Annotated in this window: 50 protein-coding genes (1 of these 50 running past the window's edge); 28 read left to right on the top strand and 22 right to left on the bottom strand. The window is 70.9% G+C overall.

Annotation, left to right across the window (positions count from 1 at the left end; all coding sequences use genetic code 11):
- Positions 1 to 349: the 5' portion of a DUF4190 domain-containing protein gene (locus AC0NH5_RS35495; protein ID WP_474411451.1), read on the bottom strand. It extends 446 nt beyond the left edge of the window; the window shows 349 of its 795 coding nt (coding positions 1–349); its start codon is at positions 347 to 349; the stop codon falls past the left edge of the window.
- Positions 350 to 555: 206 nt separating this feature from the next.
- Between AC0NH5_RS35495 and AC0NH5_RS35490 the strand changes: the two genes are divergently transcribed.
- Positions 556 to 1194, top strand: coding sequence for an NADPH-dependent FMN reductase (locus tag AC0NH5_RS35490; protein ID WP_474411450.1), 639 nt, complete (start codon positions 556 to 558; stop codon positions 1192 to 1194).
- Here AC0NH5_RS35490 and AC0NH5_RS35485 read toward each other — a convergent pair.
- Positions 1150 to 2856, bottom strand: coding sequence for a sulfatase family protein (locus AC0NH5_RS35485; RefSeq protein ID WP_474411449.1), 1707 nt, complete (start codon positions 2854 to 2856; stop codon positions 1150 to 1152). The genes AC0NH5_RS35490 and AC0NH5_RS35485 overlap by 45 nt on opposite strands.
- A 178-nt stretch (positions 2857 to 3034) precedes the next feature.
- Between AC0NH5_RS35485 and AC0NH5_RS35480 the strand changes: the two genes are divergently transcribed.
- The 4 genes from AC0NH5_RS35480 to AC0NH5_RS35465 all read left to right on the top strand — a co-directional run bounded on the left by AC0NH5_RS35480 (position 3035) and on the right by AC0NH5_RS35465 (position 6198).
- Positions 3035 to 3175, top strand: a complete 141-nt coding sequence (locus tag AC0NH5_RS35480; protein ID WP_474411448.1) for a hypothetical protein — start codon at positions 3035 to 3037, stop codon at positions 3173 to 3175.
- 129 nt (positions 3176 to 3304) lie between these two features.
- Positions 3305 to 4504, top strand: a complete 1200-nt coding sequence (locus AC0NH5_RS35475) for a cytochrome P450 family protein (RefSeq protein WP_474411447.1) — start codon at positions 3305 to 3307, stop codon at positions 4502 to 4504.
- Positions 4505 to 4613: 109 nt separating this feature from the next.
- Positions 4614 to 5432, top strand: a complete 819-nt coding sequence (locus AC0NH5_RS35470) for a helix-turn-helix transcriptional regulator (protein ID WP_474411446.1) — start codon at positions 4614 to 4616, stop codon at positions 5430 to 5432.
- Between the two features lie 40 nt (positions 5433 to 5472).
- Positions 5473 to 6198, top strand: coding sequence for an SDR family NAD(P)-dependent oxidoreductase (locus AC0NH5_RS35465; protein WP_474411445.1), 726 nt, complete (start codon positions 5473 to 5475; stop codon positions 6196 to 6198).
- A gap of 5 nt (positions 6199 to 6203) precedes the next feature.
- Here the strand turns inward: AC0NH5_RS35465 and AC0NH5_RS35460 are convergent, their stop codons facing one another.
- The gene (locus AC0NH5_RS35460; RefSeq protein ID WP_474411444.1) at positions 6204 to 8012 is read right to left on the bottom strand and encodes a diguanylate cyclase domain-containing protein; all 1809 of its coding nucleotides are present in this window, start codon (positions 8010 to 8012) and stop codon (positions 6204 to 6206) included.
- 188 nt (positions 8013 to 8200) lie between these two features.
- Here AC0NH5_RS35460 and AC0NH5_RS35455 point away from each other — a divergent pair, with 188 nt between their 5' ends.
- Complete coding sequence (locus AC0NH5_RS35455) at positions 8201 to 8530, top strand: hypothetical protein (protein WP_474411443.1); 330 nt, start codon at positions 8201 to 8203, stop codon at positions 8528 to 8530.
- Between the two features lie 102 nt (positions 8531 to 8632).
- Positions 8633 to 9403 (top strand): hypothetical protein, encoded by a 771-nt coding sequence (locus AC0NH5_RS35450; protein WP_474411442.1) that lies wholly within the window; start codon positions 8633 to 8635, stop codon positions 9401 to 9403.
- Positions 9404 to 9696: 293 nt separating this feature from the next.
- Here the strand turns inward: AC0NH5_RS35450 and AC0NH5_RS35445 are convergent, their stop codons facing one another.
- Complete coding sequence (locus AC0NH5_RS35445) at positions 9697 to 9912, bottom strand: DUF397 domain-containing protein (RefSeq protein ID WP_474411527.1); 216 nt, start codon at positions 9910 to 9912, stop codon at positions 9697 to 9699.
- 40 nt (positions 9913 to 9952) lie between these two features.
- The gene (locus AC0NH5_RS35440; protein WP_474411441.1) at positions 9953 to 10801 is read right to left on the bottom strand and encodes a helix-turn-helix domain-containing protein; all 849 of its coding nucleotides are present in this window, start codon (positions 10799 to 10801) and stop codon (positions 9953 to 9955) included.
- Between the two features lie 250 nt (positions 10802 to 11051).
- Between AC0NH5_RS35440 and AC0NH5_RS35435 the strand changes: the two genes are divergently transcribed.
- From AC0NH5_RS35435 to AC0NH5_RS35425, 3 genes are read left to right on the top strand one after another with little or no spacing between them, the layout of a single operon-like run.
- Positions 11052 to 11693, top strand: coding sequence for a GOLPH3/VPS74 family protein (locus AC0NH5_RS35435; RefSeq protein WP_474411440.1), 642 nt, complete (start codon positions 11052 to 11054; stop codon positions 11691 to 11693).
- Positions 11694 to 11728: 35 nt separating this feature from the next.
- On the top strand, positions 11729 to 13294 hold the full coding sequence (locus AC0NH5_RS35430; RefSeq protein ID WP_474411525.1) for an APC family permease: 1566 nt from the start codon (positions 11729 to 11731) through the stop codon (positions 13292 to 13294).
- Positions 13295 to 13316: 22 nt separating this feature from the next.
- Positions 13317 to 13931 (top strand): GNAT family N-acetyltransferase, encoded by a 615-nt coding sequence (locus tag AC0NH5_RS35425; protein ID WP_474411439.1) that lies wholly within the window; start codon positions 13317 to 13319, stop codon positions 13929 to 13931.
- A 3-nt stretch (positions 13932 to 13934) separates the two neighbouring features.
- On the opposite strand, the gene AC0NH5_RS35420 is transcribed toward AC0NH5_RS35425, so the two are convergent.
- Entirely contained in the window at positions 13935 to 14492 is a 558-nt protein-coding gene (locus AC0NH5_RS35420) for a hypothetical protein (protein WP_474411438.1), read from the bottom strand.
- Between the two features lie 601 nt (positions 14493 to 15093).
- On the opposite strand from AC0NH5_RS35420, the gene AC0NH5_RS35415 reads away from it, so the two are divergent.
- Positions 15094 to 16773 carry a cellulase family glycosylhydrolase gene (locus tag AC0NH5_RS35415; protein ID WP_474411437.1) on the top strand — a complete coding sequence of 560 codons (1680 nt, stop codon included), beginning with the start codon at positions 15094 to 15096 and terminating at the stop codon, positions 16771 to 16773.
- A 232-nt stretch (positions 16774 to 17005) separates the two neighbouring features.
- Here AC0NH5_RS35415 and AC0NH5_RS35410 read toward each other — a convergent pair whose 3' ends face one another.
- Together AC0NH5_RS35410 and AC0NH5_RS35405 are read right to left on the bottom strand one after the other, a co-directional pair.
- Complete coding sequence (locus AC0NH5_RS35410; RefSeq protein WP_474411436.1) at positions 17006 to 19867, bottom strand: glycoside hydrolase family 3 C-terminal domain-containing protein; 2862 nt, start codon at positions 19865 to 19867, stop codon at positions 17006 to 17008.
- Between the two features lie 198 nt (positions 19868 to 20065).
- Positions 20066 to 21217 carry an ROK family protein gene (locus AC0NH5_RS35405; RefSeq protein ID WP_474411435.1) on the bottom strand — a complete coding sequence of 384 codons (1152 nt, stop codon included), beginning with the start codon at positions 21215 to 21217 and terminating at the stop codon, positions 20066 to 20068.
- Between the two features lie 145 nt (positions 21218 to 21362).
- Here AC0NH5_RS35405 and AC0NH5_RS35400 point away from each other — a divergent pair, with 145 nt between their 5' ends.
- From AC0NH5_RS35400 to AC0NH5_RS35390, 3 genes are read left to right on the top strand one after another with little or no spacing between them, the layout of a single operon-like run.
- Complete coding sequence (locus AC0NH5_RS35400) at positions 21363 to 23036, top strand: extracellular solute-binding protein (protein ID WP_474411434.1); 1674 nt, start codon at positions 21363 to 21365, stop codon at positions 23034 to 23036.
- Positions 23033 to 24043 (top strand): ABC transporter permease, encoded by a 1011-nt coding sequence (locus AC0NH5_RS35395; protein WP_474411433.1) that lies wholly within the window; start codon positions 23033 to 23035, stop codon positions 24041 to 24043. The genes AC0NH5_RS35400 and AC0NH5_RS35395 overlap by 4 nt, the downstream gene beginning before the upstream one ends.
- Entirely contained in the window at positions 24040 to 24975 is a 936-nt protein-coding gene (locus AC0NH5_RS35390; protein WP_474411432.1) for a carbohydrate ABC transporter permease, read from the top strand. Before AC0NH5_RS35395 ends, AC0NH5_RS35390 begins: the two co-directional genes overlap by 4 nt.
- 88 nt (positions 24976 to 25063) lie before the next feature.
- Here the strand turns inward: AC0NH5_RS35390 and AC0NH5_RS35385 are convergent, their stop codons facing one another.
- Complete coding sequence (locus AC0NH5_RS35385) at positions 25064 to 27211, bottom strand: glycosyl hydrolase family 95 catalytic domain-containing protein (protein WP_474411431.1); 2148 nt, start codon at positions 27209 to 27211, stop codon at positions 25064 to 25066.
- Between the two features lie 46 nt (positions 27212 to 27257).
- Here AC0NH5_RS35385 and AC0NH5_RS35380 point away from each other — a divergent pair, with 46 nt between their 5' ends.
- Entirely contained in the window at positions 27258 to 29216 is a 1959-nt protein-coding gene (locus AC0NH5_RS35380; RefSeq protein WP_474411430.1) for a beta-galactosidase, read from the top strand.
- Positions 29217 to 29320: 104 nt separating this feature from the next.
- Here the strand turns inward: AC0NH5_RS35380 and ftrA are convergent, their stop codons facing one another.
- Positions 29321 to 30280, bottom strand: a complete 960-nt coding sequence (ftrA, locus tag AC0NH5_RS35375) for a transcriptional regulator FtrA (RefSeq protein ID WP_474411429.1) — start codon at positions 30278 to 30280, stop codon at positions 29321 to 29323.
- A gap of 70 nt (positions 30281 to 30350) precedes the next feature.
- Here ftrA and AC0NH5_RS35370 point away from each other — a divergent pair, with 70 nt between their 5' ends.
- The gene (locus AC0NH5_RS35370; protein WP_474411428.1) at positions 30351 to 30776 is read left to right on the top strand and encodes a rhodanese-like domain-containing protein; all 426 of its coding nucleotides are present in this window, start codon (positions 30351 to 30353) and stop codon (positions 30774 to 30776) included.
- A 6-nt stretch (positions 30777 to 30782) separates the two neighbouring features.
- Here the strand turns inward: AC0NH5_RS35370 and AC0NH5_RS35365 are convergent, their stop codons facing one another.
- Entirely contained in the window at positions 30783 to 32015 is a 1233-nt protein-coding gene (locus AC0NH5_RS35365) for a D-arabinono-1,4-lactone oxidase (RefSeq protein ID WP_474411427.1), read from the bottom strand.
- 153 nt (positions 32016 to 32168) lie between these two features.
- On the opposite strand from AC0NH5_RS35365, the gene AC0NH5_RS35360 reads away from it, so the two are divergent.
- The 3 genes from AC0NH5_RS35360 to AC0NH5_RS35350 all read left to right on the top strand — a co-directional run bounded on the left by AC0NH5_RS35360 (position 32169) and on the right by AC0NH5_RS35350 (position 35363).
- Positions 32169 to 33047, top strand: a complete 879-nt coding sequence (locus tag AC0NH5_RS35360; protein WP_474411426.1) for a response regulator — start codon at positions 32169 to 32171, stop codon at positions 33045 to 33047.
- A 261-nt stretch (positions 33048 to 33308) separates the two neighbouring features.
- The gene (locus tag AC0NH5_RS35355) at positions 33309 to 34226 is read left to right on the top strand and encodes an MHYT domain-containing protein (protein ID WP_474411425.1); all 918 of its coding nucleotides are present in this window, start codon (positions 33309 to 33311) and stop codon (positions 34224 to 34226) included.
- 150 nt (positions 34227 to 34376) lie between these two features.
- Positions 34377 to 35363 (top strand): 3-oxoacyl-ACP synthase III family protein, encoded by a 987-nt coding sequence (locus AC0NH5_RS35350; protein ID WP_474411424.1) that lies wholly within the window; start codon positions 34377 to 34379, stop codon positions 35361 to 35363.
- An 86-nt stretch (positions 35364 to 35449) separates the two neighbouring features.
- Here the strand turns inward: AC0NH5_RS35350 and AC0NH5_RS35345 are convergent, their stop codons facing one another.
- Positions 35450 to 35800, bottom strand: a complete 351-nt coding sequence (locus AC0NH5_RS35345) for a PRC-barrel domain-containing protein (protein ID WP_474411423.1) — start codon at positions 35798 to 35800, stop codon at positions 35450 to 35452.
- Positions 35801 to 35999: 199 nt separating this feature from the next.
- Here AC0NH5_RS35345 and AC0NH5_RS35340 point away from each other — a divergent pair, with 199 nt between their 5' ends.
- Positions 36000 to 36833: a PT domain-containing protein gene (locus AC0NH5_RS35340; protein WP_474411422.1), complete on the top strand. Its 834-nt coding sequence runs from the start codon at positions 36000 to 36002 to the stop codon at positions 36831 to 36833.
- A 94-nt stretch (positions 36834 to 36927) separates the two neighbouring features.
- Here the strand turns inward: AC0NH5_RS35340 and AC0NH5_RS35335 are convergent, their stop codons facing one another.
- The 4 genes from AC0NH5_RS35335 to AC0NH5_RS35320 all read right to left on the bottom strand — a co-directional run bounded on the left by AC0NH5_RS35335 (position 36928) and on the right by AC0NH5_RS35320 (position 42519).
- Entirely contained in the window at positions 36928 to 39507 is a 2580-nt protein-coding gene (locus AC0NH5_RS35335) for a lipopolysaccharide biosynthesis protein (RefSeq protein ID WP_474411421.1), read from the bottom strand.
- A gap of 141 nt (positions 39508 to 39648) precedes the next feature.
- Positions 39649 to 40782 (bottom strand): magnesium and cobalt transport protein CorA, encoded by a 1134-nt coding sequence (locus AC0NH5_RS35330; RefSeq protein ID WP_474411420.1) that lies wholly within the window; start codon positions 40780 to 40782, stop codon positions 39649 to 39651.
- A 52-nt stretch (positions 40783 to 40834) separates the two neighbouring features.
- The gene (locus tag AC0NH5_RS35325; protein WP_474411419.1) at positions 40835 to 41572 is read right to left on the bottom strand and encodes an ABC transporter permease; all 738 of its coding nucleotides are present in this window, start codon (positions 41570 to 41572) and stop codon (positions 40835 to 40837) included.
- Positions 41573 to 41574: 2 nt separating this feature from the next.
- The gene (locus tag AC0NH5_RS35320) at positions 41575 to 42519 is read right to left on the bottom strand and encodes an ABC transporter ATP-binding protein (RefSeq protein WP_474411418.1); all 945 of its coding nucleotides are present in this window, start codon (positions 42517 to 42519) and stop codon (positions 41575 to 41577) included.
- Between the two features lie 62 nt (positions 42520 to 42581).
- Here AC0NH5_RS35320 and AC0NH5_RS35315 point away from each other — a divergent pair, with 62 nt between their 5' ends.
- Positions 42582 to 43535: a helix-turn-helix transcriptional regulator gene (locus AC0NH5_RS35315; protein ID WP_474411417.1), complete on the top strand. Its 954-nt coding sequence runs from the start codon at positions 42582 to 42584 to the stop codon at positions 43533 to 43535.
- 124 nt (positions 43536 to 43659) lie between these two features.
- On the opposite strand, the gene AC0NH5_RS35310 is transcribed toward AC0NH5_RS35315, so the two are convergent.
- Positions 43660 to 44247 carry a GNAT family N-acetyltransferase gene (locus AC0NH5_RS35310; protein WP_474411416.1) on the bottom strand — a complete coding sequence of 196 codons (588 nt, stop codon included), beginning with the start codon at positions 44245 to 44247 and terminating at the stop codon, positions 43660 to 43662.
- On the bottom strand, positions 44244 to 44786 hold the full coding sequence (locus AC0NH5_RS35305) for an N-acetyltransferase family protein (protein ID WP_474411415.1): 543 nt from the start codon (positions 44784 to 44786) through the stop codon (positions 44244 to 44246). Before AC0NH5_RS35305 ends, AC0NH5_RS35310 begins: the two co-directional genes overlap by 4 nt.
- A 25-nt stretch (positions 44787 to 44811) precedes the next feature.
- On the opposite strand from AC0NH5_RS35305, the gene AC0NH5_RS35300 reads away from it, so the two are divergent.
- Positions 44812 to 46227, top strand: a complete 1416-nt coding sequence (locus AC0NH5_RS35300; RefSeq protein WP_474411414.1) for a beta-N-acetylhexosaminidase — start codon at positions 44812 to 44814, stop codon at positions 46225 to 46227.
- Positions 46228 to 46432: 205 nt separating this feature from the next.
- On the opposite strand, the gene AC0NH5_RS35295 is transcribed toward AC0NH5_RS35300, so the two are convergent.
- Positions 46433 to 46558, bottom strand: a complete 126-nt coding sequence (locus AC0NH5_RS35295; protein ID WP_474411413.1) for a hypothetical protein — start codon at positions 46556 to 46558, stop codon at positions 46433 to 46435.
- 89 nt (positions 46559 to 46647) lie between these two features.
- Between AC0NH5_RS35295 and AC0NH5_RS35290 the strand changes: the two genes are divergently transcribed.
- Both AC0NH5_RS35290 and AC0NH5_RS35285 read left to right on the top strand, forming a co-directional pair.
- A complete protein-coding gene (locus AC0NH5_RS35290; RefSeq protein ID WP_474411412.1) occupies positions 46648 to 48633 on the top strand; it encodes a M48 family metallopeptidase in 1986 nt (661 codons plus the stop codon).
- Positions 48634 to 48829: 196 nt separating this feature from the next.
- Positions 48830 to 49318, top strand: coding sequence for a hypothetical protein (locus AC0NH5_RS35285; protein ID WP_474411411.1), 489 nt, complete (start codon positions 48830 to 48832; stop codon positions 49316 to 49318).
- A gap of 50 nt (positions 49319 to 49368) precedes the next feature.
- On the opposite strand, the gene AC0NH5_RS35280 is transcribed toward AC0NH5_RS35285, so the two are convergent.
- Positions 49369 to 50355, bottom strand: a complete 987-nt coding sequence (locus tag AC0NH5_RS35280; protein WP_474411410.1) for a hypothetical protein — start codon at positions 50353 to 50355, stop codon at positions 49369 to 49371.
- Positions 50356 to 50366: 11 nt separating this feature from the next.
- Positions 50367 to 51059, bottom strand: a complete 693-nt coding sequence (locus tag AC0NH5_RS35275) for a hypothetical protein (protein WP_474411409.1) — start codon at positions 51057 to 51059, stop codon at positions 50367 to 50369.
- 356 nt (positions 51060 to 51415) lie between these two features.
- Between AC0NH5_RS35275 and AC0NH5_RS35270 the strand changes: the two genes are divergently transcribed.
- The 4 genes from AC0NH5_RS35270 to AC0NH5_RS35255 are packed head-to-tail and all read left to right on the top strand — an operon-like array spanning position 51416 to position 55616.
- A complete protein-coding gene (locus AC0NH5_RS35270; RefSeq protein ID WP_474411408.1) occupies positions 51416 to 54238 on the top strand; it encodes a sensor histidine kinase in 2823 nt (940 codons plus the stop codon).
- Positions 54235 to 54657 (top strand): roadblock/LC7 domain-containing protein, encoded by a 423-nt coding sequence (locus AC0NH5_RS35265; RefSeq protein ID WP_474411523.1) that lies wholly within the window; start codon positions 54235 to 54237, stop codon positions 54655 to 54657. The genes AC0NH5_RS35270 and AC0NH5_RS35265 overlap by 4 nt, the downstream gene beginning before the upstream one ends.
- Positions 54647 to 55036, top strand: a complete 390-nt coding sequence (locus tag AC0NH5_RS35260) for a DUF742 domain-containing protein (RefSeq protein WP_474411407.1) — start codon at positions 54647 to 54649, stop codon at positions 55034 to 55036. Before AC0NH5_RS35265 ends, AC0NH5_RS35260 begins: the two co-directional genes overlap by 11 nt.
- Positions 55017 to 55616, top strand: coding sequence for a GTP-binding protein (locus AC0NH5_RS35255; RefSeq protein ID WP_474411406.1), 600 nt, complete (start codon positions 55017 to 55019; stop codon positions 55614 to 55616). Before AC0NH5_RS35260 ends, AC0NH5_RS35255 begins: the two co-directional genes overlap by 20 nt.
- 9 nt (positions 55617 to 55625) lie before the next feature.
- Here the strand turns inward: AC0NH5_RS35255 and AC0NH5_RS35250 are convergent, their stop codons facing one another.
- Positions 55626 to 56684 carry a LacI family DNA-binding transcriptional regulator gene (locus AC0NH5_RS35250; protein WP_474411405.1) on the bottom strand — a complete coding sequence of 353 codons (1059 nt, stop codon included), beginning with the start codon at positions 56682 to 56684 and terminating at the stop codon, positions 55626 to 55628.
- Between the last annotated feature and the right edge of the window lie 120 nt (positions 56685 to 56804).

The following is a 56804-nucleotide window of genomic DNA, read 5'->3' as shown; positions in this document are numbered from 1 at the left end:
GCGGAGAACTGGCCGGATAGGACGTGTAGGGCGCGGCCGGGGGTGCGCTGTCGGGCGCCGGGTACGCCTGGGGCGCGTAAGGCGACGCCGGCGGGGCGTAAGGCGACGCCGGTGGCGCGCTGTCGGGCGCCGGGTACGCCTGTGGCGCGTAAGGCGACGCCGCGCTGCCCGCGGGAGGCAAAGGCGTGAACGGCGCGGTGGGCGGAGCGCTGTCCGGCGCGGGGAACGGCGTGGTCGGCGGTGCGCTGTCGGGCGCGGGGAACGGAGCCGGCGGCCGGCTGGCGTCGTACCCCGGCTGCCCGAAGGGCTGGGTCGGATCGTACGGCGGCGGGGTGGGCGGCTGTGACATCGTGCTCCGAGTTCCTCGCAGGCCGGGGGGAACTCCGGTCCCACCCCGGATGGACCGTCTGCCCATGCTGCCGTCCGGTCTGCGGCATGGCCATACAACGAGGCCCATTCGGTACGAAAGTCCTAGCTTGACCACCCGGTCGGCGGTAACCCGAACGGAACCGTGCCGGCGCCCCGGAAAGTGCCCGCGGCCCGTATGGTCGGCGCATGACGCGCGTCCTGCTGGTCTCGGGTAGCACCCGCGACGAAGCTCTGCACACCGCCGCGCTGCGGACCGCGGCCCACCATGCCCCGCCGGGCATCACCGCCGTGCTGTTCGACGGGTTGCGTGACCTGCCGGCGTTCGTTCCCGGCGAGGCTGTTCCCCCGGTGGGTGTCGCCGCGCTGCAGCGGCAGGTCATCGCGGCGGACGCGATCCTCTTCTGCACCCCGGAGTACGCGGGGTTCCTGCCGGGCAGCCTGAAGAACCTGCTGGACTGGCTGGTGGACGGTGGCGAGCTCACCGGCAAGCCGGCCGCGTGGCTCTCGGTGGCCGGTCCCGGCCGCGACGAGGGCGCCCGGGCGGCCCTGGAGTCGGTGCTGGAGCACGGCGGGGCCCGGCTGCTGCGCCCGGCGTGCATCCGGATCCCGCTGGAGATGAGCGCGGTGGACGGCACCGGCCTGGTCACCGACACCCGGCTGCACATGGCGCTCGGCGACATGGTGCAGGCGCTGATCCGTGGCCTGGCCGGGGCGGAGACCCGGTCGCAGCCCTCCTGGCAGGCGCACTCCAGCGTCTATCCGGTCATCCAGCGGCAGAGTTCACCGGCCTTCCGCAGTGGGCCGCCCCGCATCTGGCCCGGCTGAGGCCGAGCCGCTGATCGAGGCGCCGGCCGACGGCGACGGCGACGGACCGGCCGAGGGTGAAGCGCTGATCGGGGTCGGGGCGCTGAACGAGGCGGCCGGGCGGGGCGCGGCCGAGGCGCTGCTGGAGGGCTCGGGTCCGGCGCCGCCGATGGCGCGCCCGGCGGCCCCGCAGGCGTCCGCCCCGGCGCACCGGGTCAGCCCGGTCAACGTCGCGTCCAGTACCGCGATCTGGGCGGGCGGCAGTGTCCGGGCCAGGTTGCGCAGCTGCGCCGGGTCCAGTTTGCGGTCGTAGTACTCCCGCGAGCCGTCGGCGTACCTCACGTAGGTGAAACGGGCCGTCCGGAGCGCGTCGTACGCGGGCGGGATGTTCACGCTGTCGTGCTGGAAGTCCGGGTCGGCCGGGTCGGTCGCCGGGTCCCGGTGCTCGATCAGCGAGACCGTCCGCCACTGCGCGGGCGTCTCGCCGGCGAGCAGCGGCCTGATGCTCCGGCCGTCGGCCTCGGCCGGCACCTGCGCACCGGCCAGGTCGGCGAACGTCGGGCGCAGATCGATGTTCTCCACCAGCGCGTCGACCGTGCGCCCGGCGGCGACACCGGGCCCCGCGACGACCAGCGGCACGTTGACGTCGGTGTCGAAAGCGGTCTGCTTGCCGGGCGTCATCCGGTAGTCGCCCATGTGGTACCCGTTGTCCGAACTGAAGATCACCACAGTGTTGTCGGCGACCCCGGCCCGGGTCAGGGTGGCCCGCAGCGAGCCGAGCATCCGGTCGATCGACTGCACCGACTGGACCCGCTTGCGGAACTTGATGTCGATCTCGGCCTTCTTCGCCGGGGTCAGCGGCGGCACCCGCCGCAGCCACGGCGGGGCATCCACCGGCTGCCGGTCGTATGCCGGCCCGCGCGGCGCCTTGAGCCCGGGGAACGAGTTGGTGTCCTGCGGCGCCGGGGTGTACGGGCTGTGCGGCGTGTACGTCGCCACTTCCATCATGAACGGCTTGCCGGCGGCCGCGGTGCCGGCGATGAACTGTGAAGCCTTCGCCGACAGCACGTCGGTGAGATAGTCCTGCGGGCCCGTGCCGTACCGGCGAACCTGGTTGTTCTCGTTCAGCAGGTAATTGAAGTTGCCGTACGCGTTGCCCCCGGCCATCCACAGGTCCCAGCCCGGCGGGACGTAGGGCCGGCCGAGGCCACCGGGGTTCTTCGCGTGGTACTCGTTCAGGTACTTGCCGAGGAACGCGGTCCGGTAGCCGGCCGCCTGCAGATCGGTGGCGAACGTCGACTTCTCCGCGCCCTTGCTGTGGAAAAGCTTGAAGCCGCCGTCCGACCCGTGATTCTTGAAGATCCCGGTGTTGTGCGGGAACTGTCCCTTGAGGATGGACGCCCGCGACGGGCAGCACAGCGAGTCGGTCACCGTGTAGTTGGCGAACGTGGTGCCGGCACGCTGCAACGCCTGGACGTTCGGCATGTACCGCACGAGGTTCTGCGACAGGTCGTCGGTGAGCACGAACACGATGTTCGGCCGGGCACCGCCCGACTCGGTAAGCGCCGGACTCGCTGCCGCGGCCGGGACCGAGCGTTCATCCTTCGGGGTGCAGGCGGCCGCGGCCAGCAACGTCACCGAGGCGAGCACGACACTGAGGGCACGACGAGGGCGAGGGGTCATGGTGTTGCGGTGGCTCCGTCCCGGACGAGTTGACCTCAGGAGGGTAATGGGCGGCGGCGAGCGGGCGCAGACACCTGGTCCGGTCCGCAACCCGAGTTTGCTTACCAGTCGTTGAGACGATCTTTAAGAATGCCTCAACAATGATGATCTGTTCGGCGGTGAGGCGGATAGTACGGTCATGGATCTCACCCGGCTCATCGGCATCGCCGGTGCCGGGCCGAGGCCGCGCCGTCCCCGCCGCCTCGCCCCGCGCCGTCCCCGTCTGCCGCTGCGCCCACCGCGTTCCCCGCGCAACGTCGACGCCTGGCTACCGCGCTGAATCGGCCCGGTGCCGGCGTGCGCCGGGAGGGCGGCAAACCGGACTAAAGAGAAACCGGTGACGAACGCCGCATCGACCGGTATCGTCGTAACCCGGCTCGGTGGCACGATGACTCGGGGACGTGGTGCGATGACGGGGGACCTGCACGTCGACCTGACGGATCCTGCCTTCCAGGCGGATCCCCACCCGGTGTACGAGCGGTGGCGCCGCACCGGCCCGGTCCGCCGGACCCGGTTGCCCAGCGGCCTGAACGCCTGGCTGGTGACTCGTTACGAGGACGCCCGGCGCGCGCTGGCCGACCCGCGGCTCTCCAAGGAGTCAGCGTTCTCGGTCGGGTCCTCCACCGTCGCCAACCGGCCCGTCGGCCCTGCGGCGGTGCTGTCCCGGCACATGCTGGCCGTCGACCCGCCCGACCACACGCGGTTGCGCCGGCTGGTGTCGGCCGCCTTCACCGCCCGCCGCATCGAGAGCCTGCGCCCGCGGATCCAGGAGATCACCGACGACCTGCTCGACGCGCTGGCGGGCCGGGAGCGGGCCGACCTGATCGACACGTTCGCCTTCCCGCTGCCCATCCAGGTCATCTGTGAGTTGCTCGGCGTTCCGGTGGCGGACCGGGACGCCTTCCGGGCCTGGTCGAACGTGATCGTCGCCGGTTCGCAGTCCGGCGACCGGCTGGAGCCGGCGATGCGGGAGATGGTCGGTTACATCCTCGCCCTGATCACGGAGCGCCGCGCCCGGCCCGGCCCGGACCTGCTCTCCGGCCTCATCCACGTGCGCGACCAGGAGGACCGGCTGACCGAGGCCGAGCTCTCCTCGATGGTGTTCCTGCTGCTCATCGCCGGTCATGAGACCACGGTCAACCTGATCGGCAACGGGACCTACCTGCTGCTGCGCGACCGGGAGCAGTGGGAGCGGCTGCGCGCCGACCACACCCTGCTGCCCACCGCGATCGAGGAGTTCCTGCGATACGAGGGACCGGTCGAGACCTCCACCTTCCGGGTCGCCACCGAGGACCTCGAGATCGGCGGCGTGACGATCGCGGCCGGCGACCCGGTCATGGTCGTGCTGCTCTCCGCCAACCGGGACGACGACCGCTTCCCGGACGCCGGTGAGCTGCGCCTGGACCGCACCCAGAACCCGCACCTCGCGTTCGGGCACGGCATCCACTACTGCCTCGGCGCACCGCTGGCCCGGCTGGAGGCGCAGGTGGCCTTCACCGCGCTGCTGACCCGCCACCCCGGTCTGCGCCTGGCCGTCCCGGCGGAAGACCTGCGCTGGCGCCCCGGCCTGCTGCTGCGCGGCCTGGAAGAACTCCCCGTCCTGTTGTAACCGGGGACTACTTGTCCCCGGTTGAATCCGGCCTTCATCCGGCCCGCCGTCCGCGCCAAGCTGGTCACAGCAAGCACGACGGACGCGAGCCGGAAGGGAGGATGGGAACGTGGACCGGGCCCAACTCGCCGATTTCCTCCGCACCCGCCGGGAGGCGCTGCAGCCGGAGGACGTCGGGCTGCCGCGCGGACCGCGACGGCGCACCGGCGGGCTCCGCCGTGAGGAGGTGGCGGCGCTCGCCGGGATGTCGGCCGACTACTACGGCCGGATCGAGCAGCAGCGTGGCCCGGCGCCGTCCGAGCAGATGCTCGCCGCCCTGGCCCGAGCCCTGCACCTGGGGCTGGAGGAGCGGGATCACCTGTTCCGGCTGGGCGGCCACCCGGCGCCGCAGCGGGTGCTGCGCGACGACCACATCAGCCCCGGTGTGATGCGGATCCTCGACCGGCTCGAGGACACCCCGGCCATGGTCGTCTCCCGGTACGGCGAGACGCTGCTCCAGACCAGGATGGCGGTGGCCCTGGTCGGTGACGAGAGCGGGCACACCGGCCTGGCGCGCAGCGCGTGGTACCGCTGGTTCACCGATCCCGCCGCCCGGCGGCTCTATCCGCCGGAGCACCACTCCCGGCACACCCGGATCGTCACCGCGCAACTGCGCAAGGCCTACGCGGCGGCGCCCGGCGGCCGGGCCGGCGAGATCGTCGGCGCCCTGCTGGCGGCCAGCCCCGAGTTCGCCGCGATCTGGGCCGTGCACGAGGTCGGCCTGGGTTACGCCGACCGCAAGACGCTGCTCCATCCGGAGCTGGGCGCCATCGACGTGTTCTGCCAGAACCTGCTCGACCCGGAGCAGCTCCAGACGCTGCTGGTCTTCACCGCGGTTCCCGGCTCGCCGAGTCACGAGAAACTGCAGCTGCTCGCTGCCGTCGCCTGACACCGCAACCATCATCCGAGTAACAGAGGAAGGCTTCGCCATGCCCAAAATCGCCCTGATCACCGGCGGCAACCGCGGACTGGGCCGGGCCACCGCCCTGGCTCTGCTGGAAGCCGGCGTGGAGGTCGTCTACACCCACCGCGGCGACCCCGGCGAGAAGATCGACGCCGTCGCGCTCCCGCTGACCGTCGGCGACCTCGACTCCTACGGCGAGTTCGTCACCACCCTGCGCCGGACACTCGCCGACCGGTTCGGCCGCACCGACTTCGACTTCCTGGTCAACAACGCCGGTGTCGGCCGGGCCGGTTCGATCGCCGAGACCCCGGTCGAGGCCTTCGACGAGATGCTGAACGTGCACTGGCGCGGCATGTTCTTCCTGACCCAGAAGCTGCTTCCGCTGATCGCCGACGGCGGCCGCATCGTCAACCTCTCCACCGGTCTGGCCCGGTTCACCGGCGAGGGGATCTACGCTGCCTACGCCTCGATGAAGGGCGCCGTCGAGGTCTTCACCCGGTACCTGGCGAAGGAGGTCGGCCCGCGCGGCATCACCGCGAACGTGATCGCCCCGGGACCGGCGGCGACCGAGTTCGGCGGCGGCATGCTGCGTGACAACGAGCAGGTCCGGGCGTACATCGGATCGCAGACGGCGCTCGGCCGGGTCGCCCGGCCGGAGGAGATCGCCGGCGTGATCCGGGCGCTGCTCGGCGACGACGCCGGCTGGATCACCGGCCAGCGCATCGAGGCCTCCGGCGGCATGCTGCTCTGACGAGGTCAGGCGCGCTGGGCCTTGCGCTCGTTCTTGCAGCGGTACATCGCGGTGTCGGCCTCGCGCAGCAGGCCGTCACCGCTGCCCGGCTCGCCGGTCGCGACGCCGATGCTGGCGCCCACTGTCAGCCACAGGTCACCGACCAGCATCGGCTCGCCCAGCACCGTGGCCATCGTCCCGGCGAGCCGGTCCGCCTCCGCGGTCCCGGTGCCGGGCAGCAGGACGGCGAACTCGTCGCCGCCCAGCCGCACGGCCAGCTCGCCCGCGCCGAGCAGACCGGTGAGCCGCTCGGCGACCGCCCGGAGGACCCCGTCGCCGACGTGGTGCCCGTGCTGATCGTTGATCTGCTTGAAGCCGTCCAGGTCGATCAGCAGCATGCTGACCCGCTGGTCCGCCTGGGCGAGCCGCCGGTGCAGCAGCACCCGGTTGGCCAGCCCGGTCAGGGAGTCGTGGGTGGCCTGCCGCTGGAGTTCGTCGTGCAGCGCCCGGGCCTCGGTGGCGTCCCGGGCGTTCAGCACCAGGCCGCGGATGCTCGGGTTGCGCCGCAGGTCGGTGATGACGATGTCGAGCCACCGGTACGACCCGTCGGCGTGCCGCCACCGCAGCTGGGTGCCGATGCCCAGGCCCGGGTTGGCGCGCAGCTGCGCGGACAGCGCCTCCACCGCCGGCCCGTCGTCCGGGTGGGTGCGGTCGGCGAGCAGGGTGCCGACCATGTCCGCCGGTTTGAGGCCCAGCACCCGCTCGGCGGCCGGGCTCGCGTAGTTGATCGCGCTGGTCCCGTCCACGACCAGCGTCAGGTCGGAGGTGTGTTGCACCAGGGCCTGGAACCGGTCCCGCTGCTCGTCCAGCTCGCTGAGCAGCCGCTCGTTGTCCCGCAACGCCGCGATCTGCCGTCCCAGGACCAGTGCGGTGATCGCCGCCGCACCGATCGCGACGCCCCAGACCCGCAGGTCGATCCGGCCGTCCTGGAGCGAGACCACGAGCAGCAGCTGGGTGGTGATCACGGCCAGGTACGGCATCCGGCTGGAGCGGGGTCCCGGCTCTCCGCTCTGCCGCTGGGCCAGGCGCGGCTGCTGGAGCGACTGCAATCGCAGGGCGAAGGCCGTCAGCACGCACGGCAGCAGCTGGACCACGAACATCACCTCGGGCCCGGGGTCACCGAACAGGCCGGTGGCCAGCGGCGCGGCCAGCGCGGTGCCGGCCACGCCGAGACTGCCGAGCACCCCGGCGCTGCGGGTGAACGGCGCGGTCCCGCTGAGGATCAGCTTCAGCACGCCGAAGGTGATCAGCAGCATGACGGTCGCGGTGGTGGCGGCGCCCCAGCGGTCGGCGGCCTGCCTGCCGCTGAGCTCACCGGCGAGCAGGAAGTACCAGAGGAAGACCGTGACACCGGTGAGCACGGTGGCCGCGTCGAACCAGAGCCGCAGCCGTTGCCGCCCGGCGCCGCCGAGCGGATGCCGCAGGGTCGCCACGACCACGGTGACCATGCCGGCGACCACGAAGGCGGTCTGCACGAGACTGGTCCTCGTGGTGCCGGGCTGCGCGATCATCAGGGCGGTCTGATAGGTGTCGCCGATCGCGCAGGAGGCGCAGCCGATGACCACCACCCGCCAGAACCGCCGGCCGGCCGGCGTCGTCCGGACATGGGTGGCCAGCTGCCAGGCCAGCCAGACGTCGACGAGGTCGACGCCGGCCTGGACGGCCCAGGAGGTGGTCGGCCCGCCCGGGCCGATCAGGAACCACGGGACGATCAGCAGACCCAGGGCCGCGAGGGCCAGCATCGCCGGATCCTTCGCCCCGGTCGGCATCCGCATGAGCGCTCCTGTCGTGACCGACCGGAGGCTCTCCGGTCGATCAGCCCATCGGCGGCGGAGCCGAGGACGTGAGGATCCCCGCCGTACCGATCAACTATGGCCGCATACCGCGAACATGATCCGATACACGTACGCGAGTCGGTGTGGCGCCGTGCGAGTTTTTGACCGTTTTGGGTAGTTTACGAGGCGTGACGACGACCGGGAAGCGCAGCACGGCGCTGCGGTCGTTGCCTCTTCTCCTGGCGCTCCTTCTGGCCTTCCTGGCCGCGCCGGCCGCGGTGTCCGATCCCGCGGCCCCTCCCGTCAGCGGCATCTCCGCCGCTGCCCCGGTGCACGTCGTCGATGCGGTGCATCACGACCTCGCCCCGGACGAGGGGGACGGCTCGTTCGCCCGTACCCCCGCTGTCGATCCCGCGGCGCAAGCCGCCACCCGGCCCGCGCCGGACCGAGCATCCGCTCTCCGCGCCCGGCTCGGCCACCGCGCCGGCCCTTCCCGGGCTCCGCCCGCTGCTGGCTGACCAGCACGGACGGCGATTGCGCCGTCGGCGGTCCACGTGTGCGGCGAACACCAGCGGAACCTACCGAGGCGGACGAACCCTTCCATGAACATGCTTGCCGAAATGCTGCTGACCGAGCCGGCCCCGGTCGCCATCTGGGCAGTGCTGATGCTGCTCACCCTGCCCGCACTGATCGTGCTCGCCAACCCGCACGGCGTGCACGACCCGCGGCGCGCGCTGATCGAGACGGTCGCCGTCCTGCGCCGGCGGGAGGAGCGCCGGGACGCCGAGCGGCTGCGGCAGCGGACCGAGGCGGCCCAGGTCGTGCGCTACGCGGAGGAGGTCCGGGTGGCCGCCGACCAGGCCACGCACGCGGCCCAGCGCTGGCAGGAGCACTGGGAGGCGGCCGCCGAGCGGGCCGACGCGAGCTGGCAGGCCTGGCAGGACGCGGATGCGCGCTGGGCCCGCTGCCGCACCACGGCGGCCTTCGGCACGCCGTTCACCTTCCGGACCCCGGCGGAGTACGCGTCACGCGAGCGCTACCTGCACCGGGCGGTCCGCGAGGCGGTCGCCCGTGGCGACCTCCCGGAGAGTGCGGTGGCGGACGCGCTGAACGGCGGGGGTCGCTGGGACGCCCGGCTGCACCCGGTCGAGCAGGAACTGGCCGTGCAGCGGGCGAGCGCGTTCTACCTGGAGCGGGTGCACCGGGCGGCGGTCACGGCGGAGCGGCTGGCGTGGCACGACGTCCAGCTGGCGCGGCGCAACCGGGAGAGCCTGGGCCGGGAGGCCGCGGCTGCCGCAGCGCGGGCCGCGGTGCTGGGGCGCCTGCTTCCCTCCGGGGCCAGGTCGAGCGCGCGCGGTGCGCGGCGGCCGGTCTTCGTCCCGGCGGCCTGAGCTTGCCGCCGTGTGCCGAGCGGCCGGGCGCAGGCCGTGCCGGTGGGTGACGTGGTGATCACAAGCGGTCATAAGGTGGCGGTAAGTGTGCACGCCGGGTACTCGCGGGCTCCGGTACGCGTACCGGTTACGCGTACCAGGGGAGAGGTCTGATTCTCATCATCCGGCGGGAGGGTGGGCCGCGCCGCGGCGCCCCCGAAAGGGTGACGCCACGGCGTTCCTCAAGTTGCACATCGCGGAAGTTGACGTTGATACGAGCACTTCCGTCGCTGTGCGCCTATCGGTAGGCTCTCTCACGAAACAATGTCGAATTCGCCGTCCTTGGCGGAGTCCACAAAGGCGGTCCACTCCGCCTGGGTGAACATGAGAGCGGGACCCGTCCGGTTCTTGCTGTCACGGACGGCGATTCCACTGGCGAGGAAAGCAACCTCGACGCAGTTGTTACCGCCGCTACCGTTACTGCGACTGCCCTTCTTCCAGACGGCACCGTCGAGTTGGTGCGCGAGCAACTCGAGCACCTCCCTTCGATATAAGAGTTCTTCGGGAGCGCTACGCGACGAGCAAGCCCTCGATCATCGTTATGCTGCTGCGATGATCAAGCGCCTTGGCGCTCATTCGCTCGAACTCCTGCCGGTACCGGGCAACCTCACTTGGTTGCTCTTCGTAATAGTCTCCCGCAACGCCTTCGAGGTAGACAACATCCAAATGGGTGGTCTCCCGGAACTCCAAAAGCGCTGCTGACCCGCCCAGGAACAGATGTTCGCCGGCGCTGAAGGGCATGATCTGGAGCGTTACATTCGGTAATTTAGCGGCTTCGATCAGATGCTCGAGTTGTTCCCGCATGACGTCCCCGCCGCCGATGACCCGGTGCACCACGGACTCGTCGATGATCGCCGAGAGTTCCAGCGGGCGTTCGCCGCCCAATCTGCTCTGCCTGGTCAGGCGCAGTGCGACCCGCCGGTCGATGTGATGGGTCGGGTCGGTGGCGCGACCGGTCTTGATCAGTGCGCGCATGTACGCCTCGGTCTGCAACAGCCCCGGCACGACGATCGGCTCCCAGGTTCGCATGGACGATGCCGCGGCCTCCAGCCCGACGAAGTTGCCCGGCCGCATGATGTCGCGGTAATCGGTCCACCAGGTGCGCTCGCGCGACAGCCGGGCCAGCTCCACCAGGGCCTCGCGATATCCCTGATCCCGCACGTTGTAGAGGGTGAGCAGGTCACGCACGTCCCGCGGCGTGACGGCGACCCGGGCGGTCTCGATCCGCGTCACCTTGGCCGCGTGCCACTCGAAGTGTCTGGAAACGTCCTGCTGGGTCAGCCCCGCAGCCTCCCGGCATCGTTTGAGTTCCGCCCCCAGCCGGCGGCGTCGCAGCGTCGGACCCTCGATATCGGACACCTGGACTCCCTATGGTCCTGATGCAGTCGATATTACGACCGGCTCCCCATGATCTCATGCACTCATTCATGATCGCCTTTCCCATGATCAGGAGAAGTTGATCTGAGCACCAGGGCTTGGATTGGAAGTCTAGTACTCCTTGTATTGACCTTGCTGCTGGGTACATGATGCTTCGGACATCGAGTTCTGTCTTGTTTCCGATAACGGAACAAATGATCATTGGAACTTGCGTCTAAGGGGCGTGGGCGGAGTGTTGGCTGACCAGTATTACCTGATCGCACACGAGGACCGCACCGGTCGGTCACGGTTGCACCCCCGTGCGACCGGCTTGGGCCTGGCCGCCGCTTTATTGGCCGAACTGGTCCTTGAAGGGCGTATCGGCGTTACCGACGGAGACGTATTCGTTCTTGATCGGCACCCGACCAGGGATGCCCTCACCCACGACATCCTCGATCTTCTGATCGCTCAGCCGCAGCACCGTGACGTGCGCACCTGGCTGGCTTTCCTGTCGCAGGACGCGGCCATCCGGGTGGGGGAGCGGCTGATGCGCCTGGGCGCCGTCGAGCCGGTCGTCCGCCGCCGGATGCTCGGCCCCAGCCAGACGACGTACATGCCGAACAGCGCGCAGCAGCGCAACGCCGCCGCCTGGGCCTCGACCCGGCTGGCCAACCTGCTGGTCCGCGGCATGGAGCTGAACATCTCCGACCGGGTGCTGGTCAGCCTGGTCTCCGCCACCGGCCTCACCCGCCACGTGCTGTACGGCTTCGAGATGTACCCGCAGGCCTTCCAGTACCTGCCGAACGCCGCTGCCTCGCTGCCGAGCGACCTGCGCGAGATCGTCGACTACACCGAAGCCTCGATCGGCTCGGTGCTGACCGCTGGTCGCCGATGACTTCCGTCGGGCGTCACCACCTCGGTCCCAACAACATGGATCAGTGGGCCGGGCGGCTGCTGGTGGACCGCAAGGCCCCGCCGGAGCCGGACATCATCACGCGGGCGCTGGCCAACAACCGGATGGGCGTCGCGTCCGTGGTCTTCTTCGGTGTGGCGGGCGCCGCCCCGCTCACCGTGATCATCGGTTCGATCTCCGCCATCTACGCCATCCAGGGCAGCACCGCCGTTCCGGTCGCCTACCTGGTCGTCGCCGGCATCCTCTCGCTGTTCACCGTCGGCTTCGTGGCGATGAGCCGGCACATCGTCAACTCCGGCGCCTTCTACTCCTACATCAGCCACGGCCTGGGCCGGGTGGTCGGCGTCGGTGCTGCGTTCGTCGCGCTCCCGGCGTACTCACTGATGCAGATCGGCCTGTTCGGTCTCTTCGGCACAGTGGCTTCCGGCATTCTCGCGCAGTTCGGCCTGCAGGCTTCGTGGTACGTGTGTGCCCTGGTCGCCTGGTTGCTGGTCACCGTGCTCGGCGTGCTCTGGGTCGACCTGAGCGGGCGGGTGCTCGCCGTCCTGCTGGTCGCCGAGATCGCCATCGTGCTGATCTATGACCTGGTGATGGTCGCCAACCCGGCCGGCGGCTCGATCAGCTTCGAGACGCTGTCACCGGGGCCGATGCTCACCCCTGTCGTCGGCACCCTGCTCGTGCTGGCCATCGCGGGCTTCGTCGGGTTCGAGGCCACCGTGGTGCTCTCCGAGGAGGCGCGCGACCCGAAACGGACCATTGCGCGCGCCACCCACCTGGCCGTCCTGCTCGCCGGTCTGCTGTGCGGGCTCTCCGCCTGGGCCATGTCGGTGACCACCGGCCCGGACCGGATCCTCGCGGTCGCCGCCGAGCACCAGACCGACCTCGTCTTCATCCTGGTCGGCCCGCATCTGCCGAGCATCCTGGTGGACATCGGCTACGTCCTGTTCATGACCAGCGTCTTCGCGGCGCTGCTCGCTTTCCACGCCGCCGTCGCGCGGTATCAGTTCGCTCTCGGCCGGGAAGGTGTGCTACCGGCGATCTGGGGTTACACCCATCCCCGGACCGGCGCCCCGGTGGCCGGCTCGATCACCCAGAGCGTTCTGGCACTCGTGGTGATCAGTGCGTACGCCCTGGCCGGCCTGGAGCCACTGCTCTACCTGTTCGCCTGGCTGACCACCATCGGCGGTCTCGGCGTGCTGGTCCTGATGTGGGCGGCCTCGGCCGCGGTGATCGCCTTCTTCCAGCGACATCGCCGGGGGGAGAACGTCTGGCGCGCGTACGTCGCTCCGCTGCTCGCGTTCCTGCTGCTGTCCATCGTGCTGGCCGCCACCATCATCGGCTTCGGCGACCTGCTGCAGGTTCCGGCGGGCTCGCCGTTCCGCTGGCTGATCCCGGTGGCGTACCTCGGCGTCGCAGCGGTCGGGTTCGGCTGGGCCCTGATCATGCGAGCCGTCCGGCCGGAGGTGTTCGCGGCGATCGGCCGCGGCGCCGACGTCCGGGTTCCCGCACCGGTCGAGAACGACTTCCCCACGCAGCCGCTACCCCCGGCAGCGCCCGTGGGCTCCCGTGGCTATCCCTACTGAGTCTTGACCGAGAGAGGAAACGATGACGTACGCCATCCAGGAACTGGTGATCCGGGATGTCACCCCGGTCGACACCGATGAGATCACCGATCTCGTCGCCGACGCGATGCGCGACGGTCCGGTCGCCCGCTGGCTGCACGCCGATCCCGAGGTGCGCCGCCGCGAGGCTCCGCACTACTTCGCGATCTTCGTCGAGCACGCCGCGCAGCATGGCGAGGTCTACGCCACCGCCGACGCGGACAGCGGCCGTCTCACCGGTGTCGCCCTCTGGTTCCCGCTGACGTCGCTGATTCCGCCGCCGGTCGATTACGAACGCCGGCTCAAGGAGGCGGCCGGTGATGCGTTCGATCGCGCCTGCCAGCTGGACGCCGCGATCGAAGCGCAACACCCGTTCGAGCCGCATCACTATCTCGCGTTCCTCGCCGTCCGTCCCGGGGACCAGAACCGTGGCATCGGCAGCGCGCTTCTCGACCGGCATCACGCCCGGCTCGACCAGGCCGGCCTTCCAGCTTATCTGGAGGCCAACGATCCGCGTAACCGTGACCTGTACCTCCGGCACGGATATCAGGTCCGCTCCCTGATCGAGCTACCCGACGGGCCTCCGCTCTGGACGATGTGGAGGTCGCCTATGGCGTGACTGTCAAGCGGCGGAGGGGAACTCGTACATCCAGAAGGATTGCTGGTCGACCCGCTCGAACTTCATGTTGTTGTTGCAGAGCCGGCCGATCAGCAGCCGGAAGACGCGGGACATGTGCCGCACCTCGTCGTTGTAACTGCAGAGGTCGAGGCCGACCATGCCGTTCTGGGTGGCCGCCACCAGGTACATCTGCTCGGACATCTGCGCGAAGGCCTCCCGGCCCTGCGCCTGGGGACTGACCGCGACGAAGACGATGTACCAGATCCGGTTGGCCGCATAGTGCTCCGGCCAGCGCCGCTCGAAATACTGCGGAGCGATCAGCGGGATGGCGCTGAGGTTGTTGGTGTAGCAGGAGATGCCGACCAGACGGCCGTCGTTCTCGTCGATGGCCAGGTACTTGTCGATCCGGGTGTCCTGCATGACCTCGTCGAACTCCGACCGGTACATCAGGTGCCGCTGGGCGGCGAGGGCGTTCAACTCCTCGAACGCCTCCAGGTAGAGGTTCCATGCGTCCTCGTGCAGTTGCCCATCGGTGATCTGGTCGACGACTTTGACAAGCATGGCTGCCCTCTCCGCGGGCTCCCGGCAAGGAGCTCAGCAACATCGTTCGTACTTACGTAGATCGATGACAGTTGACCAACAGAGTACGAAGAGCAATAGCTCCGCGACAATGCGTGAGGGCTGATTCGATGTGCCAATTCCAGTTTGGAGGGACGTATACGACCAAACCCCGGTGCAACTTGCATAGTTGCAGCTAGAAGCCGGGAGCGAGCCTGTCTGAGTCGATGTCGTTAATTCTGGGAATCGGTTTCAGAAGTGCTGGATCTCAAGGGCCAGCCTTTCTGTGGAATGCACCGAGTACTGGCCTTCATGCAAGGAACTTCGTGCGTTCGCCCAGCCGGAATCGCGACGCGGCTCACCCTTCGACGACGTGGACGGGCGCCACCCGGCCAGACACCGCGGGCCATCTCGGCGAGATCAGCATCCCCCTGCTCGCCCGGATGGCCCGTCGCTGCGTGCGCCGAGCGGGGCCGGCGGGTGGGGGTCGGCGGGTGGGCCAGACGTTGACATAGTTTGAGGTCCAAACATAATCTGCCGAGATCAGTGCGGGAGCGCTCCCATTCGCACACTCCCGCATCCGCGCGTCCTCGCTAGGAGCGTCATGTCGCGTTCACTCGGCAGGTGGTGGGGCGTCGGCCTCGTCCTCGTCCTGATCACCGGAATCGGCCCCGGTGCCGCCGGCGGCGCCCAGGCCGCCGCGCCCACCCCCGCGCAGGCCGTCGCCGCCATGCAGCCCGGCTGGAACCTGGGCAACACCTTCGACGCCACCGGGGACGACGAGACCTCGTGGGGCAACCCCCGGGTCACCCCCGAGCTGCTCGACGGCATCCGTGCCCAGGGCTTCAAGAGCATCCGCATCCCGGTCACCTGGGGGCAGCATCAGGGACCGGCGCCCGACTACGTCATCGACCCGGCGTACCTGAACCGGGTCAAGGAGGTCGTCGGCTGGGCGCTCCAGGACGGCTTCTACGTCATGATCAATGTCCACCACGACTCGTGGCAGTGGATCAACAACATGGTGGCTGACCACGACACCGTGTTGGCCCGGTACAACGCGATCTGGACGCAGGTGGCCGCCGCGTTCCGCGAGGCCTCGCCGCGGCTGGTGCTGGAGAGCGTCAACGAGCCGCAGTTCACCGGGGGCGACCCGGCGGCGCTGCTCGCCGAGCTGAACACGTCCTTCCACCGGATCGTGCGCGGCTCCGGCGGCGGGAACGCCACCCGGCTGCTCGTCCTGCCCACCCTGCACACCTCCGCCGACCAGGTGCACCTGGACCACCTGTCCGCGGAGATCGCCGCACTGGACGACCGGAACCTGATCGCGACTGTGCATTACTACGGCTACTGGCCGTTCAGCGTCAACGTGGCCGGCGGCTACCGGTTCGACGCCACCGCGCAGCAGGAGATGCTCGACTGGTTCACCCGCGTGCACACCACGTTCGTCAGCAAGGGCATCCCGGTGATCGTCGGCGAATACGGCCTGCTCGGCTTCGACCGGCACACCGGCACCGTTGAACAGGGTGAGAAACTCAAGTTCTTCGAGCTCTTCGGCGCGCAGGCGCGGGCCCGTGGCATCACCACCCAGCTCTGGGACAACGGCCAGCACTTCGACCGCACGGCGCTGGTCTGGCGCGACACCGAGCTGTTCAACCAGATCCGCTCCAGCTGGCGGACCCGCTCCGGAACCGCGGCCAGCGACCTGATCTTCGTCCGCCGCTCGGCGCCGGTCACCGCCCGGACCGTCACGCTCAACCTCAACGGCACCGGCTTCACCCAGGTGCGGCTCGGCAGCAGCACGCTGCGGCGCGGACCGGATTACACCATCTCCGGCGACAAGCTCACCCTCACTGCCGGGTTGCTCTCGCGACTGACCAACCCGCCGGGGTACGGGGTGAAAGCCTCGTTGTCGGTGCGGTTCTCCCGAGGGGTCCCGTGGCGACTCGACGTGGTCAGCTACGACACTCCGACTCTTGCCGCCGCCACCGGCAGCACCGCGGCGTTCGCGATCCCGGCCGTCTTCAGCGGCGACCGGCTGGCCACCATGACGGCGACCTACGCGGACGGCAGCAACGCGGGCCCGCACAGCTGGACGCCGTACAAGGAATTCGACCGCGCCTTCGCTCCGGATTACCCGGCCGGCGCGATCAGGCTGACCCCGGAGTTCTTCGCCGAGGTCAGCGACGGCGCCCCGGTCACGCTGAAGTTCTACTTCTGGAGCGGCGAGATCGTCACCTACCAGCTCACCCGCACCGGAACAGACGTAACCGGCACCGTCCCCTGACCTACTGGCACCTCAACGCCGGTGGCCCTCCAAGGCCACCGGCGTCGGCCTCCCAGGGCCACCCCCGCGTGCGAAGTTGCGGTCCGATCCGCACCTGAACTTCACACACACGCTGGGTGGCTGCTTGCGTGTGAAGTTGCGGTCCGATCCGCACCTGAACTTCACACACGCTGGGTGGCTGCTTGCGTGTGAAGTTGCGGTTCGATCCGCACCTGAAGTTCACACGCCGGGGTCAGGGGAGCAGGGTGAGGGTGGCGGCGGTCAGGCCGGAGGTTGAGTAGATGACGTAGAGGGAGTGGACGCCGGAGGCAGGGGGCAACGGGGCGGTGACGGGGAGAAGGTCTTCGCGGCCGGCGACCACGGGGACGGGGAGGGTCGCCAGCACGGGGCCGGTGAACGGGTCGTCGAGACGCAACGTGATCGAACCGTTCGGGGCGTGGGCCGCGACGAGCGCCCTGACCCCGGTGCCGGTGCTCGCGCCGAAGTCGACGTCGTCGAAGACGGCCCAGGCGCCGGGGGAGAGGCTGCGCAGACCTTCGCCGGTGTCGTCGGCCACCGGGACGGGCGTCGTCTCCGCGTACCCGTCGTTGTCGATCAGCCGCAGACCGGCGCGGGGAGAACGGAGCGGGGTCCGCTCACCGCGCACCCGCAGCGTCGCGACGGCCGCCCAGTCGGTGCTGGAGCTGCCGACCGCGATCGTGTGCCCGGCGTCCTCGACCGCCCAGCGCGAGCGGGTCACGTCCCAGAACGCCAGGTCGTCGACGGTCAGGTCCAGCCGGACGGTGGCGCGTTCACCGGGCGCCAGCCGGACCCGGCGGTAACCGCGCAGGCGCCGCAGCGGCTGCTTGACGCGGGAGCGCTGCTGCCGGGTGTAGAGCTGCACGACCTCGGCCCCGGGACGGTCGCCGGTGTTGACGACGTCCACGGTCACGGTCACGGTGTCGCCGGGGTCGGCCTCGCTCCGGTCCAGGCGCAGGTTCTCGTAGCGGAACGTGGTGTAGCTCAGGCCGTGGCCGAACGGGAAGAGTGGGACGCCCCGGTAGTACTGGTAGGTGGCGTCCGCCGTGATGATGTCGTAGTCGAGCAGATCGGGCAGGTCGCCGGCGTCGGAGTACCAGGTCTGGGTGAGCCGCCCGGCAGGGTCGACCGGAATGCCGGCCGGGTCGCTGCCGAACAGGACGTCGGCCAGCGCGCCGCCGTGCTCCTGGCCGCCGTGCGCCGACCAGATCATGGCCGGCAGGTGGTCGCGGGCCCGGCCGAGCGCGTACGGGTAGCTGCTGGCCAGCACCAGCACCGTCCGCGGGTTGGCCGCCGCCACCGCGCGCATCAGGTCGTCCTGCGTCCCCGGCAGCGCCAGGTCGCGGCGGTCCTCGGTCTCCCGGCCGTTCACCAGCGGGTGGTTGCCGAGCGCGAGCAGGACCATGTCAGCCCGCGCGGCCACGGCGGCGGCGGCCGCCACCCCGTCGACCAGCAGGTCCACAGTGAACACCGTCGCTTCCGCCGCGGTCGGGGCGCAGGTGCGGACCAGCCCGTCGGTGTCCACGGCGAGGTACCGCGTGCTCTGCAGGTGCCGCAGCACCACGCCGTCTCCGGCGGGCTCGAGGCGGAACGTCTCGCGGACCTCCCAGCCGTTGGGCCCGGGACGATCGGTGACCAGCCGATGCGACTCGGGGCCGTGACCTTCCGCGCCGACGCAGAGACCGGTGGCGACGGATCGCAGCGCGACCATCTCCTGACCCCAGTCCAGGACGTCGAAGAGCGCGTCCTCGGGGATCGTGTCGTCCGGTCGTACCACCAGGAAGTTCGAAGGATCCGTGGCCAGCAGGCCGGCGGCGCAGCGCAGGGCGACGCGGTCGGCCCCCTCGTGGTGCAGAAGCTCAGATTCGGCGGGAAGGCGCCGGGCGATGGCGGCGCGCAGCGTGTCGCGGTAGGGCGGTGTTCCGCTGTACCAGTCGTCGAAGGTCTCGTCGGCCAGCGGACCGATCACCGCGACGTGTCCTGCCCGGTCCGGGTCGAGCGGCAGGATGCCGTCGTTGCTCAGCAGCACGACAGACGCGCGGGCGGCCTCCCGGGCGAGGGCGCGGTGCTCCGGGCAGTCGATCACCTCGGGACCGATCTGCCGGTACGGGTCGTCCTCCGGGTTGAACTCGCCCAGCCGGACCCGCACGGACAGGATGTGCCGCACCGCGTCGTCCACGTCGGACTCGGTCAGCGCGCCGGTGGCGACCGCCTCGGTGAGGCGCTCGATGGTGGCGTCGTGGTCCTCGGTGAGGCAGTCGACGCCGGCCCGGACCGCGGCGGCGAAACCGGTCACGTGGTCGTCGTGCCACTGCTGGTCACCGGCGATGTTGTGCACCGCCCAGGCGTCGCCGACCACCATCACGTCGTCCTCGGTCCATGAGCGCAGCGTCTCGTTGATGAGCGGGCTGAGGTGTGCGGGACGGCCGTTGACCAGGTTGTACGACGCCATCACGGCGACCGCGGCGCCGTCGGCGAGGGCGGGGCGGAACGCGGGCAGCTCGTATTCGTGCAGGACCCGCGGCGTCATCGCGCTGGAGGTGAGGCAGCGGTCGGTCTCGTTGTTGTACGCGAGGAAGTGCTTGAGTGTCGGCGCGGTGCGTATCCACACGGGATGGTCGCCGCGCAGCCCGCGCGCGTACGCGGTGCTCAGCACTCCGGTCAGCCACGGGTCCTCGGCGTAACCCTCCTCGTTGCGGCCCCACCGGGGATCGCGCAGCAGGTTGACCACCGGCGCCCAGACGTTGAGTCCGACGTTCTCGGGGTCCCGGTGGTGCATGGCGCGCACCTCGGTGCCGACGACCGTGCCGACCCGGCGCAACAGGTCCTCGTCCCAGCTGCTGGCCAAGCCGACCGCCTGGGGGAAAGCGGTTGCCGTGCCGAGCCAGGCGACCCCGTGCAGAGCTTCGGTTCCGGTGCGGAACGTGCCGATGTCCAGCCGCGGGATCGGTGCTTGGGTCTGATGGAGCAGGGCGATCTTCTCCGCGAGGCTGAGCCGGCCGAGGAGGTCGGACACTCGCGCGGCGACTTTCTGGTGCGGGTCGCGAAAGACGATGCGAGAGGGGGATTCGGTCACAACGTGGTCCTTCGGGGCCGAGCCGGCTGTCCAAGCGACCCCGTGAACCGGGTTCGTCGAAGCGCTTCGACAACCGAGCGAATGAAGCCTCGCGAGTGGGTTTCGCGAATGTTTCGGTCGGAGTTCACTGAGGCTCGCACCCCGGTTACGCCCGGGTCAAGGCACGAAGGCCATGTTCGGCCATCGATTGTTACCCGGTCATCGCCGGGCAGGCGCCGGGAGCTCGCCGGTGTCGACGCGGTCCAGATGCGACACCGCACCGCCGAGGGCCGCGGCGTGCAGGCCCAACTCCGACGCGATCAGGCGCGCGCCGCCCGCCTCCGGGGCCAGGGTGTGCCGGATCAGCTCCGCCTCGGCCGCCGGGATCAGCCACGGGGCGAGTGCCGCGTAGTGGTCGCCGAGCGCGATGACCTCCGGGTTCACCAGGTTGGCCAGCAGCGCGAGCCCTTGGCCCAAGTGGCAGCCGGTGTCGTGCAGGGCGGCCAGCGTCGCGGGGTCGCCGGCCCGGGCCTGCACGGCCACCTGCTCCACCGACGGAGAGAGGTCGCCGAGCGCCTCCGGGTCGTGGTCCGGCAGGGCGCGGCGGACCAGCGACTCGACGCCCGCGAGGTCCTGCAGCGTGGGGCTGCCGGCGGGGCCGAGCGAGAAGCGCCCGATCTGCCCGGTGAAGCCGTGCGCCCCGCGCAGCAGGCGGCCGTCCACCACGAGACCGGCCTCGATGCCGGCGGCACCGGAGACGTACGTCAGGTTGGTGTCCGCCGGGAAGCCGCCGTGCCGCAACTCGGCGACCGCGGCCAGGCCGGCGTGGTTCGCCACCGCGACGCTGAGGTCGGACTGTCGCAGCGAGCTCGCGATGGTGCCGCTCAGCTCGGTTGCGGACCAGCTGTGACCGGGCAGGGCGACGGTCAGCCCGAGCACGTGCCGGCCCTGCTGCCGGACCCGGGAGGCGGCTCGCTGAGCGAGCGCGGTGATCGCGCTGACCCGGTCTTTTCCGAAGGCGCGGTGCCACAGCAGCAGCTGCTCCCCGGCGTAGTCCACGGCCAGCGCGGTGAGGCGGTCGGCCGCGACCTGGAGGCCGATGGCGGCGTACGCCGAGCCGTCGAGCGTCAGCGCGTTGGAGGGCCGGCCGATCCGGTTGGCGCTCAGCCCGGTCTCGCGCAGCAGCCGCTGCTCGATCAGGTCGGCGGTAAGGCTGGAGACGGTCGCCTTGTTGAGGCCGGTGGACGCGGCGATCGAGGCCCGCGAGGCGGGACCGTTGGCGCGGAGGTGGCGCAGCACCACGGCGAGGTTCGTGGCCCGCACGTCGGTGAAGTCGGCCCGCTGGGTCTTCACATCGTCATCTTGCCGCATCACCGAGATCCGTCGTCTCCCCTGTCTTCGTGGGTGCGCTCCCAAATGCTTCTTGTCGGCGGTTCACCACGTCGGTTAGCTTGTGCTCGATGTACTTAGTTTAGACGCTAGCCAAACTATTCCCATAACGGAAGGGTGGTGCGCCGTGCGGAACCCGCTTGAGGGCGCGTCGACGAACAGACGGAACTTCCTGGGCCTGGTCGGCCTCGGTGCGGCTTCGGTGGCCGGCGGAGGCCTCCTCTCCGGATGCAGCAAGGAGCCGGGCGCCAAGGGCTCCGCGACCACCGCCGAGCAGGCGGCGGGTGTGGTTCCCACGTTCAAGGACTCCACCTTGATCCAGCCGGACGTCAAGGGCGTCCGGCCGATGGCCGACGGCTACGTGAAGTACCCGGCGTCGCTCGCCGACGCGGTCACCGAGAAGGCGATCACCAGCGGCAAGCCGATCACCGCCACCACGCCGTGGTGGGGCCCCGCGCCGCCCACCGCGAACAAGCTGGTCGAAGCGGTCAACGCCGACATGGGCGGCGTGATCAACTTCAGCATCCAGGACGGCACCACGTACGGCGACAAGCTCAACACCATGCTCGGCGCCCGGGACGTGCCCGAGCTGACCTGCATCCCGGGCTGGGAGATCAGCAAGCTGGCACGCTTCAACGAGGGCGTGCACGTCCTGTTCGAGGACCTGACACCGCACCTGTCCGGGGACAACATCAACGCGTACCCGCTGCTCGCCGGGCTGGACACCAAGGCCTGGGCGGACTCGGTGTGGGGCGGCAAGTTGATGGGCGTGCCGTTCCCGACCGACGCGCCGTACCCGACCGTCCTCTTCTATCGCAAGGACGTCGCCGACCAGCGCGGCGTCGCGGCGCCCACCACGCTGGACGAGATCTACGAATTCGGCACGAAGATGACCGACCCGAGCAAGGGCGAGTGGGCCTTCGGCGACATCTTCCAGGAGGTCCTGCAGATCTGCGGCAACACCGGCTCGCAGAACGGCTGGGCCAAAGGCCCGGACGGCAACGTCTATCACCGGTACGAGACGCCGGAGTACCAGCGGGCCGTCGAGTTCATGGCCCGGCTGTACAAGGAGAAGCTGATCCACCCCGACCTGGCCAGCACCAAGGGTGGCGATGTCAAGACCCTCTTCAAGGGCGGCAAGATCTTCATGTTCGCCGACGGTGGCGGCGCGTGGCGCGAGGTCTGGCGGCCGGCCGTCCAGATCACGCCCAAGTTCAACATGCAGGCCGTCAAGGTGTTCGGCGCCGACGCGGGCAAGCCGCCGGTCCGTTGGCAGAGCACCCCGTCGATCATGTGGACCTTCGTCAAGAAGGACCTGGGCCAGGACCGGGTCAAGGAACTGCTGCGCGTCCTGAACTACACCGCGGCGCCGTTCGGCACCAAGGAGTGGGAGCTGCAGACTTACGGCGTCGAGGGCACCCACTTCAAGCGGGACGCCGGCGGCTCGCCGGTCACCAACGACCTGTACGTCAAGGAGTTCGCCAACCAGTACATCTTCCTCGGCGGACGGCCCCCGGTCGTCGTCGGTGGCCCGGACATCCCGACGTACGCCGCGGACTTCGTGAACTGGGGCAACGACGCCGCGCAATATCTGGAGAAGAACCCGTGGGAGGGCATCAAGGTGGAGGTGCCGACCCAGCAGGCGGCCATCCAGCAGCCCACCGACGACAAGATCACGGACATTCAGCGGGGCCGTCGCCCGCTCTCCGACCTGCCCAAGGTCATCGCCGAGTGGAAGGCCGGCGGCGGCGACGCGGCCCGGGACTTCTACGCCAAGGTCCTGGCCGACAACGGTCGATGAGCGCGCCCCCGATCGAGGAGACCGGGGCCGGCACCAAGCCGGCCCCGCGTCCCGCTGCGCCACCACTGACGCGGCAGAAGATGTCGTTCGCGGCGCGCCTGCGCCGGGACTGGCCGCTGCTGCTGATGTGCGTCCCGGCCATGCTGTTGCTGCTGGTCTTCCACTACGTGCCGGCGCTCGGCAACGTCATCGCGTTCCAGGACTACAACCCGTTCGCCGGTGACGACCCGCTCGAGGCCTTCCTCTACAGCGAATGGATCGGGTTCGGCAACTTCGAGTACCTGTTCAAGAGCCCGGCGTTCTGGGACTCAGTGCTCACCACCCTCTCCATCACCGCCTTCCAGCTGATCTTCTACTTCCCGATCCCGATCTTCCTGGCGATCCTGCTGAACAGCATCCTGTCGCCGCGGATCCGGTCTCTGGTGCAGAGCGTCGTCTACCTGCCGCACTTCTTCAGCTGGGTGCTGGTCGTCTCGCTGTTCCAGATGATGCTCGGCGGTGCCGGCCTGCTCGCGCAGACCGCGCGGGAAGCGGGCTTCACCGCGCCGGATGTCATGACCAATCCGGACACGTTCATGTTCCTGATCACCTCGCAGGCGATCTGGAAGGACGCCGGCTGGGGCATGATCGTCTTCTCGGCGGCGCTGGCGGCCATCGACCCCGCGCTGTACGAGGCGGCAGCCGCCGACGGGGCCAACCGCTGGCGGCGGCTCTGGCACATCACCCTGCCCGGCCTGCGCCCGGTCATCATCCTGCTGCTGATCCTGCGGCTGGGTGACGCACTCAACGTCGGCTTCGAGCAGTTCGTCCTGCAACGCGAGGCGGTCGGCCGGGAAGCCGCCGAGGTGCTCGACACGTACGTCTACTACCAGGGCATCGCGGTCCAGCAATGGGGCGTCGGTGCGGCCGCCGGCCTGTTCAAGGCCGTGGTCGGGCTCCTGCTCATCATCGGGGCCAACAAGATCGCGCATCGGTTCGGCGAGCAAGGGATCTATTCGAAGTCATGACCGTCCTGTCAGCTCTGAAGCCACGCCGGCCCGCCGGCCGCCCGGTCTGGGAGGAGCGACCCTCCCTGTTCGGACAGTTCGGCAAGGGCACTGTCCTCACCGTCGTGATGGCGGCCGTGCTGGTGCCGCTCTGGGTCGTCCTGATCACCAGCCTGTCGTCCGAGAAGACCATCAACGAAGCCGGCGGCTACGTCTTCCTGCCGCGCGAATTCGACCCGGCCGCGTACGTGGTGATCTTCTCGGGCGGCCAGATCACCGACGCCATCCTGGTCAGCACGTTCGTCGCGGTGGTCGGTACCGCGCTCAGCCTGACGGTCACCGTGCTCGCCGCGTACGGCCTGTCCCGGCCGGGCACGCTCGGCCACCGGCCGATCCTCTTCTACTTCCTGCTCACGTTCCTGATCTACCCCGGCATGATCCCCAGCTATCTGGTCGTCACCGGCCTCGGCCTCAAGGACAATCTGCTCGCGCTGATCCTGCCGACCGCGATCAGCGCGTTCAACCTGGTGGTGCTGCGGGCCTTCTTCATGAGCATCCCCGGCGAGCTCCTGGACAGCGCCCGGATGGACGGCGCGGGTGAGTTCCGGATCCTGACCCGCATCGTGCTGCCACTGTCCAAAGCGGTCACGGCGGTGGTGGGGCTCTTCTACGCGGTCGGGTATTGGAACGCCTTCTTCAACGCCGTCCTCTACATCGACCGCAATGACCTGCAGCCGGTGCAGCGGGTGTTGCAGCAGTTCATCCTGGCCGGGCAGTCGCCGTCGTCGTCGGGGGCGGCGGTCTACATCCCCGGGCTCGGGAACTCGACGCCTCCCAGTCTGGCGATCAAAATGGCCGTGGTGGTGGTGACGATCGTGCCCGCCCTGATCATCTATCCGTTCGTCCAGCGGCACTTCACCAAGGGCGTGATCATCGGTGCGGTCAAGGGCTGACCGGCCCGTCCGATGTGCTCCGGCAGCGCACGGCCGGCCTTCAGGCAGGTGAAGCTGTGGGTGCCGGCCGGGGTGCGGGTGTGGCGGGTCAGGCCGGGTGCCCGATCAGGGTGGTCGGGTGGTCGGCGGTGAGGTGCAGGGTGCGGGAGCCGTAGGGGTGGGCCACCTGGACGGTTCGCGCTGTGGGGGAGGTCAGCACGGCCCGGACGCCGGTGGGCGACCACGTGAGGTCCACGGTTATCGGGCCACGGGCTATCAGGCCATGCACCGACCCGGTCGGCCACGCCGCGGGCAGTGCCGGGAGCAGGCCGAGGTGGGCGATGCCGTCCGGGCCCACGTCCCCGCTCCGGAGCAGCATGGCGACGATCAGGGCGGGGAAACCACCGGCCAGGTCGACGTTGAACATGTGGTCACGGTTGTGGGTGGGCACCAGATTGGGGCGCCAGTAGGCGTCGACCAGGCGCTCCAGTGCGGCGTACGCCTCGTCGGCCAGGCCCAGGTGGGCTGCGGCGACGCCGAGCAGCGACAGTCCGTACCCCATCTCGTCCGAAGCCTCGCTCAACCACCAGCGCAATCGGGCCCGCACAGCGCGCACCGCGGCGGCGTGCAGGGCCGGGTCCGCGGAGACGGCCGGGTCGCCGCCGTAGAAGAATGGAAAGAAGTGGCTGCAGTGGCGATGCGCGTGGTTCTCGGCGAAACGCGGGTCGATCCATTCGGCGAGCTCGCCGTCGTCGGTGATCCGGTAGGAGGGTAAGGCGGCCAGCAACGCCCGCCACCGCGACCGGTCCGACTTGAGAGAAGGTGCGGTGGGCAGGGGGGTGAGATCGAGGAGGCTTCGCAGAACGAACCTGACAGCCTGGACGTCCAGGGTCGCGTCGACGCAGGCCTGTGCGCCGAGCCCACCCGGGTCGTTCTCCGGGGAGTAGGACGGACTGAACCGCGCACGACCGTCGACAACCTCGACGAACTCCAGGTAGAACTCGGCCACCTCCCGGAGGAAGGGCAACGCCCGCGACTCCAGGAACGCACGATCCCCGGTGTGCTGCCAGTGCTCCACATAGAGCCGCCCGAGCCACGCCGCCCCCGCGGTCCAGAACGTCAGGCACCAGGTCGGGCCGAAGTGGTTCTGCCTGCCGTGTGTGCCGAGGTGCGCCGGCGCGAGCAGCCCGGACACCCCGTAGAGGCGTCGCGCGTTGGAGCGGAAATCCGCACGGAGCGTGTCGAGCAGGTCGAAGAGCGGCAGCATCAGCGACGGCGTCCCGGTCGAGTGCACCGCGTGCAGCGCGGCTTGCAGGTTGCCGTCGATGGTCCAGCCGCTGCGCCACGGCGGCGAGTACGTGCCGCTCCACACCCCTTGCAGGGTGGGTGGCCGGCGTCCGGTGCTGCTGATGACGGCGTACCGCCCGGCGTCGAAGAGTGTCTGTTCGATCCGGCCGCCGAGGTCGAGCCGGACCCGGGTGAAGAGGTCGCGGTGGGTGACGGCGTGCGCCGCGAGGAGGTCGTCGAAGCTTCCGGACGGCAGGTCGGCGAGGGCCGCGGCGGGAGAGCGCAGGCCGGGTGCGACCCGGGCGAAAATCAAGATCTCTGCGGGGGTACGCGCTGAGCGAACCGCCACGGTGAAGCCGTCGAGCGCGCCCTGCCACGGCGCGTCGAACCGTCCGGTGAGGACCATGTCGTCGCCACCGGGCCGCACGATCGTGAAATGGATCGGCCGTTCGGGCACGCCGTCGACCGGCCCGACGTCGAGGACCCCGCCGGTGCCGGTGATCCGGATGACCAGCACGTCGGCGGCCCGCGAGACGAAGGCGTCGCAGGTGACGCCGGCCCATTGCTGCCGGGTCACGCCGGTGCCGAAGTCGGTGCCCCGGCTGTACCCCGGTCCGGGGGACGTGGGTGTGAACGTCAGCGTCGCGGCCCCGATCAGCGGATCGATCCAGCGCGTCCGGTCGTACCCCGGATGCTCCTCAACAGCGAGGTCGCAGACCGCCTGCGCGGCCTCGGTGAAGCGGGAGGCGGCGAGCAGGTCGCGCAGCCTCGGCAGCGCCGCGGCGGTGGCCGGCGCCGGGAGCGGTTCGGTGACCGGCTGGAAGAGGTCTTCGTGGGCGAGGGTGAAGCGCAGCGCCGCGGGCGTCCCGTAGCAGAGCGCGCCCTGCCGGCCGTTGCCGGTGATCAGCGCGTGTTCCCAGCCGTCGGTGGCGGCCGAGTCGGAGAAGGACGGATTGACATCGCTTTCCACAAAGAAATACTTTGTTTAGGATACAAACTAATGTCAAGGCGGTGCGATGCTGTTCTTCGGCGGCGACTACAACCCTGAGCAGTGGCCGGAGGAGGTCTGGGCCTCCGACGTCGCGTTGATGCGGCAGGCCGGCGTCACCATCGCCACTGTCGGGGTGTTCGCCTGGTCCCACCTGGAACCGGAGCCGGGGCGTTACGAGTTCGGGTGGCTCGACCGGGTGCTGGACCTTCTGCACGAGGGCGGCGTCCGGGTCGCGCTCGCCACCCCGACCGCCTCGCCGCCGCCGTGGTTCACCCTGGCCCACCCGGAGGCGATGCCGGTCACCGCCGACGGGGTGCGGCTCACGCACGGCAGCCGCGACACGTACTGCGTCTCCGCGCCGGCCTATCGCGCCGCGGCCCGGGAGATCGCCGCGCGGCTGGCCGAACGGTACGCGCATCACCCCGCGCTGGCGATGTGGCACGTGCACAACGAGTACGGGACGGACTGCCGCTGCGACGCGACCGCCGCCGCGTTCCGGGTTTGGCTGCGGAAACGGCACGGCCGGCTGGACGCCCTGAACGAGGCGTGGACCACGGCGTTCTGGAGCCAGCGGTACTCGGACTGGGCGCAGATCATGCCGCCGCGCGCCACCCAGTACCTGCCGAATCCCGCGCAGGTGCTGGACTTCCGCCGGTTCCTCTCGGACGAGCTGCTCGGCGGCTACCTCGAGCAGCGCGACCTGCTCCGCGCCGCCAACCCGGGCGTGCCGATCACCACGAACTTCGTGCAGGGCGGCTGGGTGAGCGTCGACCACGCACGCTGGGCGGCCGAGGTGGATCTGGTCGCGGTCGACCACTACCCGGACGACGCCGGCCCGGCCGCCGAGGAGGAGACGGCGTTCGCCGGTGACCTGGCCCGCGGCTGGGGCGGCGGATCGTGGCTGCTGATGGAGACGGCGCCGAACCTGATCTACACGCGTGGGCGGATGCACGCCAAGGAGCCGGGGCGGCTCACCCGGCACAGCCTCGGGTACGTGGCCCGGGGCTCGGGCGGGGCGATGTACTTCCAGTGGCGGCAGCCGCGCGGTGGGGCCGAGCTCTTCCACTCGGCGCTGGTGCCGCACGCGGGGCCGGACAGCCCGGTGTTCCGGGAGGCGGTGGGCCTGGGCCGGATGCTCGGGCGCCTCGCGCCGCAGGTCGCCGACGCCCCGCCGCCGGTCGCGCGGATCGCGGTCACCTGGGACGCGCCGTCCTGGTGGGCCCTGCAGGGTGGCGGCCTGCCCGCCGCCGACCTGGACTATTCCGGCGCCGTGCGGCAGGTGCACCGGGTGTTGTTCCGAGCCGGGCTGGCCACCGACTTCGTGTTTCCCGGCGTCTCCACCGAGCTCGGCGACCACCGGATGATCGTGGTCCCGCACCTGTACCTGGTCTCCGACGAGGCGGCCGCGGCCTTCCGCGACTACGTGGCGGCCGGCGGGCACCTGGTGGTCGGCTATCTGAGCGGGATCGCCGAACCGGACACCAGGATCCGTCTCGGCGGCTATCCGGGAGCGTTCCGCGAGGTCCTCGGCGTGCGGGTGGTCGAGTGGCACCCGGTCGCGGCGGGTGCGGAGTTCGTGCTGGACGACGGCTCGGTCGCCGGCAGGTGGCGGGAGCGGGTCGAGACGGCCGGCGCGCTGACCGTCGCCCGCTACACCGACGGGGTGCTGGCGGGGGCGCCGGCGGTCACCCGGCACCGGTTCGGCGCCGGATCCGCCTGGTACGTCTCGACCGCCCTCGACGACGACAGCCTCGGCGGGTTGCTGCGGTCGGTCGCCGGGGAGGCGGGCGTCGAGCCGGTGCTGCCCGGCTTGCCGGCGAGGGTCGAGGCGGTCCGGCGGGGGCCGCTGGTGTTCCTGCTGAACCACGGCAGCAGCGCGGTGCGGGTCCCGCTGCCGGGAGCGGCGGTGGACGCGGTGACCGGCCGGGCGCTGACCGGCCGGGTGACCGTCCAGGGTGGAGGCGTGGTGACGGTTCGGCTGTGAGCGTGCCCACCCGCTTCAGCCCGGCGGCCGCGTTGCGGCCTGGCGTGGCAGGGGATCGCGGGGAACCGGCGGGACTTGCCATTATCGTACGAAATAAGGTGTTCTCAAGATTGAAAGGCCCGCCGATAGGCCGAGGGTGACGTCCGCATGGCCTGACCGAAGTGGTGGCGGAACGTGACAGCGGTCTCGAAGCCGACCGCGCCCGCGATCTCCTCGATCGGTGCCCGGGTGGTTTCCAGCAGGGCCAGGCTGGCGTGCACCCGCCGGTCGATCAGCCAGCGGATCGGCGTGGTCCCGGTGGCCCGCGCGAAGTGCCGCAGGTAGGTGCGGGTGGACATGTGCGCGCGCCGGGCCAGCACGTCCACCGTGATCGGCTCGGTGAGGTGGCCCAGCGCCCACTCCATGCTCCGGGCCACCCGGGCGTCCTCCGGGTCGGCGGCGACCGGCGCCTCGACGAACTGGGCCTGCCCGCCGTCGCGGTGCGGCTGCACGACGAGGCGGCGAGCGACCGCGTTGGCGATGCTCGGCCCGTGGTCGAGACGGATCACGTGCAGGCAGAGGTCCAGGCCGGCGGCGCTGCCCGCACTGGTCAGCACGGTGCCGTCGTCGATGTAGAGCACGTCGGCGTCGACCTCGACGGACGGATGGCGGCGGCGCAGCGCCTCGGCGTAACGCCAGTGGGTGGTGGCCCGGCGGCCGTCCAGCAGCCCGGCGGCGGCCAGCGCGAAGGCGCCCGAGCAGATCGACATGATCCGGGCGCCGCGCCGGTGGGCCCGGCGCAGCGCCGCGACCAGGGCGGGCGAGGGATCGGCCGTGACGTCCGGCACGCCCGGGACGATCAACGTCTCGGCGGCCTCGAAGGCGTCCAGCCCCTGCTCGGTGTGCAGGGTGGCGCCGCCGACGATCCGAACCGGTCCCGGGGTCTCGGCGCAGACCGTCAACTCGTACCACCCGACGTCGAACTCGGGGCGTGGCAGGCCGAAGACCTCGGTGACGATGCCGGTCTCGAAGACCGACATCCCGTCGTAGGCCAGCACCGCGACTGTTCGCCGGCGTCCACTCATGGCGAGATCTTAGCGATCGGCGTCGCCCGCGCCACTGGGCCGGGATCGCGGACGGCGGCACGATCAACGCATGACTTCAGCAGTGACCTTCTTCGAGACCCGTCTTCGATTCGAGACCGACGTCAGCGACGTGCACGCCGACCTGGAAGCCGGCCCGACCGGCGTGGTGGTGATCGACACCCGCAGCGCCGAGGCGTGGCGGCAGGGCCGGCTGCCGCACGCCGTGCACCTGCCCACCCGGGAGATCGCCGCCCGGGCCGCCGAGACGATCCCGCCGGGCAGTGCGGTGGTGACGTACTGCTGGGGGCCCGGGTGCAACGGCGCCACCCGGGCGGCCCTGGAGTTCGCCCGCCTCGGCTATCCGGTGAAGGAGATGATCGGCGGTTTCGAGTACTGGGTGCGGGAGGGGTTCCCGGTTCGCGACGACGAGGGCGTCCGGTCCCGCCCGGCGGACGAGCTCACCACTCCCCGCGGCGTCGTCACCTGCGGCTGCTGACCGGTCCTAACCGAGAATCTCGTCCAGCCACGGGTTGCGGAACGTGCCGTCCGGGTCGAAACGCCGCACGAGCTCGGCGAAGTCGCCGAAGCGCGGGTAGGCGTCCCGGACCGTGGCGGGGGCCATCGTGAAGACCTTGCCCCAGTGCGGGCGGGCGCCGAGCGGGGTCAGCACCCGCTCGATGTCGGCGACCACCGGCAGCACCGCCTCGGTGTCGGCGATCCAGGTGAAGTGCAGCGCCAGGCTGTCCCGCTCGTAGTTGGGGCTCAGCCACAGGTCGTCCGCGGCGATCGTGCGGAGCTCGCAGACCTGGAGCACCGCCGCGATCCGTTCGCGCAGCGTGCCCACCGCCTCGATCGCCGCCCGGGCCTGCTCGCGCGGCACGTGCCACTCGGACTGCAGCTCCTCGCCGCTGCTCGGGGTGAACTCCATCCGGAAGTGCGGCAGCCGGGCGTGCCACGGGCCCGGAACCCCGCCCTGCTCGGTGCAGTTGGCCGCCGGCATCCCGGGCACCGGGTGGCGCGGGCCGTCGGCGGGGCGGGCGCCGTGGAAGTCGCCGGCCGGCATCGGCTCGTGCCGCTTCAACCAGACCTGGTCGATGCCGGGGCCGGTCCAGCGGGTGAACAGGCTGACGCTGTAGCCCTCGGCGAGGATCTCGTCGAGGGCGTCGCCCAGTGCGGCCGCGGGAAGGTCGTCGTAGACGTACTGCCGGAGGTCGAAGGCCGGGACGACGTCGAGGGTGAGCGCGGTGACGACGCCGAGCGCGCCGAGGTTGACGACCGCTCCGCTGTCCTTGTTCACCTCGGTCAGCTCGCCGCCGGCGCGGATGATCTCCAACCCGGAGACGGTGGTGGCGAGGTTGCCGTTGCGCACCCCGGAACCGTGGGTGGCGGTGGCAATCGCACCGGCCACCGAGATGTGCGGCAGCGAGGCCATGTTGTGCACGGCGAGGCCCTCCTCGGCGAGCCGGGCGGCCAGCTCGCCGTAGCGGATGCCGCCGTCGACGCGCACCGAGGTGCGGTCGGCGGAGATCTCGACGGTGCGGGGCAGATCGGCGAGGGAGATCAGGTCGCCGTCGGTGTCGGCGAGCCGGTTGAACGAGTGACCGCTGCCGAGCACCCGGAGCCGGCCGGTGGCCGCGGCGACGATCTCGCGCACCTCGTCGATCGTGCGCGGGCGGTGCAGCCGCTGCGCGCCGAAGACGATGTTGCCGGCCCAGTTGGTCAGTCGTTCCCGCATCGTTCTCCCTCGAGTTGTCCCGTTCCCCAGCCTACGGCGGGAGGGCTCCGTTCGCCGGGCCCGCAAGGACCGGAGGATCTCCTGTTCAGGGAGTTCTCCAGGGCTTCCGGGGTTAAGGTCGGGGCGACCGGCTGACCGGACGGGGAGTGCGCAATGGCGTCGATCGTGGTCGCGGAAGACGACATGGACATCGCCGAGATGCTCGCCATGGTGCTGTCCAACAAGGGGCACACCGTGCGGACGGCGCCGTCCGGCTTCGTGGCCCTGGAAATGATCGAGGAAACCGCGCCGGACCTCCTCATCCTCGACCATCACATGCCCGGTATGAGCGGTCTCGACCTGGCCGAGCGGCTGCGCGCCACGAGCGCCACCGCCGAGCTTCCGATGATCATGCTGTCCGCCGCAGCGCCGGCCGCGGCGCGCGGACTGGTCGACGTGACCATCACCAAGCCGGTGCACCCCAAGCACCTGCTGGACGCGACCACCGAGCTGCTCGCCGCCAAGCCGGCTCCCGACCCGGCCACCCAGCTCGTCGACGTGAAGCGGCTGCTGGCGGTCTCGGACATGCTCATCCGGCCGGAGCACACCGGCGCCCTGAACGCCTTCGCGCAGCAGTTGAGCCGGCTGACCGGCACGCCGATGGCGGCGATCACGCTGGTGCTCAACGACAGTGTGGTGCTGGCCGGGTCGTACGGGCTCCCGGGGTGGGTGACCGAGGCGGGCGGCGTGCCGGCGGAGTGGTCGCCGGACACCATCGTGGTGGCCGAGGACGTGCCGGTGCTGATCGGTGACAGCCGGAGCGACGACTCGTACCGGGACACGCCACTGTTCTCGATCAGCGGGATCCGGTCGTTCGCCAGCGTGCCGCTCAACTCATCACAGGGTCACGTGGTCGGGACGCTGTGTGTGATGGGCGACAAGCCGGGCACCTGCACCGAGGACACCGTGCAGGTGCTGCACTCGCAGCGGGCGGCGGCTCTGGGGCTGTTGTCCCGGCCCGTGGCGTGCCCCGGCGAGGATCGTCCGATCTAACCCATAGTTATATTAGTTTCCGCGCTTATCTCCGTCGGTCGATTTGTCACTGTCTGACTACTGTGCGACGCATAGGGCCCGCTATGTGGGCAAACGCAGCGCTCGCAATGTTTTCGCGGCAATAAAATCGCCCGTAGATCCAAATCGAGATCAGCTGCACGTTCTCTCTTGACGAAACCTGCGTCACAATCGGTGACGCCCGTGGCGGAGGTGAGGGCAGGATGCTGCCCTGGCGAAAGCGCGAACGAGAGGAACGCGGCAATGGCGGAGATCCACCATTTCGAGTACGGGTGGGTGACACCGGCCGTCAGTTATGTCCTGTCGGTTCTCGGCTCCCTGCTCGGATTGACCAGCGCGGTGCGGCTGCGGTCCGCCAAGTCCGGCGGTGAGCGGGCCTGGTGGCTCGCGCTCGCCGCGATCGCCATCGGCGCGACGGGCATCTGGAGCATGCACTTCGTCGCGATGATGGGCTTCAGCGTCGAAGGCACCCCGATCCGGTACGACATCGGCCTCACCGTGGCCAGCGCCGTGATCGCGTTCGTGGCGGTCGGCGTCGGCCTCGCCATCGCGCTGCTCGGCACCAGTGCCCCGCGCCTGCGCATCCTGATCGGTGGCGTGCTGGCCGGTCTCGGCGTGGCTGCGATGCACTACACCGGTATGGCCGCGATGCGGCTGTACGGCGAGATCCACTACGCCGGCACCGAGGTCGCGCTCTCCATCGCGATCGCGGTGGTGGCCGCGACGGTCGCGCTCTGGCTCACCCTGGTCGTCAAGAAGCCGATCGCCATCTTCGTGTCGGCGCTGGTCATGGGCATCGCGGTCAACGGCATGCACTTCACCGGCATGATGGCGATGTCGGTGCTCTCGGAGGCCTCGCTCGGCTCGATCGCCGGTGCGACCGCCGGTGGCCTGCTCGTCCCGGTCGGCGGCGCCGTGCTCTTCGCCGTCCTGGGGATGGTGTACGCGTTGGCCGCCGCGCCGACCGAGGAGGACCGGGTGGCCGCGGCCTATCTCGCGTCCCGCCTGGAGTCGCGTCCCGGCGAGCCGGACGGCCCGCAGCCCGGACAGTTGTGGGGCCAGCGTCCGCCGGCTCAGTCGCAGGGCCGGCCGCAGAACCCCGGACGGTCCACGCTGAGTGGCGGGACGTGGACCTACCGTGACCGGGACCGTTCAAACTAGACGAATGGCCGATATCCGGTCGAGTTCCTCCTACCGGACGTGCCAGTTTTCTCGTCCGAACCGGCAGTGGATCTACCCGCACGTCGCCTGACCTGGTGGTTAGTGTTTCGGCGGCAGGAAAAGTAGGTCCGGCAAGACGGGGAGAGACACGTGGCGGTCGGCATTCTGGGAACTGGTTCCTACCTCCCGACTCGGGTCGTGACCAATGTGGACCTTCGGGAGCTGGTGCCGGACGCGGACCCCGAGTGGGTCTCCCGCAAGACCATGATCGAGGCGCGCCGGTTCGCGGCGCCGCACGAGGCGGCCTCCGATCTGGCCGCCAACGCCGCCCGCGCGGCCCTCGACCGCGCGGGCGTGACGGCGGCGGAGATCGACTACGTGATCGTCTCCACGTCGACCGGCGACTCCCCGCAGCCGCCCACGTCGAACCTGGTGCAGAACGCCATCGGCGCCGACCGGGCCGCGTGCTTCGACGTCAACGCGGTCTGCGCCGGTTTCGTCTTCGCGCTCAACGTGGCGAACGGGCTGGTGACCGCCGACCCCGGCGCCCTGGTCCTGGTGATCGCGTCGGACGTCTACTCGCGGATCCTGGACTTCGGGGACCGGCGCACGGCGGTGCTCTTCGGCGACGGCGCGGGCGCCGCGGTGGTCGGGGCCGTGCCGGAGGGGTACGGGATCGTCGGCCTCGACCTGGCGTCCCGTGGCGACGCGAACGAACTGATCCACGTGAAGGGCGGCGGCAGTCGCCTGCCCGCGTCGGCCGCGACGGTGGCGGACGGGGACCACTACTTCCGGATGAACGGCCGCGGTGTCCGGGACTTCGTGGCCACCGCGGTCCCGCCGGCGCTGGACGCGCTGCTGCGCCGGTCGAACCTCAAGGCCGAGGACGTGGACCACTTCGTCCCGCACCAGGCCAACGGCGTGATGCTGCAGGAGCTGGTGGCGGCCGCCGGGTTCCAGAACGCGCACACGCACCTGACGCTGCCCTGGTACGGCAACGTGGGCAGCGCGTCGCTGCCGGTCACCCTGGACGACGCGGCCCGCAACGGCTCACTGCGCGACGGGGACCTGGTGATGCTCGCCGGCTTCGGTGGCGGGATGTCGATGGGGGCGTGCCTGCTCCGCTGGGGTCACTGACCTCAGCCCCTCTGCGCCGTCGGCGCCACGTCGCGGTTCTCCGGCGTGGCCGCCGACGGCTTTCCTCGTTGTGGCCGCCTGGTGGATCACTTGGGCTGGATGAGCCAGTCCCAGGCCTTCTTGAGCGCCGTGGCGTGGTTCTCGGCGAGGCCGGCCGGCGTGTCGGCGCTCGGCTCGGCCAGCTTGCCGGCCGGCTCGCTGACGATCACGCCGCGCTCGAACATCCCGTCGACCTGGTCGCCGGTGGCGAACCGGTGGCCGTCGCCGGTCTTGATCAGCAGGCCGTGGAAGATGTCCTCGCGGTCGTCGGAGAGCACGTGCTCAACCGTGCCGACCGAGTCGCCGGACCGGTCGTACACCGCGGTCCCCTCGGCCAGGACCAGGAACGACACCGGGGCGCCGAGATCTTCCGGAGCGGTTTCCCTGTTCTGTGTCATGCCGCCGATTTACCCGGGAGCCGACCGGTTCAGTCGGCTCGTCTTTTCGGTGGAGTGTCCTCTAAACATTTTGTACAGAAAAGAGTATTCCGTCCGAAACGCCGCAAGATCTGTCGAGGAATGCCGCAAATTCCCATAGTGTCCCTTTTGTCGGCGGCACCCCCACCGCCGGCGACATCAGGTACTGAAGGGATTCCAAATGCAGAAGAGTCGGCGAATCGGAGCGTACGTCGCCCTGGCCACCACGGCCGCGGGTATCGCCGCGGTCACGGCGGCCGCTCCGGCCTCAGCCATCGTGCGCGGGCCGCAGCCGGTCTCCACCTGGCTGCAGAAGGTGCCGGCGAACGTCAGCAGCTGGGTCAACATCCACTGGCGTACCGACCGGCGGATCTGCGACGTCGAGGTGCGGGTGCGTGGCGAGCGGGGCGTGAAGGTCGACCACCTCGGCTTCCGGCGCTCGGGCACGCTCTCCCGCGGCGACAGCCTGCGGGCCGGGCGCACCGACTTCACCCGGGTCCGGGTCACCCCGATCCAGCGGAACAGCGGCGTGGTGAAGCTCTGGGCGACCATCTCGTACGACGAGTGCGGCTTCCGGGCACGCACCCAGTCCCGCACGGCGGTGCTGGCGCTGCCGGTGCTGCACAGGACCTGGCCGGGTGGCCACGGTGGTCCGGGCGCCCCCGGACACGGCCACCCGGGTGCTCCGGGACACGGCCCGGGCGGGGGCCACGGCGGTCCCGGTCAGGGCGGCCCTGGCCACCACAACCCCGGCGGTGGCCAGGGCCGGCCCGGTCACCCGGGTGGCCAGCCCGGGCAGGGCAACTGGGGCGACCGGCCCGGGCAGGGCAACTGGGGTGGCAGGCCGACCAGCCAGCCCACCAGCCAGCCCACCGCACAGCCCACCGCTCAGCCGACCGGGCAGCCCACCGCTCAGCCCACTGCCCAGCCCACCACCCAGCCGACCGGGCACCCGGGCGGTCACCAGGGTGGCGGCAACCACGGTGGTGGCAACAACGGCTGGCCCCGGCGGTGATCGCCCGCGGCGCCTCTTGTCCATGGGCGTCGCGGCATGAAGACAACGCGCGGCCGGTGTGTCCACCGGCCGCGCGTCGTATTTGTCGAGAGATTCAGCGATACGCCATGATCAAACCGGCCGGATCGGTGCACACCAGCTCCAGCGCCCGGGCGACCATGCTCGCGTCGTACGTGCTGGCGTGGAACGTCGCCTCGAGATGCAGGACCCCGTTCATCTCGCTGGTGGTCAGCGTGATCCCCTCCGGGCCGTTCAGCGTCGGCACGCTGTGGTTCACCCGGGCCGCCGGCCCGACCGCCCACGGCAGATCGCTGAGGACGTCGTGCCGGCCCTGGTTGCTGAAGGTGAGCCGGGGCTGCGGCTCGATCGGCACCTCGGCCGGATAGGGATCCGGCATCCCGGGCGCGCCGGTGACCATGATCTTGCCCTCGCGCAACAGCATCATCGTGAGGATGCGGCCGGTGGCCAGTTCCGCCTTGAGCGTCCGGTGGATGGCGGCCGGGTCGGTCAGGCTCGGCGGCGACAGGTATGGGCCCTGGCAGAAGTTGCTGTCGATGCTGATGCCCGGGTCCAGGTAACGGCGGGCGTCGGCGAGGAACGTGCCACCCCGCAGGTCGGGGGAGAAGCCGAGCTCGCGCAGAGCCGCGGTGAACGCCGCGAAGGTGATCGCTGAGGTGGTGACGCCGGGGGCGTACTGGTCACGCCAGGCGCGCATCTGGCCGAGCACCTCGCCGGACCGGGCGGTGCGCACGGTCAGGTCCGGCTGCCAGGGACGCGCCGGAGCGTTCTCCGGGTGCGGCGGGCGAGGGAAGCTCAGCCCCTCCTTCCACCGGCCGGGGTGCAGGCCGAACTGCTTCCACCAGGCCCGGGGCAGCGCGGTGCGGTGGCGCCGCGAGGGCGCGATCCGGGCCGCCCGCCCCTCGGACGCGGCCAGGACCAGCTCACGGACCAGCGTGTTGACCGGGCCGGCGTCCCCGTACGCGTGCGACACCTTCAGCGCGAAGTAACCGCCGCCGACCAGGATCCGCACCGGGTGGTGCCCCCGCGGTTCGGCCTGCAGGTGCCGGGTCATCGCGTCGAAGTCGACCGGGCCCGGGCCCAGGTCGGTCACCGCCTCCAGCACGTACCGGGCGAACGACGCGCCGTCCATGTGCTGCCAGTTGGCGCCGGAGCGGTCCAGCCGGGAGACGGCGCGATGGGACGGGTCGGTGGCGTGCAGGCCGATCAGCGCCAGGCGCACCCGCTCGGCGGTGACCCCGGTGACCGGGCCGACCGTGCGGATGTACTCCAGCGGCAGCCAGGCGCGCTCGCGCAGGGTCAGGCTGGTGGTGGACATGACGTTTACTCCCTCTGCCACTGCGGACATGTCGATGACGGGGGCGAAGACGACCTTCAGCACCGTGGGCGCGACCAGCACCATCTCGATCGCCATCACGATGACCACCGCGGTGACCAGGCCGTTCAGGCCGTGCTGGGCACCGCCGTACCAGGCGGCCAGCAACTCGGTCACACCGGCGAAGACCGAGAAGATGCCGGCTCCGCGCAGCCGGTTGTTGACCCGGGAGATCGCGAGGAAGAAGTGGTGGAAGACGAACGGGACGTAGGTGAGCGCCAGGATGGCCAGCGCGTCGCCGGCGGTCGCCGCGTACTCGGCGCCGAACAGCGACATGATCGGCTCGGCGAGGACGAACACCACGAGCGATGCGGGCAGGCCGACGCCGAAGCAGATCAACAGGCCGACCCGGACCTTGGAGCGCAGCGCGGCCTTGTCGCCGGCGGTCACCGCGAACAGTGTGAGCGCCACGTTGCCGGGCACCATGGCCAGGAACGAGAGCACCATGAACGCGGTGTAGAAAGCGGCGTTCGCCTCGGCCGAGAGCACCGCGGTCACCACCAGCGGCAGCGCGGCGCGGGGCAGGTAGGTCGCCAGGTTCAGCAGGTTGTGGTCGAAGGTCGCCCGGCCACGTCCGCGGAGCAACCGCACACCGGGCCGCAACGAGTCGATCATGCGGCGCCGGCGCAGGGTACGGAACAGGATCGCGGTCGACGTGACGATGCCGGCCACCCAGGTGAGCAGCAGCTCCCCGCCGGTCAGCATGCCCGGCAGCAGCGCCACCACGCCGAGAAGCACCAGCTTCAGCACCGAGAACCACGCGTTGCGCATCAGCTGGAGCGGACCCTGCAGAAGGCCGACCATGGCCTCGTCCAGGACCAGCGTCATGGCGTTCAGCGCGATACCCACGACCAACAGCACGGTGGCGGCGTTGCCGCCGAGCGCGTCCCGCAGGCTCGGCATCCACAGGTGCGCGGCGGCCACATAGGCCAGGCCGCCGACCGTGGCCGCCGTTCCCGCGGTCAGGACGCAGGTGGAGATCAGGTCCCACTTGCCCCGGCTGATCGCCGGCAGCTCGCCGATGAGCATGGTGCCCATGCCGAACATGCCGATGGTGCCGATCAGAGTCATCGCCGAGACCGCGGCCGAGGCCTGGCCCACCGCCTCCAGTGGCGCCACGTGGGCCGCGACCCACCAGTACGCGAAGCCGAACAGCGACGTGATGAGTGTGGTGGCCATCAGCGAACCGGCGTTCAGGAAGAGGTCGACATGCCCCTTCAACGCCGAGAACAGGCCTCGCCCGGATTCGGCACGGTGTGCCGGGGCGTCGGTAGCCGTCACTGTCGTTCCCCCCAAAGATCAACCCAGTGAGCAGGCTAGTAACTCACCGTGTTCATCGGCTAGGGCAGGATGCTCCCGCTTGACCTCTATCTGGACGGAAAAACCGATCCGATCGGCCAAGGGGATATTTACTTTCAGTGACTAAAGCCAACCGGCTTTCTTCAACCGGTGATGGACGCCACCGCCGATCAGCGCCATCGCGGCGATGGACCCGGCGAAGCCGTACGGCGACTCGATCCCCGGCATCACCTCGAAGTTCATGCCGAAGATGCCGGCGACCACGGTCGGCACCGCGGCGATCGCGGCCCACGAGGCGATCTTGCGCATGTCGTCGTTCTGATCGACCGCGACCTGTGCCAGCCGGGCCTGCAGGATCGAGTTCAGCAGGTCGTCGAAGCTGGCGACCCGCTCCACCGCCCGGGCCAGCCGGCCCTGCACGTCCACCAGATAGGGCCGCAGCGCGGTCGGCAGCCCGCGCATCTCCAGCAGCCGGGCCATCGGCTCGGCGAGCGGCAGCACCGCCCGCTTGAACTCCACCATCTCGCGCTTGAGCTGATAGAGGTGGGCGAACTCGCCGGAGCGGACGGTCGCGAAGGTCTCCTCCTCGATGTGTTCCAGGACCCGCTCCACGTGCTCGGCGACGTCCAGATAGCTGTCCACCATCCGGCTGCCCACCGCGTACGCCACCGACCACGGGCCTTGCCGCAGCACCTCCGGGCGGCCCTCCAGCTCACGCCGCACCGCCCAGAGCGGGCCGACCGGGCCGTGCCGGACAGTGATCACGAACCACGGGCCGACCAGCACCGTGACGTCGCCGGTCTCGACCACCTCGGACGTCTCGGTGAGCCGGTCGTGCTCCACGTACCGCGCGGTCCGCAGGACCAGCCGGACCACGTCGTCGAGCGTCTCCACGCCGGGCCGGTGCCCACCGGACACCGCCTGCTCGACCAGCAGTTCGTGCAGCCCGAACACCCGCCCGACCTCGCCCATCGTGGCCCGGTCCGGTTCGTGCAGGCCGAGCCAGACGAACGAGCCGCGCCGCCGGGCGTGCCGGGCAGCCTCCGGGAACCGGGTCTGACCCGGGCCGCCCCGGCGGGCGCCGGCGGTGTAGACCGCGCAGTCCACCACCGCGTCGGGGTTGCCGCGCCGGGCCGCGGGCGGCGGCGGTCCGGCCGGCCGGGTGAGGCTGTCCAGCAGTCGGCCGATCGTGCGGGGCACGACCTCGAGGCCGCGGGCCGGCTTCTTGTCGTCCCGTGACCTGCGCAGTCCCAGCATCGGCTTACCCCCTCGCGCCCGCGGCACGACGCGGGCGCGAGAAGAAGGTAGCTCAGTCGGACCGCTGCATCGCGCGGACGCCGATGAACAACCCGAGCGCCGCCATGCCGGCGGCGGCCACCAGGCCCTCGACCGTGCTGCGGGCCAGCACGTCGCCGGAGAACAGCGCGCGCTCGGCGTTCACCACATAGGTCATGGGGTTGAACTGGGAGAGCGCACGCAGCCAGCCCGGACCGTTCTCGATCGGCAGCAGCACGCCGGCGAGCAGCAGCAGCGGGAACAGCAGGGTCTGCTGCACGGTCCAGAACAGCCACTCCTTGTTCTTGGAGGCCAGCGCGAGGGTGTAGGAGAGCGCGCCGAGCCCGATGCAGAAGCCGGCCAGGAGCAGCAGGCCGAGCAGCGCGCCGCCGAGGTGCAGCTCGAAGCCGAACGGGATGCACACCGCGATGATCAGAGCAGCCTGGGCGATCATCGGGACGATCTCCTTGAGCGCCCGGCCGATCAGCAGCGCCGGGCGCCGCAGCGGGGTGACCAGCATCCGCTCGTGCGAACCGGTCTGGATCTCGAAGAGCAGATTGGATCCGGTCATCGACGAGCCGAACAGGCACGACATCACGATGATGCCGGGGACGAACCACTGGAGCGAGGAATCGCCGGGCAGCAGCGGCGCGAACAGCGCGAGGAAGAACAGCGGCTGGATCATCGAGAAGATCACCGAGAACGGGTCCCGGATCACCGGGCGAAGCTCGCGGCTGAAGACGACACGGGTGTCGGTGACGAGCGAAGTCATGATCAGGCCTCCACGAGTTCGGTACGGCCCTCACGCAGGCTGCGGCCGGTGAGAGTGAGGAAGACGTCGTCGAGCGTCGGCCGGGTGACCTCGATCGACGAGACGGAGAGGCCGGCGGCGCGCAGGTCCTCCAGGAGCTTCGGGGCCAGGTGGGCGCCGTCCTCGGCGGTCACGGTGATTTCGGTGCCTGTCCGGGTGGCGTCGGTCACGGCCCGGGTCGCGGCGACGGCGTCGTGCTCGGTGGCGAAACCGAGCCGGACCCGGTCGCCGACGTGGACGGCCTTGAGCCGCTGCGGGGTGTCGTCCGCGATGATCCGGCCGTGATCGATGACGATCACCCGCTCCGCCATCGAGTCGGCCTCGTCCAGGTAATGCGTGGTCAGCACGATCGTGGTCGCCCGCTTCGCGCGGAGCTCGAGGATGTGCTCCTGGAGGTTGGCCCGGTTCTGCGGGTCGAGGCCGGTGGACGGCTCGTCGAGGAAGAGCAGATCGGGGGAGTGGATCAGCCCCATCGCGATGTCCAGGCGGCGGCGCTGCCCGCCGGAGAGCGTGGAGACCGTACGGTCGGCGACCTCGCCCAGCCCGAGCGAGTCGACCAGCTCGTTCGCCCGGTCCCGGGCCGCGCGGGCCCGCATGCCGTACGCCCGTCCTTGGCTGATCAGCTCGTCCCGGCCGCGCTGGCTGTGCCCGGCGCCGTTGCCCTGCCCGATGTACCCGATCCGCAGCCGCACGTCGCGCTGCTGCTTGACGACGTCGAAGCCGGCGACCCGCGCGCTGCCCGAGGTGGGCGGGATGAGCGTGGTGAGCATCCGCAGCGTGGTGGACTTGCCGGCGCCGTTCGGTCCCAGCAGAGCCACGAGCTCGCCCGGGGCCACCGTCAGGTTGATGCCGTCGACCGCGCGGACGTCCTTGAAATGCTTCGTCAGCTCTCGCGTCTCAATCATCATGGCTCTCACGCTAGGGTTCGAAGCGGCCACTTTCTGACCGCAAATCGATGGAGTCTGGATTCATGGCGAACACGAGTGCTCGGATGCTGCGGCTCCTCTCGCTGTTGCAGACCCACCGCTACTGGCCCGGCGGAGAACTCGCCGGGCGGCTGGAGGTCAGCCCGCGCACCCTGCGGCGCGACGTCGACCGGCTCCGCGAACTCGGCTATCCGGTGGACGCCTCCCGCGGGGTGGCCGGCGGCTATCAGCTCCAGGCGGGGGCGGCGATGCCGCCGCTGCTGCTGGACGACGAGGAGGCGGTGGCCATCGCGGTCGGCCTGCGCAGCGCCGCCGCCGGCGCCGTCGCCGGTTTCGAGGAGACGTCGGTACGGGCCCTCGCAAAGGTGATCCAGTTGCTCCCGCCCCGGCTGCGCCGCCGCATCGACGCGCTGCAGGCGGTGACGGCGCCGGGAGTGTTCGGTGGCGGCCCGACGCTGGACGCGGTGTCACTGACCACGATCGCGATGGCCTGCCGGGGGGAGGAGCGGCTGCGTTTCGAATACACCCCCGCCACGGGGGAGCCGATGCGCCGGCACGTGGAGCCGCACCGGCTGGTCTCTCTCGGCCGCCGGTGGTATCTGGTGGCGTGGGACCTGGACCGCGGCGACTGGCGCAGTTTCCGGGTGGACCGGCTCACCGGGCCGGCCCTGACCGGCGCCCGGTTCCGCCCGCGCGAGCTGCCCGGCGGGGACCCGGTGGCCTGGCTGCGCTCGCGGCTCGCCGCCATCCCCAACCGGTACGACGTGTCGGCGGTGGTCGAGTCGCCGGCCGAGGCGCTCCGCGCGATGGTCGGCCACTGGGCCACAGTGGAGCCGCTGTCCGACCGCACGTGCCGGATGCGGATGAGCGTCGACGAACTGGGCTGGCCGGTGATGGTGCTCGGCGTGATGGGCGCGCCCTTCACCGTGGAGTCGCCGCCCGAGCTGCGCGATCGTCTGCGCGAGACCGCTGACGTCCTGCGCCGCGGCGCGGCGTAGCAACCGGGCCTATGGACGGACCGGCGCCCCCGTGGCGCCGGTCCGCATGAACAAAGGTATCGATCGGGTGCGACACTTTCCCGGCCGACTTAAGTGATCTCTTATATAAAATTTGGTGGATGTCTCAGCCGGCGCGCAGCGAGCGGACCATGCGCCACGAGAAGGCGTTGTCGGCCTCGGTGGAGTGGGTCGTGCGGCGGCGTTCCGCCTTGCGGAAGCCCCGCGCCTCGTAGAACGGGATGGCCAACTCGTTGCCGTCCAGCACGGCCACCCACATGTCCGTCGCACCCTGGTCGCGAAGCTGCCCGGTGACCCGGTCCAGCAGCAGGGTGCCGAGGCCGCGGCCACGCTCGTCCGGGTCGAGGTAGAGGACGAAGAGCTCGCCCACGCCGGGCGTGAGCATGCCACCGCCGGCCGCGCCGACCACCCGGCCGGCCTCCTCGGCCACCTGGAACCCGAGCCAGCCGGGCGGCGCGGCGGTGATCTGCCCGGCGACTCGCTCGGCGGTGTAGAACGTGGCCAGCATCCGCTCGATGAACTCGTTGCTGACCAGGCCCGGATAGGTCGCGCGGTAGCCCCGCGTGCAGATGTCGCGGATCGCCGCGACATCCTCGTCCCGCGCTGCCCGAACCTCAGTCGCCCGCGAAGTCGCCCGCGAAGTCGCCCGCGATGGCACCTGCGAAGTCGCCTGCGATGTCACCCGTGATTTCACCCCGGGAAGGATAGGGCCCTTTGCCGGATATGGTCGTCGTGCCACTCGGAGCCCACCAGGAACCGCTTCACGCCGACGATCTCGAAACCGTGCTTGGTGTAGAACCGCGCGGCCCGCTCGTTCTGCTGGTTGACGCCGAGCCAGCACGTCTCGGCGCCGGTCCGGGCGGCAGCCGCCAGCGTCTCGGTCATCAGCGCGTGCGCCAGCCCGCTGCCGTGGCGCTCCGCCGTCAGATAGAACTTGCTCAGCTCGATGCTGGTCTTCTCGTCCACCACGGCCGCCACGTCCGGGTCGGCGATCGGCCCGCGCACCAGCATCGCGTAACCGGCCGGCTGATCGTCCTCGGACACGATCACCAGGATGCGGTCCGGGTCGACCAGGTACAGGGCGAAGCTCTCGGTGGACAGGTGCGCCGCGATGAACGCGTCGACGTCCTCCTGCGCGGTGCCGGGCGGGCAGGCCAGCGCGAAGGTGCGTGCGGCGAGGTCGTGCAGGGTCTGCTCGTCGCCCGGGACGCCGTGACGCGTGGTGATCGTCATGGCCGAACAGTTTAGAGTGTTGAGAGTGCGCGCTCAGACGAAGCAGCTCAGCGATGTGATCCCGCTGCCGGCCTCGGTGCAGCCGGATCCGGCCACCACCTTCACCATCACCTCCGGTACGGGGGTGAGCGCGGTCCCGCCGGCCTCCGGGGTCGCCGCGTACCTGGCCGGCGTGATGTCTCTCGCGGAGAGCCCGGACGGCGCGATCCGTCTCGACGTGGACGCCTCACTGGCGCCGGAGGCCTACCGGCTGGAGATCTCGGCGGAGTCGGTCACGCTCGTCGGCGGCACGGCGCAGGGACTGTTCTGGGGCGTGCAGACGCTGCGGCAACTCGGCCCGGAGCTGCCCGGCGGCGTGATCGAGGACGAGCCGCGCTACCCGTACCGGGGCGCGATGCTGGACCTGGCCCGGCACTTCTTCACCGCCGACGAGGTGCGCAAGCACATCGACGTGCTGGTCCAGTTCAAGATCAATCATCTGCATCTGCACCTGACCGACGACCAGGGCTGGCGGCTGGAGATCCCGTCCTGGCCCCGGCTCACCGAGGTCAGCGGCGGCGCGGGCACCGGCGTGGACGGCGCCGGCCCGGGCTTCCTCACCCTGGCCGAGTACGCCGACCTGGTCCGGTACGCCGCCGAGCGGTTCGTCACGATCGTTCCTGAGATCGACATGCCGGGTCACGTGAACGCGGCCCAGCTGGCGTACCCGGAACTGACCGCCGACGGCAGCCCGGTGACGCAGCGCACCGACGCCGAGGTCGGCTACAGCTCGCTGGTCGCCGGCAAGGAGGAGACGTACGCGTTCGTCGAGGACGTGATCAGGACGGTCTGCGACGTCACGCCCGGGCCGTACCTGCACATCGGCGGCGACGAGTGCCTCTCCACACCGCCCGAGGACTATCGCACCTTCCTCGCCCGGGTGCTCCCGATCCCCGGCAAGTACGGCAAGCGGGCGATCGGCTGGCACGAGATCGCGGCGGCCGAGCTGCCGGAGACCGCGATCGTGCACTACTGGCGGCCGGAGGCGGAGGATCCGAACACGGCGCGGGCCGCGGCCGCCGGACGGCAGATCATCATGGCGCCGGCCGACCGGACCTACCTCGACATGAAGTACGACGCGGACACCCGGCTCGGCCTGGACTGGGCGGGGCATGTGGGGGTGCGTCGCGCGTACGACTGGGACCCGGCGGACCGGCTGCCCGGCGTGGGTGAGGAAGCCCTGCTGGGCGTCGAGGCGCCGCTCTGGTCGGAGACGCTGCGCAGCCTGGCCGACGTGCAATATCTGACCTTCCCGCGGCTGCCGGCCGTCGCCGAGGTGGGCTGGTCGCCGCGGGGCAGCCGGGACTGGGAGTCGTTCCGTGCCCGGATCGCCGCGTTCGGCCCGCGATGGGACGCCGCCGGCATCGCCTACCACCGCTCCACCGAGATCGACTGGCCCTGACCCGTGTGAAGTTGCGGCTCGATTCGGACCCCAACTTCACACGCGGTTACGGGACGACTTGCGGGCCCGGTGTGCCTCGCCGTCGAGGGCGTGCACCGCGCCGCGGCCGAACAGTGTCCAGATCACCGGTCCCGGCAGCGCCGTGTGCCGCTCCAGGTTGCCGTCGCCGTAGAAGAGACGGCCCGCAGACGGCCACGGCGGGCTGTCACATCACGCGGGTCCGCACCACCGGCCCGCCCGACGCCGTGTCGCCGGAGGCGCGCCTGCGCAGATCGGGCAGCCACGCGTAACCCTTCAGAGCGACGGCAAGCGTCTGATCGAGGTCGGCCATGTCGCTCGTACATCCCCATGAGCGGCCGCGGAACGGCCGGGTGTCACCCGGCGCTCTAGTCTGGGGCCCGATCGGGGAGGAGTGACGGCTTGAGCAACGACGCACGAGCGGCGCGGGCATCGGTTGCCGCGCTGGCCGGGTTCCTGGTGATGGCGGGACTCCAGCTGGCGCTGGTGCTGCTGGCGCTGTGGACGCTGTTGTGGCTGCTGCCGAGCGCCTTCGCGCTGCGGGCCGGCGTGCCGTTGAGCATCGCCACGGTGGGCGCGCTCGGCTACGCGACCTGGCGCGCGCTGCACACCCGGACACGCGTGCCGGCCGGGGTGGCGATCGCCCGGGCGGACGCGCCGCGGCTGTGGGAGCTCGTCGACAAGGCGGCGGAGGCGGCCGGGGTACGCCCACCGGACGGTGTCACCGTGGTCGCGGACGCCACCGCGGTGCTCGGCGAACGGGTCCGCGTGCTGGGTCTCGCCGGTGGCCGGCGCGACCTCTACCTGGGCCTTCCGCTGCTGATGGCGTGGGACCCGGACCGGGTGCGCGCCGTGGTCGCACACGAGCTGGCGCACGGTTCGCCGCGGTCGAGCCGGTGGGCGCCGGTCGCGTACCGGGGCCGGGTGACTGTGGGCCGGCTGGTGCCGCGGATCTCCCGGCGCAACCCGGCCGGGGCGGTGCTACGGGCGTACGCGCGGTTCTACCGCCGGATCGACGCGCCGTTCAGTCGTGCTCAGGAGCTGGCGGCCGACCGGCTCGCGGCCGAGCACGCGGGTGCCGGCCCGGCGGTGGCGGCCCTGCGCGATCTGCCGGCGCTGGCCGCGATGCAGCGGCTGTTCCACGCGGAGTACGTGGGTCCGGCGTGGCAGTCGGGGTACGTCCCGGACGACGTGTTCGGGGGTCTGTTGCGAGTCCTGGCGGCCCGCGCCGCGGATCTGAGCCGGTTGCGCGGCCAGGAGCCGGAACCGGCGGGGGAGTGGGACACGCATCCGCCGCTGACCGAGCGGCTGGCGGCGCTGGGCGGCCCGGTCGCTGAGACTCCTGCCGAGTCGACCGCTGAGCCCGCTGTTGAGCCGGCCGCTGATTCTGCCGCTGAGCCGGCGCCGGAGCCGGTCGAGGAGCTGGTGCCCTATCTGCCGACCCTCGGACGGGCGCTGCAGCAGGTCGCCTTCCCACCTCGGGGCCGCACGGTCGTCGGCTGGGACGAGTGCCTCAGTGTGGCGCGTACCGCGGAGATGGAGCGGGAGGCCGAGGCCGCCCTCGCCACGATCTCGCGGGCCGCAGGGACACCGGTGCCCGGCCCGGCCCGGGTGCTCGAGCTGGCCGGTGACGGCCGGCTGCGGGAGGCCACCGCCGCGCTGTTCCCCGACGAGACGCCGGAGGAGACCACCGCACGGATCGTCGAGCTGCTCGGCCTGATGCTGGCCCTCGCCGCCCTGCGCAGCGGGGTGGTCCGGTGGCGGCACAGCTGGACGGGTGCGGCCGAGGTGGTGGGTGCGGACGGCGCGTACCTGAACCTCGCCGAGTTGGCTCTGGCGGCGGCCGACCCGGCGACGGTCGGGGAGGTCCGGGCGTACCTGGAGAAGATCGGTGTCGACCTCGCGGCCCCGGCCGGCGGTGACGGCACGGCCCGGGCCCAGGTGCTGGGCGGGCTGGTCAACCTCTCCGCGGACGGCGAGCGTGCCGATCTGCTGATCACCGATCTCGGGCTCTATCTGGTGCCGGGCCTGCCCCGGGGCAAGGCGGCCGAGGCGAGACGACGGCTGACCCGGATCGCCGCCGAGGGGATCCCGGTGCCGTCGGCCGCCTCGGAAGAAGCCCCGGATCCCACGAAGGAGTCCTCGGAGACGGCATCCGCCACCGCCCGAGATGGTGCCGCGTCTTCCGGCAATTCGGGCGTCGGACGCTTCGTCGCCTTCGCTGACGTGGCGTCGGTGACGGCCCTTCCCGGGCGGCGAAAGGGCTGGACACTGGGCCTGCGCGACGGTGCCGGCCTGACGCTGCGCCCGGCCCTCGACACCGAGGAGCTGCCGGGCGGATGGTCCGCGTGGGACGACGCGGTCGTCTTCCTCGCCGGCACGCGCTGAACCCGGACGAGCGGTCCCCCGTACCCCGAAGCGGACAGAGTCTCATCCCCGACGGATGAGCAACCATTACGTCACTTTGGGTCACAATAACCTCGGCGATTGTTCGCTTCGACCTATCCCTAATTGGGTAGCCAGGGTCGGGACGAGGCGCGACGATCGTCTTGGAAGCGGGGAGGCGCTCATGGAGCGAGGTCCGATGGCGCTTTTCGGAGCCATCGTCGCGGTCGGTCTCGGCCCGGCGCTGTGGCTCGGTGCCCAGTTGGGCACGGTGAACCTCGCGCCGAACGAGCGGCCTTCCACCGTCGGTGAGCAGTTCCCGGACAACGACACCGGCGCCGAGCTCGACTTCGGCGGCACCGGCGCGGGGCAGACACCGGAGAACGCCGATCCCGTCACGCGATACACGTTTCCGCCGGCTACCTCCCGGCCGATGCGCCCGGACAACGATCCGGTCGGCTCCCGTCGCTCGGTGCGGCCCAGTTCCTCCGCGCCGGTCCCGCTGAGCCCGTCGGCCTCGGCGCCGTCCTCGGAGCCGCCGTCGGCCGAGCCGTCCGCCGGCGGGTCCAGCACCCCGCCCACCGAATCGACCGAGCCCACCGGCGAGCCGGATCCGTCCGGGGACCCGACCGGTGGCGCCGGCGCCGGCGAGGAGGAACCGGAGCCGACGGACGAGCCGCAGGGCTGAGACGCACGAAGAGGGGAGCCGCGGCTCCCCTCTTTCTTGTGCCGGTGCGGTCAGAGGCCGAGCAGGCGGTCCAGGATGTCGCGGTAGGAGCGCAGCTCCACCCGCAGCGCCTCGGTCTCCTCGGAGCCCTTCGACAGCGAGCCGCGGTGGTCGCGCAGCGCCGTGGTGAGCTTGTCGACCGCCTCGTCCACCAGCCCGGCGGCCTCCGCTGTCGCGCCCTTCGGGTCGTCGACGAAGCGGAGCTGAACGTCACGCCACCGCTCGCGGAGAGCGTCGGTGTCGGCGGTGGGGAAGAAGGGAGCCGGTCCGCTGATCGCGGGCTTCTCCTCGGCCGCCGGCTTCTCGGCGACGGCGACCGCCACCACCTCCGGCCCCTTGTCGTCCGTGACCTTGTCGTCCGTGGCCCGGTCGTCCATGGCCTTGTCGCCCGTCACCTCGTCGTGGATCGTGCCGGCGGCCTCCCGATCGCCGGTGCGCAGGTCCGGCGTGACGTGCGGGTCGTCGAACGTGCCCCGGTCCTCCAGCGCGAGGTCGACCGGGCTGTCGTCGCGCCGGGAGTCCTGGTGCCCGGCGTCGAGCCGGGTGTCGTGGCCGGACTCGGAGCCGGCCCCCGCGCCCTCGTCATCCGCACCGTGCGGACGATCCGTTTCGGACACGTCGGTGCGGCCGGTGTCACCGGGCCGGTCGCCCGGCGACCCCGTCCGGTCGTCGGCCACCCCGGAGGCGGCGTCGGTGACCCGGTCCGTCGAGCGGGTGTCGGTCTCGTGCGGCCCGGCGGCGGCCGACGCGGCGACCGCGCCGCCCACAGTGGACGCCCCGAAGGCGGTCGGTTGCGGCGCGGGATCCACCACGGGCCGGTCGGCCGAGTCCGCGGGGCCGTGCTGCCACGGCGATCCGGCCCGCTGCTGCGGCACTGCGACCGGCTCGGACCCCGAGTGCCCGGGCTGGGCGTGCTCGGCCCGGTCGTCCTGCTCCGCCCGGGCGTCGCCGTCGTGCTCGTCGGTGTTGTCCTTGGCCTCGTTCGAGAAGAAGCGCATCGTGGAACTCCTCAGCGGCTGGTGGCGTCGGGCCGGGAGCGCTCGGCGCCGGGTTCGGTGGCGGTGTCCTCAGTGTCGGCCACCGTGCGGCCGGACGCGGTCTCGTCCGATGTGGCCGTTCGCTGCGTGGGAACGGCGCCCTCGTCAGGGGTGGCCGACGTGGCGTGCTGCACCGGGTTCTCGCCGAGCAGGTCGGCGAAGAGCGCGCGGTAATGGACCAGCGCCTGGCGCAGGTCCTCGGTGCCGGTCTCGCCGCTGCGGCTGCGCCGGCTGATCTCGTGGGCGGAGCGGTAGTGCTCCAGCGTGGCGGCGTGCTCGACGGACAGGTTCGCGAGCCGCTCGTCGTAGTCGCCGGTCGGGTAGCCGCGCTCGGCGATCAGCCTGGTGACCAGCTCGTCGGCGGTCTCGACCGCTTCCTTGGGGTTGTCCACGAAGCGGATCTGGACCTCTTCCCAGGCCGCCGCGTACTTCGACCGGGACTCGGCGGACAACGGCTTGAGCTCCAGCTGCGCGTGCCGCTTGGTGCGCTCGACCAGCTCGCGCTCGGCCTCGGAGCGGTTGCCGGTGTCGGCGACGACCCGGTCGTACTCCGGGCCGAAGGTCTTCTGAAGCTTGCGGCGCCGCCCGGCCCGGGCGCCGAGGACGATCGCGACCAGGACGAGTAGGACGACGACGATCAGGACGATGGTGATGGTGGGGGACATGGGGTTCCTCCTTCTTCGTCAGGAGGTATTCCCACTACGCCCCGGACACCAATCCCGTTCCGGGGGAGAAGGTACGCCGGTTGTGGTGATCGTGCGTCTGCGTTTGTCGATGCACATGATTCGCGCCGGCGCTGTCCCGGGCCCGGCGATCTCGCAAAAAGATCGCATGCCAATCTGCCAGGAGAAACGGTCGGCGAGCCCAGCATCTGATACTGGGCGGTGCTGGCTGAGACGGACGTCATTACGTATCCTTCGCCGAGCGCATGAGTCAGGCGCGACGGCCGTCCCATTCTGATCGCCCCGTCGTCGCTGGCCAGGCGTTGATCGTTTCCTACCGAACCCTCGGGCGGAGCCTGATGAGAAGCCGCAACTGGTCGATCCGTTCGAAGATCATCGCGATGGTCGCGGTGCCGCTCTCGGCCCTGCTCGCGCTCTGGATCTTCGCCACTGTGGTGACGTCGGGTCCGGCTCTCACCCTCCTCTCGGCCCGTGACGCGGTGCACAGCCTCGGTGACCCGGGTCTGCAATTGATCATGCAGGTGCAGCGCGAGCGGCACTTCGCCGCGGCCTACGTCGCCTCCCGCACCGCTTCCCTGAACGACCTGACGACCCAGCGGGCGGCGACCGACCGGGCCGTCGAGGACTTCCGCACGGCGGCCGCGGGCACCGACCTGAACGAGTCGGTCAGCGACGCGGTCGACCAGCTGAACACGCACCTCGGCGAGCTGGCCACGGTCCGCGACCGGGTCGATGCCCGGGACATGGACGTGCTGTCCCAGATGAAGTATTTCAACGAGGTCGTCGACGCCGGGTTCGACGTCTCCCGGTCCGCCGCGGTCTTCTTCCACGAGCGGGTCGACAAGGAGGTCCGCGGTGTGATCAGCGCGTTCCGCGGCCAGGAGTACCTGAGCCGCGCGGACGCCCTGATGGCGGCGGCAGCGGCGTCGGGACGCATCGACGCGGTCTCCCGCGGCAACCTCGTGGAGTACCTCAGCACCTCCCGGTACCTTCTCGGCGCCGGTGTCGCCGACATGCCGGTGGCGGTGCAGGGCGACTACTCCCGGCTGCTGATGAGCACGACCTTCCTCGAGCTCACCCACATGCAGAACATCCTGATCGGGGACAGTTACGTCGGTGGGCCCACGCCGGTCTCCGGCCCGCAGTGGCAGCCCGTCTACGACCGGGCGACGCAGGACCTGACCGCCTTCGAGCTGCGGGCCGTCGAGCGGATCGCCCAGGACGCCACGCCGATCGCGATCAACGTCCTGCTCTGGCTGGGCCTGGCCGGCCTGCTCGGCCTGGTGGCCCTGGTGGTGTCCATCATGGTCTCGGTGCGGTTCGGCCGCTCGATCGTCGGCCGGCTGATCCGGCTGCGCCGGGAGGCCCTGGAGATGGCCTCGGAGCGGCTGCCCTCGGTGGTGCGGCGGCTGCAGCGCGGTGAGGCCGTCGACGTCGAGGGGGAGACGCCCCCGCTGGAGTACGGCGAGGACGAGATCGGGCAGCTCGGTCACGCGTTCAACGAGGTGCAGAAGACCGCGGTGCGGTCGGCGGTCGACGAGTCGAACGTCCGGCGCGGCATCAACGAGGTGTTCCTGAACATCGCCCGGCGCAGCCAGACGCTGCTGCACCGCCAGCTCTCCCTGCTGGACAAGATGGAGCGCCGGGAGACCGAGCCGCAGGAGCTGGAGGACCTCTACCGGGTCGACCACCTCGCCACCCGGATGCGGCGGCACGCCGAGGACCTGGTCATCCTCGCCGGTGCCGCGCCCGGCCGGGGCTGGCGAAACCCGGTTCCGGTGATCGACGTGGTTCGCGGCGCGATCAGTGAGGTGGAGGACTACAAGCGGGTCGACATCCGCTCGGTGGCCTCCTCGGCGCTGGCCGGGCGGTCGGTCGGTGACGTGATCCACCTGCTCGCCGAGCTGATCGAGAACGCCGCGTCGTTCTCCCCGCCGCACACCCGGGTCCAGGTGATCGGTCAGGTCCTGCCGAACGGCTACGCCGTCGAGATCGAGGACCGTGGTCTCGGCATGACCCCGGAGCAGCTCGAGGAGTCGAACCGCCGGCTCGCCGAGCCGCCGGACTTCGATCCCACCGACAGCGCGCGCCTCGGCTTGTTCGTGGTGGCGCAGCTCGCGAACCGGCACGGCATCCGGGTCTCGCTGCGCGCCTCCGGGTACGGCGGGGTGACCGCGATCGTGCTGATCCCCGGCGAGCTGGTGGCCGCGGCGCCCGGCCCGGCGGTCCCGGCCGCACCGAGCGGCAAGGACCACGCGTGGGACAGCCCGCCGGCCGGTCCGGGCACCGGGGACTCGTCACGTCACTCGCCGGCCGAGCTCCCATGGCCGGGCCAGGAAGAAGTGCGAGGGGTCACCGCCGAGCCGGAGGCCGCCGAGTACAGCGGCCCCGCGCCGAGCCGGGTCGCCGCCGAACTGAGCGCCGAGGGCCTGGTCCAGCGCCGCCGGGTCCGCCGCGCGAGCGAGTCGCCGCCCGCCGAGGTCACGGCACTGTCCGGCGGGGCCGGCTCCAACGGCGCTGTGCCGCACGCGGCGCAGGCCCACGCGGCGCAGTTCAAGGCCAACGGGACCAACGGCGCCACGCTGGAGCGGTCCGGTGCGCCGGCACCGCTCGACGAGATCCCGATGGCGCCACGGTCGGTGCCGCGCAACTCGGCGCCGATGGCCCCCTTCCCGGCGGTGCCGGCGTTCCCGGACACCGAACCGGCCGCCGCCGAGCTGGACGAGGACACCGCCGCCCTGGAGAACCTGCCGCGCCGGGTCCGGCAGGCGAACCTGGCTCCGCAGCTGCGGAAACCCGTCGTGCAGCCGGAGTCGCAGGCGCCGGAGCGCTCCCCGGAGCAGGTCCGCACGCTGATGAGCGCCCTCCAGCTCGGCACCACCCGCGGCCGCATCGACGCCTCCCGCGTCGACGCCGCGCGGGTGCCTCCGGCGCCGGAGCCGGCGCCCACGACGGCCGGGCCGAACCCGGAGAAACCGAGCAACGGGCACCCCGAGGAGCCGAGCGCCGCGACGTTCGGCGATGCGGCTACCGTCACCTTCCCGGCCCTCGTCGATGTCGCGACGGCACGGGACAGAGCACAGTCCGGGACCGATGCGGGCGCGCCCGGCGACCGCGCCGCGGGCCCCGGAGAGAACCTCAGGCTGGAGAAGGACACATAGTGGCGACTACGAAGCAGAGCGCGAACCTCACCTGGCTCCTCGACGACCTCGTCGAACGGGTGCCAACCGCGCAGCAGGCCGTGGTGCTCTCGGCCGACGGGCTCATGCTCGGCTGCTCCGCGGCGATGAGCCGCGAGGACGCCGAACACCTCTCGGCCATGGCGGCCGGCTTCCAGAGCCTCGCCAAGGGCGCGAGCCGTCACTTCCGGGCCGGGCAGGTACGCCAGACGGTGGTCGAGATGGAGGAGGCCTTCCTCTTCGTGACGGCCGCGGGGCAGGGCGCCTGCCTGGCCGTCCTCGCCTCCGCCGACGCCGATCTGGGCCTGATCGCTTACGAGATGGCGATGCTGGTGACCCGGGTCGGGCAGATCATGAGCGCTCCGGAGCGGACGGCGCTCACGCCGTCCGATGCCCTCTGAGCAGCCGGGTGTGACCCCTCACGACTGGCTGGACCACGATGCGGGGCCGGTGGTCCGTCCGTACGCGATGACCCAGGGCCGGGTCGCTCCCTCGGACGGGGAGTTCGATCTGGTCGCTTTCGTGGTGGCCACCGTCCCGGACATGCCGCAGGGCCCGCAACTCCAACCGGAGCACCACGCCATCGTCGCTGCCGCCTGGGAACCGATCTCCGTGGTTGAATTGGCGTCCCAGCTGGACCTCTCGATCGGCGTGGTCCGGGTGCTCCTCGGTGATCTACGCTCAGCGGGGCTCATCTCGCTGTACGAACCTCCGGCGGCCACGCAGCCGCACGACGTCGACGTACTCAAGGCGGTTGTCAATGGACTCCGTGCGCTCTGACCGCAACGGCGGCTCGTCGCGCATCCCGGTCGCCCTCAAGATCCTCATTGCCGGGGGTTTCGGCGCGGGCAAGACCACGATGGTCGGGTCGGTCAGCGAGATCCGCCCACTGCAGACCGAAGAGGTCCTCACCGGCGCCGAGGGCGCCGATGACGTGTCCGGGGTGGAGGGCAAGACCACCACGACGGTGACCATGGACTTCGGTCGGATCACCATCACCGAGGACCTCCAGCTCTATCTGTTCGGCACGCCCGGCCAGGACCGGTTCTGGTTCCTCTGGGACGAGCTGTCGCAGGGCGCGCTCGGGGCGGTGGTGCTCGCCGACACCCGGCGGCTGGCCGACTGTTTCCCGTCGATCGACTACTTCGAGCAGCGCGGCACGCCGTTCGTGGTGGCGGTGAACTGCTTCGACAGCGAGCACCGGTTCGCGCCGGAGGCGGTCGCGCGGGCGCTCGACCTGGACCCGGGTGTGCCGGTGGTGCTCTTCGACGCACGCGACCAGGTCGCTGCCCGCAACGTGCTCATCGAACTGGTGGAATACGTCGCCCGGCGCCAGTTGACGTCCGCGGGCCGCCGCTGAATCGCCAGGTCAGCCCGGCACTGGGCCGGTGCTCTCCCGGACCACCAGGGTGGCCGGCAGCTCGACGTGCGGCACCGGGCCGGTCCCGCCGGTCCGGGCCTGCTGGATGGCCCCGGTGAGCGCGGCCGCGGCCGCCCGGCCCTTCTCCTCCACGTCCTGGCGCACCGTGGTCAGTGCGGGCTGGAGCTGTGTCGCCAGTGGACCGTCGTCGAAGCCGACGACGGACAGGTCCCGCGGCACCCGCAGCCCCAGATCGTCGGCGGCCTGCAGGACGCCCACCGCGGTGGAGTCGGAGAAGCACAGCACCCCGGTGGGGCGTTCGCCCGGGGGCGCCGACAGCAGGGTGCGCATGTCACGGCGTACCGCATCGGTCTGCTCCAGACGGTGCCGGACGACGACCGGCTCGACCCCCGCGGGTGTCAGCGCGTCCCGCCAGCCCAGCCATCGCTGGCGTGAGGCGTGCCCGCCGATCTCGGCGGACACCTCGCCGTCGACGAAGCCGTGCACGCCGAACTGGCCCTTCATCGCGACAGCGATGCGGCGATGGCCCAGGTCGAGCAGATGCTGGGCGGCCGCCCTGGCGCCCGCCCGGTCCGCGATGTTGATGCTCGGCACGTCCGCCACCGGGTCCTGGTCGACGAAGACCATCGGCAGCTTGCGCCGGCGCAGCCAGGTGACGGCGGGCGAGGTGTGCTCGCAGGAGTACACGAGCGCGCCGTCGATCGCCACGTCCCGGGCCGGGATCAGATCGTCCGATCCCGTGGCGGTGAGCAGGGTGATGGCCAGGCCGGTCGGCGCGAGCTCCTCGGCGATCGCGCCGAGGAACGCGCCCGCCACCAGGTCGGTGAAGGCATATCGCAGGGACTCGGTGAGCAGGATCCCGACGGCGCCGGTGGTGCCCTTGGCAAGCGCCCGCGCGGTCGGGTCCGGGCCGACGTAGCCGAGGTCCTGCGCGGCGGCCAGGATGCGCTCGCGCAGGGCGGGCGAGAGCTGATCGGGGCGGGAGAACGCGTTCGACACGGTCATCCGGCTCACACCGACCCGGTCGGCGATGGTCTGCAACGTCACCCTGGGCACCCGGTCACTGCTCCTCTCCGCTGCCCACACGGTAGCGGGGGGGGGGGGGGGGGGGGGGGGGGGGGGGGGGGGGGGGGGGGGGGGGGGGGGGGGGGGGGGGGGGGGGGGGGG

This window comes from Actinoplanes sp. 13 (assembly GCF_056134165.1).
This window is presented reverse-complemented; position numbering and strand designations above follow the sequence as displayed.

Coding starts and splice junctions, on each gene's coding strand:
- AC0NH5_RS35490 (WP_474411450.1), top strand. CDS start 556: ATGACGCGCGTCCTGCTGGTCTCGGGTAGCACCCGCGACGAAGCTCTG.
- AC0NH5_RS35485 (WP_474411449.1), bottom strand. CDS start 2,856: ATGACCCCTCGCCCTCGTCGTGCCCTCAGTGTCGTGCTCGCCTCGGTG.
- AC0NH5_RS35480 (WP_474411448.1), top strand. CDS start 3,035: ATGGATCTCACCCGGCTCATCGGCATCGCCGGTGCCGGGCCGAGGCCG.
- AC0NH5_RS35475 (WP_474411447.1), top strand. CDS start 3,305: ATGACGGGGGACCTGCACGTCGACCTGACGGATCCTGCCTTCCAGGCG.
- AC0NH5_RS35465 (WP_474411445.1), top strand. CDS start 5,473: ATGCCCAAAATCGCCCTGATCACCGGCGGCAACCGCGGACTGGGCCGG.
- AC0NH5_RS35460 (WP_474411444.1), bottom strand. CDS start 8,012: ATGCGGATGCCGACCGGGGCGAAGGATCCGGCGATGCTGGCCCTCGCG.
- AC0NH5_RS35450 (WP_474411442.1), top strand. CDS start 8,633: ATGCTGCTGACCGAGCCGGCCCCGGTCGCCATCTGGGCAGTGCTGATG.
- AC0NH5_RS35430 (WP_474411525.1), top strand. CDS start 11,729: ATGGATCAGTGGGCCGGGCGGCTGCTGGTGGACCGCAAGGCCCCGCCG.
- AC0NH5_RS35425 (WP_474411439.1), top strand. CDS start 13,317: ATGACGTACGCCATCCAGGAACTGGTGATCCGGGATGTCACCCCGGTC.
- AC0NH5_RS35420 (WP_474411438.1), bottom strand. CDS start 14,492: ATGCTTGTCAAAGTCGTCGACCAGATCACCGATGGGCAACTGCACGAG.
- AC0NH5_RS35415 (WP_474411437.1), top strand. CDS start 15,094: ATGTCGCGTTCACTCGGCAGGTGGTGGGGCGTCGGCCTCGTCCTCGTC.
- AC0NH5_RS35405 (WP_474411435.1), bottom strand. CDS start 21,217: ATGCGGCAAGATGACGATGTGAAGACCCAGCGGGCCGACTTCACCGAC.
- AC0NH5_RS35395 (WP_474411433.1), top strand. CDS start 23,033: ATGAGCGCGCCCCCGATCGAGGAGACCGGGGCCGGCACCAAGCCGGCC.
- AC0NH5_RS35390 (WP_474411432.1), top strand. CDS start 24,040: ATGACCGTCCTGTCAGCTCTGAAGCCACGCCGGCCCGCCGGCCGCCCG.
- AC0NH5_RS35380 (WP_474411430.1), top strand. CDS start 27,258: ATGCTGTTCTTCGGCGGCGACTACAACCCTGAGCAGTGGCCGGAGGAG.
- ftrA (WP_474411429.1), bottom strand. CDS start 30,280: ATGAGTGGACGCCGGCGAACAGTCGCGGTGCTGGCCTACGACGGGATG.
- AC0NH5_RS35370 (WP_474411428.1), top strand. CDS start 30,351: ATGACTTCAGCAGTGACCTTCTTCGAGACCCGTCTTCGATTCGAGACC.
- AC0NH5_RS35365 (WP_474411427.1), bottom strand. CDS start 32,015: ATGCGGGAACGACTGACCAACTGGGCCGGCAACATCGTCTTCGGCGCG.
- AC0NH5_RS35360 (WP_474411426.1), top strand. CDS start 32,169: ATGGCGTCGATCGTGGTCGCGGAAGACGACATGGACATCGCCGAGATG.
- AC0NH5_RS35355 (WP_474411425.1), top strand. CDS start 33,309: ATGGCGGAGATCCACCATTTCGAGTACGGGTGGGTGACACCGGCCGTC.
- AC0NH5_RS35345 (WP_474411423.1), bottom strand. CDS start 35,800: ATGACACAGAACAGGGAAACCGCTCCGGAAGATCTCGGCGCCCCGGTG.
- AC0NH5_RS35340 (WP_474411422.1), top strand. CDS start 36,000: ATGCAGAAGAGTCGGCGAATCGGAGCGTACGTCGCCCTGGCCACCACG.
- AC0NH5_RS35330 (WP_474411420.1), bottom strand. CDS start 40,782: ATGCTGGGACTGCGCAGGTCACGGGACGACAAGAAGCCGGCCCGCGGC.
- AC0NH5_RS35325 (WP_474411419.1), bottom strand. CDS start 41,572: ATGACTTCGCTCGTCACCGACACCCGTGTCGTCTTCAGCCGCGAGCTT.
- AC0NH5_RS35320 (WP_474411418.1), bottom strand. CDS start 42,519: ATGATGATTGAGACGCGAGAGCTGACGAAGCATTTCAAGGACGTCCGC.
- AC0NH5_RS35315 (WP_474411417.1), top strand. CDS start 42,582: ATGGCGAACACGAGTGCTCGGATGCTGCGGCTCCTCTCGCTGTTGCAG.
- AC0NH5_RS35305 (WP_474411415.1), bottom strand. CDS start 44,786: ATGACGATCACCACGCGTCACGGCGTCCCGGGCGACGAGCAGACCCTG.
- AC0NH5_RS35295 (WP_474411413.1), bottom strand. CDS start 46,558: ATGGCCGACCTCGATCAGACGCTTGCCGTCGCTCTGAAGGGTTACGCG.
- AC0NH5_RS35285 (WP_474411411.1), top strand. CDS start 48,830: ATGGCGCTTTTCGGAGCCATCGTCGCGGTCGGTCTCGGCCCGGCGCTG.
- AC0NH5_RS35280 (WP_474411410.1), bottom strand. CDS start 50,355: ATGCGCTTCTTCTCGAACGAGGCCAAGGACAACACCGACGAGCACGAC.
- AC0NH5_RS35275 (WP_474411409.1), bottom strand. CDS start 51,059: ATGTCCCCCACCATCACCATCGTCCTGATCGTCGTCGTCCTACTCGTC.
- AC0NH5_RS35270 (WP_474411408.1), top strand. CDS start 51,416: ATGAGAAGCCGCAACTGGTCGATCCGTTCGAAGATCATCGCGATGGTC.
- AC0NH5_RS35260 (WP_474411407.1), top strand. CDS start 54,647: ATGCCCTCTGAGCAGCCGGGTGTGACCCCTCACGACTGGCTGGACCAC.
- AC0NH5_RS35255 (WP_474411406.1), top strand. CDS start 55,017: ATGGACTCCGTGCGCTCTGACCGCAACGGCGGCTCGTCGCGCATCCCG.